Below are 57,671 nucleotides of genomic sequence, written 5' to 3' on the forward strand. Positions count from 1 at the left end.
ATTTTTCTTCTTGCTGCCCTACTTTGGGTTCTCGAGCCGGTTCCCGTTTTTGCTACGTCCATTCTTATTATCGCTCTTGAACTGATCATGATATCGGATAAAGGTTTGCATCTATTTCGCAATCCACCAGCGGGGCATGATTTAGGAGAGTTAATTGCTTACACTGATATTTTCTCGGCCTTCTCTTCACCGATCATTATTCTTTTTATGGGTGGTTTTGCTCTTGCGATTGCGGCTTCCAAATACGAGCTCGACAACAACCTCGCCCGAGTACTATTAAAACCATTCGGCACCCAACCTAAGTTCATCATGCTGGGCTTGATGTTAATTACCGCCGTTTTTTCAATGTTTATGTCCAATACTGCCACGACTGTGATGATGCTAGCCCTGCTTGGCCCCATCGTCGCTTCAGCACCTAAAGGGGATTTAGGCATTAAAGCACTGGTGTTGTGTATTCCAATTGCCGCGAATACAGGCGGCATTGCGACTCCGATAGGCACGCCACCTAATGCGATAGCGCTTCAATATCTCACTGGAGAAAACGCGATAGACTTCCTATCGTGGATGACAATGGGTCTACCATTTGTGTTGGTACAACTCACTGTAGCTTGGTTCTTGTTGCAAAAGCTGTTTCCGTCTAGCGAACCAGAAATGAAACTAAAGCTAGATGGTACATTCAAAAGGAGCTGGCGTGCGATCGTCGTCTACATCACTTTTGCACTAACCATTTTGCTTTGGATGACAACGAAAGTGCATGGCATGAATACATATGTTGTCGCGATTATCCCACTAGCAGTGTTCACGTTAACGGGCATTATGGGAAAAGAAGAGCTCAAGCTGATTAACTGGGATGTTTTATGGCTAGTTGCCGGTGGTATAGCAATTGGCATTGCCTTAGACAAAACGGGCTTAGCCGAAGCATTAGCGCACGCCATTGATTACAGCCTGCTATCACCATTTGCCGTTGTTTTAGCCCTATCGGTAGTGTGCTGGTTAATGGCGAACTTTATGTCTAATACCGCAACGGCAAACTTATTGATGCCTATTGCTGCCGCTATTGGTACATCCATGCCAAGCCTTATTGCGGTTGGTGGCCTACAAGGTTTACTGGTTGTCGTCGCCTTCTCCGCATCACTTGGCATGATCTTACCGGTTTCCACACCACCAAACTCTTTGGCTTATTCAACAGGCCTCATCGAGAGCAAAGACATGGCGAAAGTAGGCCTGATTCTCGGTTTGATTGGTCTACTTATCGTGTATGGCGCAGTTTTGGTACTGTTTTAATCGAAGAGCTCCATGAAAAAGCGTGTTATCATGGAGCTGCTCTCCAGCTACTGCCCTTACAGAGCGGCTTTTACATCCCATAAATTTCGTGCATATTAAGACTCCTCTACTCTACAAGGACGTCGACACATCATGGGTTACGAATGGCTTGCTTTATGCGCCGCTTTTCTGTGGGCAGTTTCTAGCCTAATTTCGGTCATTCCTGCACAACACCTAGGCGCATTTTCTTACAGCCGCTGGCGTATGGGCTGCACAGCCGTGATCTTATCAACAATGGCCTGGATAACTGGCGGCTGGTTAACGGTTTCTTGGGAACATGTAACGCCAATGATGGCCTCAGGACTGATTGGTATTTTTATTGGCGATACCGCTCTATTCGCGTGTTTGAATCGTATGGGGCCAAGACAAGCCGGGTTACTCTTCTCTTGCCACGCCGTGTTCTCTGCCATCTTGGGCTACTTCTTATTTAGCGAAGTCATGACCACAATAGAACTACTGGGCGCATCATTGGTATTTAGCGGCGTGGTGATGGCGATATTCTTTGGCCGAAGAGGTCAAGTGAATAACGTCTTGGAAGACATTAAAGGTAACATCTGGGTGGGTATTGGACTTGGCTTAACCGCAGCAATGTGCCAAGCATTGGGCGGCATCATCGCCAAGCCAGTAATGCAAACCAGTATTGACCCAGTTGCGGCTTCTGCTATTCGAATGATCAGTGCCTTTTTCGCCCACAGCATGTTGTTAATTCTAGGAGTCAAAGTCGCTCGCTCGACGCAACACATTACTTGGCGCATATTTGGTATTACTGCGCTTAATGGTTTCTTGGCGATGGCCGTCGGCATGACGCTAATCTTATACGCACTGCAAGAAGGAAATGTAGGTATGGTTGCACTTCTATCTTCAACCACGCCAATTATGTTGCTACCACTGCTCTGGATTTACACTAAACGCCGACCAAACCGATTTGCATGGTTGGGCGCAGCCCTAGCTGTGATTGGTGCGGGCATTTTGGTTCAGTAACCTTACAGACCAGCCCTTATTGCCAGATACAAAAAAGCCCGAGTTTAAACTCGGGCTTTTATCATTCGGAGCCGTTAGTTAATTATTTATTTAACTAATACTTCACCCGTCATTTCTGCTGGGATTTCTAGACCAGCTAGAGAAAGCATGGTTGGTGCAAGGTCAGACAGTTTACCGCCTTCTTTGAATTCAACCGCTTTGTCACCTACATAGATTAGAGGCACTGGTAGGTTAGTGTGAGCAGTGTGGATGCCGCCAGTTTCAGGGTCGATCATCATTTCTGCGTTACCGTGGTCCGCAGTGATCAATAGTTGACCGCCAACTTCTTTGATTGCTTCAACCACTTTACCCACGCTTTCATCTAGAGCTTCGATTGCTTTCTCAGCCGCTTCATAAACGCCAGTGTGACCAACCATATCTGCATTCGGGTAGTTACAGATGATGGTATCGAACTTACCTGATTTGATAGCCGCAACCATCTTCTCTGTTAGTTCTGGAGAGCTCATTTCAGGCTGCATGTCGTACGTTGCAACTTTTGGAGAAGCAACCAACTGACGCTCTTCGCCTTCGAATTCGTTCTCAACACCACCGTTGAAGAAGAAAGTCACGTGTGCGTATTTCTCTGTTTCAGAGATACGTAGCTGAGTTTGACCTTGTTTAGATAGCCACTCACCGTAAGTGTTTTCTAGAGACGCAGGTGGGAATGCGATAGCTAGAGGGATATCAGCCGCGTATTGAGTCAGCATCACAAAGTTAATTGCTGGGAATGCTGCACGCTCAAAGCCGTCAAATGCAGGAACGAATGCACGAGTGATTTGACGTGCACGGTCAGCACGGTAGTTCATGAAGATAACCGCATCGCCATCTTGCATGATTGCCTCTTCTTGACCTTCCGCTTTGATAGCTGTTGCTTTAACGAATTCGTCGTTTTCTTCACGAGCGTAAGCCGCTTCTAGACCTGCAACTGCCGTTTCTGCTGTGAACTCAGCTTTAGCTTGAGTTAGAAGATCGTAAGCAACTTGGACGCGATCCCAGTTGTTGTCACGGTCCATTGCGTAGTAACGACCTACTAGAGAAGCAACGCGGCCTTTACCTAGTTTCGCAAATAGATCTTGGAAACGTTGTAGTGAGTTTTCAGCACTACGTGGTGGTGTGTCACGGCCGTCTAGGAAGCAGTGTAGGTAGATTTTCTCTGCGCCACGCGCCGCTGCCATTTCAACTGCTGCGTAAATGTGGTCTTCGTGAGAGTGAACACCGCCTGGAGACATCAGGCCCATGATGTGTACTGCTTTTTCAGCTTTCACAGCAGAGTCGATTGCTTCAACTAGCGCAGGCGTTTGTTCGAACTCACCATCAGCAATTGATTTAGTGATACGAGTCAGGTCTTGGTATACAACGCGGCCTGCACCAATGTTAGTGTGACCAACTTCAGAGTTACCCATTTGACCATCAGGAAGGCCAACATCCATGCCTGAAGCAGAGATTAATGTGTGTGGGTTATTCGCAATCAGAGCATCCATTACTGGTGTTTTCGCATTCGCAATTGCGTTACTTGCTGTGTCTTCACGGTAACCGTAACCGTCAAGGATAACTAGAGCCAGTGGCTTCTTAGCTGACATAGTGATGACCTCATCAAATTTAAGTAACTTTTGGCGTAGGGCCTCGCTGCCCTATCTAACCTTGAAACAAAACTAGCGTAATTTTACTACACTTTTTAACCAAAACTGTAGGTTAAGATCAAATAATGTTTGCGATTTATTGTTGCTATCTTACAAGTTAAGCGAACAACGAGTCAGTGCCGACAATCGTGTTCCACAAGCATAGTCATTTCTAATACGCTTTGTACACCCCAGTCTAAGTTCGGTTTTCTTACGCTTCTCATTCTTATTTTTGCACTTGAAACAGCGCTAATTTAAAGCAACATCAAACAAGATGGATTAATACCTATTGTTCTCTTTTCTCAGTAAAACAGAAGTCACTTAAACCGATAAGTCCAATAGGCAAAAGCAATCAAGCTACCAGAGCAAAATGTACGGATAGTAAGGGCATAAAGGGTTTATAGAGATCTCAATTATTCGTTAGAAAATTTTAACCCTCTCGCCTAAGAGCCGTAACCTCGCTATACTCCTGCTTTATTTTTCCGCCAACAGCGTAAGAGCTCAAGACATGCAAGAGTACATTGAATTTTTCCAACAGAACATGATTCTATCTTTGGTTTGGGTAGGTCTTCTTGTCGCCTTTATCACGAACATCGTGAAATCAGCGACAGCCGCATACAAAGAAATCAACGTAAACCAACTGACTCATCTTATGAACCGTGAAAACGGCGTTGTAGTGGATATCCGTACCAAAGACGAGTTCAAAAAAGGTCATATCACCGACTCACTTCACATTTTACCGTCAGACATCAAAGCGGGTAACTTGGGTAGCCTTGAAAACCACAAATCAGACCCAATCATTGTTGTATGTAAGACAGGACAGACCGCTCAAGAAAGCGCAAACCTACTAGTAAAAGCTGGCTTCGAAAACGTGAGCCTACTAAAAAATGGTTTGATTGCGTGGAACGAAGCGAACCTGCCGTTAGTTCGCGGTAAGAAGTAGGAACGTGGCAAGAACGAAAGTTCGCGTTTAAACGCGCTTTTACCAAGCCTCGCGGACAAAAAACTGAGCAAATTGAAAGCAGTTGGAGCACTAAGTTGTGACTCTTTGCACGTAATACACGCTTCATCTAGTCAAGGTAGATTGGCTCAGTTAGTCTCAGGACATACCAGTTTTCTGAGCTTAGACGTTTCTAGGCTCAACAAATATTGATTTAAGGATTAAAAAATGGCTGAAGCAGCACCTCAAGACGCACAACAAAACTTCGCAATTCAACGCATCTTCCTAAAAGACGTTTCTTTTGAAGCGCCGAACTCTCCAGTAATTTTCCAGAAAGAGTGGAACCCAGACGTTAAACTAGACCTAGACACTCAAAGCCGTGAGCTTGGTGAAGGCGTTTACGAAGTTGTTCTACGCCTAACCGTTACTGTGAAGAACGAAGAAGAGACTGCGTTCCTATGTGAAGTTCAACAAGGTGGTATCTTCACTGCTGAACAAATGGAAGCTGGTCAACTTGCACATTGCCTAGGCGCATTCTGCCCGAACATCCTATTCCCATACGCTCGTGAAACTATCTCAAGCCTAGTCGTTAAAGGTACGTTCCCTCAACTGAACCTAGCGCCAGTAAACTTTGACGCGCTATTCATGAACTACCTACAACAGCAAGCTCAACAAGGCGAAGCTGAAGCGTAATTCACGTTTTATAAGTGACGAATAGCCACAGTGCTGACGTCACCGACTCAAATAAAATGCACAGAGCGTCTACCATTCGATGCAATGTGCATTTTTTATTTCTGACAAAAGTTCCTAGTTCCTAATCGCCAGAAGGCGTAAAATTTGACGATTAGGAACTAGATTCTACTAGTAGCAAGACAATTAGGCGGTAGCATGACACAAGCAAATACAAACAATGCTTACGGTAAAGACATCGCAATGACTGTGATTGGCGCAGGCTCATACGGCACCTCTTTGGCAATCTCACTCGCTCGTAACGGCGCGAACGTTGTCCTTTGGGGACACGAGCCAGAGCACATGGCTCGCCTAGAAGCAGACCGAGCTAACCATGCCTTTTTACCAGGTGTTGATTTCCCTGAAAGCTTGATCATTGAATCGGATTTAGAAAAAGCCGTTCAAGCAAGCCGAGATTTGTTGGTTGTGGTTCCAAGCCATGTCTTTGGCATCGTGCTAAACAGCTGTAAACCATTCTTGCGCGAAGACTCTCGCATCTGTTGGGCAACCAAAGGGCTTGAACCTGAAACGGGGCGCCTGCTGAAAGACGTCGCTTATGACATTATCGGTGAAAACTACTCACTAGCAGTATTGTCTGGCCCAACGTTTGCGAAAGAGCTCGCAATGGGTATGCCGACTGCAATCTCTGTTGCGTCTCCAGATTCTGAATTTGTTGCGGATCTACAAGAAAAAATCCACTGTAGCAAAACCTTCCGCGTATATGCCAATAGTGACTTTATTGGTATGCAATTGGGTGGCGCTGTGAAAAACGTTATTGCGATTGGTGCGGGTATGTCTGATGGTATCGGTTTTGGCGCCAATGCCCGTACTGCATTAATTACTCGTGGCTTGGCTGAAATGAGTCGCCTTGGTGCTGCGCTGGGTGCACAGCCAGAAACCTTTATGGGCATGGCGGGTTTAGGCGATCTTGTCCTGACATGTACCGATAACCAATCACGTAACCGACGCTTTGGCTTGGCATTAGGCCAAGGTAAAGACGTTGATACGGCTCAAGAAGAAATTGGTCAAGTGGTTGAAGGTTACCGCAATACAAAAGAAGTATGGCTACTTTCTCAACGTATGGGTGTTGAGATGCCGATAGTTGATCAAATTTATCAAGTATTGTATCAAGGAAAAGATGCGCGCTTAGCAGCGCAAGATTTACTTGCTCGTGACAAAAAAGCCGAAGGAAAGTAGCAATCTACCGCCCTTTGCAGCTCATCTGAGAAAAATTGAAGTTGTCGGGTCACGGAAGAACCACTCTGGATATTGAGAATGAAACACTGCGAAAAACAAAAAGTCTGGAACAAAATTGTCTCAGAAGCCCGTGAAATGTCAGAACAAGAGCCTATGCTGGCGAGCTTCTATCATGCCACCATTATCAAGCATGAAAGTTTGTGTGCCGCTCTGAGTTATATTCTGGCTAACAAATTGAACACCGCTTCCATGCCAGCGATGGCTGTGCGTGAAGTGGTTGAAGAAGCCTTTGCGGCTGATCCAACCATCACTGACGGCGCGGCTTGTGATATTTGTGCCACGGTCAATCGCGACCCTGCTGTTTCAATGTACTCAATGCCCTTGCTGTACCTAAAAGGCTATCACGCCCTGCAAGGCTACCGAGTAGCAAACTGGCTGTGGAAGCAAGGTCGTCACGCTCTTGCGACTTACCTACAAAATCAGATTTCGGTAGCATGTCAGGTCGATATCCACCCTGCAGCGCGCATTGGTAGTGGTATCATGCTCGACCATGCAACAGGCATCGTGATTGGTGAAACTGCCGTGGTCGAAAACGACGTGTCTATACTGCAAGATGTCACCCTTGGTGGTACTGGTAAAGAGTGCGGTGATCGTCACCCGAAAATTCGCGAAGGCGTAATGATCGGCGCTGGTGCAAAGATTCTTGGCAATATCGAAGTCGGTGAAGGCGCGAAAATCGGATCTTGCTCTGTGGTATTGCAAGCCGTGCCTCCTCACACAACGGTGGCTGGCGTGCCTGCAAAAATCGTCGGACGTCCAAAAACAGACAAACCCTCTCTCGATATGGATCAAGGCTTTAACGGCAAGTCGCAAAGCTTTATCCATGGAGATGGTATTTAATCGTCAACAAACCTTTTTGACAACAACGTGGTAGGTAACTCTCAAGTGCGAAAACAAAATCACCCTGTTCTACGCTCGGCTATTTTATTAACTTGTGCTTTATCTGCCACTTATCCCATTACCTCCTCTGCTGTGAGTCAGCAAGAGCTCAAAGGCGTATCCAGTGAGATAAGCCGTCAGCGCAAATCGCTCTCTTCCCAAGAAAAGCAGCTCAATGAGTTACAGAAATCACTAAAAGATCAAGAGCTTGGTATTTCTAAGCTTGAGCGTGAAATACGACAAACCAAGTCTAACCTCGCACAAGCAGACAAAAACATAGAAAACCTGGAAGAGAAAATTGCCTTGCAAGAAGCACAGCGTCAAGAGCAAGAAGAAGAACTCAAACAGCTGCTGCAAACGTATTACGTAACCGAGCGAGCGAAGGCCAATGGTCACTTGTTAAATCAAGGTGTGGAAGAAGACCGCATGAGCCAATACTTCCAGCATTTAGCTAAAGCACGTGCTGAAGTGATTGATGCGATCACCAAAATAACCCAAGAATTAGCGCACAACAAAAACCAGCTCGAGCTAGAAAAAGAGCAAATCGAGACTCTGCTCAAGCAGCAATCCGAAAAACGTACAGCGCTAGCGAGTACACAATCCAAGCGTAAGCAAACCCTGAATAAAATTCAGAGCAGTATCAAGAATGACAAACGCTACTTAGCCGAGCTGCAACGCAACGAAACCCGTTTAAAAGCAGAGATCGCCAAAGCAGCGAAGCGTAATGCGGTGCCAATGGACGGACTCGGCAAACAGCGCGGTAAGTTGCCTTGGCCACTCAAAGGCAGTGTGTTACACAACTTTGGTACGCGACAAACTGGGCAGGTAAACTGGAAGGGTATGGTGTTGTCTGCCAACTATGGTCAACAAGTGAAAGCCGTTTATCCTGGTACTGTCGTATTTGCTGAGTATCTGCGCGGATACGGTTTAGTGGTACTGCTCGACCACGGAAAAGGTGACATGACCCTCTATGGTTACAACCAAGCGTTAACTAAAAAAGAAGGCGATCGAGTCACCGCCGGCGAAGTGATTGCTCTCGCGGGTGATACGGGTGGTCAAGACAGGCCATCGCTGTACTTTGAAATTCGTCGTAATAGTGAAGCGCAGAATCCGAAATCTTGGTTAAAACGCTGATTATCTGACTCATCGACTTATAATAAAAAAGGAGCCACTCGGCTCCTTTTTTGCATTCATATTTTGGAAAATGCTATGCGTAGTAGGTTTCTACCGCATCAATAAAAGCATGCACATCATCTTTGCTTAACGCGTTGATTCCTGCCGCCGCCTCTCGCCCCCCACCTGTCGGGAACTGACCACACACGGCCACGGCACCTTGTTTATTGTTTAACGGGGCACGAAGTGAAACCGTATAAGTCCCATCTGCATTTTCAGTAAGTACCGCATGCGCAGAGTCAGGGTTTTGGTTTGCCAGCGAGTTGCCATAAACACCACTGATTCGGCGTGATGCCGCCGTGTTTGGTAACTCAAACAACTTCAGCTTACCACTCTCATGCATGGCAGGCACTGCGAGAGCCGCCTCCATGTCTTGTTGGTAAGCCGATTGCAATTGGTAGTATGGCGAGGCCTTATCTTCAATAGCTTCAAATGGCGACGTGTACTTCAGCAAAGCTCGGTACAGCTCCGCAGGGTGAAAGTGTAAATCTTCGATTTTCGATCCGTAGCCGTTGTAGTTAATTAAAGTACCCAGCTCTTTTAGCTGCTCTTTCTGTTGCTGCGACAAGCCCGCATTATTCGCTAACTCATCGGCTTTAGCAATCATGTTATCGCCATAAGCCGCCGTAATCGCCCAGTCATGAAAACGCCCATCAAGCAACTTATCGACAATCAACGCCGTGCACATGTTGGCATCGAGATCGATGTGCGCATCCAAATTACCATGCTGAGGAATGTCGCCCGCTTTGTGATGATCGGCGTAAAAGACGTGCGCGCCTTGAGCCAAAGCTTGCTCTAGACCTGCCATGTTCTTTTCCATCGAAATGTCTAACACAGTCAGCTCATCACCCGCTTGCACATCTACTTTTTCCACCAGCTTTATGTCGCGCTTTACACCGGTTATTAACTGGGCATCGACAGGATCAGCCAAACGCAATTGTAGAAGAGCAATGATGCCATCAGCATCACCATTAAAAATGTCGTAATTCATGGGGCGATAGTTCCTTTATCGAGAATCTTATCCCTGCAAGGGTTTTTAGCGTATGGGACTATTGTGCGTGGCATATTTGACAAGTCAACTCGAGCCACGACTCGAAAATGAGAGTGACTCTCGAAATATTAAGCAGTTTGACGTTTAACTGTGTAGATTGCTAACCGCATCTTCTAATAACAGTAGCTGCTCTAAGCCCTGCTCAGTTGCTAATGGCTTAACGACATTAAGCATCTGCAACATCCCTTGCTTCACCATTTGCTCGGTAATGTTGGTTTTTGAAGCCATCGCGGATTGATACGCCAACCAACTACACGCAATCAAGTGCAATGTACATACCAATGACTTCAACTGTTGTTGATCGACATTCAACAGCTTCATCGTTACGAACTCTTGCATAATAGCAATGAGGTTCGCTTGCAGCTTCTCTTGCACATCGATGTACTGTTCGTGTAGCTGTTCATCTCGTGACAAGATTTCTGGTAAGTTTGCGTAGAAAAAGCGGTATTTCCACATCAAGGTAAAAATAGAGTCTAGGTAGCTCTTCAGCATAGTCAGGCTCTCTTGCGAACCTTGAATAGGGGTAAATCTTTCTAAAAGTTCTGCTGAATAAAGCGCAAAGATCTCACGAACGATTTCTTGCTTATTGCGGAAGTGGTAATACAGATTACCAGGGCTAATTTCGATGTGATCGGCAATGTGATTGGTGGTGATGTTTCGCTCACCATGTTGGTTGAACAACTCCAGTGCCGCGTAGACGATTTTGTCGCGCGTTTTCATTGTTATCGTGTTCCCTCTTCATTAACGAATCGAGTATAGCGACTTCACCAACCTAGGTCGATAGAGGCTCCAAATACGGTAACATAACAGACCAGTTAAGATGCCAGTTGAGTTGGCGACAAGGTCTAACCAAGAAGTTTGTCGCCCTACATACCCTTGCAACCACTCAATAACGGCGCTGAATAGCAAAATACCAATCGCCACCGCCCAACGTTGACGCCAACGCCACACGCAAAAGCAACCTAAAAACGCAAAGCCGCTATACGCCATAGCGTGCTGCATTTTGTCGAGATACGCGATATTGCCCCAGTCTTGCAGTTCACCTGAACTCAGAGATAAAAAAGCGATCAATATGGCGTAGCTAAAGATGACGAAACGTGCAGCCGTCAGGTTCATTGGACGTCCTTATGCAATTGGAAATGGAAAGGCCGTCACTTGATCAATGTGGTCACAGCCTAGCGCCAGCATGATCAAACGATCGATACCCAACGCGACCCCTGCACAATCTGGCAACCCTGCTTCCAGTGCAGAGATCAGATGATAATCGATCGGCTGTGGTTTTAAACCCATTTCGATACGCTTTGCGTTATCTTGTTCAAAGCGCGCTAATTGCTCTTTCGGGTTATCCAGTTCATGAAATCCGTTCGCCAGCTCTATCCCCTTAAAGTACACTTCAAAACGATCCGCGACGCGATGATCTTGAGGATTGATTTTCGCAAGCGCCGCCTGTGATGCAGGGAAGTCGTACACAAAAGCCGGCACGTCCTGACCAATTTTGTTTTCTACTCCCACGCTAAATAGTAGTTGCAGCAGCGTATCGCGATCTTCTTCTGGCTCAGCAATGTCACTCAAACCCAGCTTGCTTGCCGCCGCTTTCAGCTCAGTCATCGAGCCTTCCAGTGGACACACACCCAACACATCAATGAAGGCTTGCTGATACGTCATGCGCTGCGCTGCGCCACACTTCAATACCAGCTGCAACAGGTCATCCATTTCATCCATCAATTTATGATGGTCAAAGCCAACGCGATACCACTCCAACATGGTGAATTCAGGGTTGTGGTAGCGACCATTCTCTTCATTACGAAATGCTTTGTTGATTTGATAAATACAACCGCTGCCCGCAGCCAAAAGGCGCTTCATATGGAATTCTGGGCTGGTCATAAAAAACAGCTTACTGCCATCGGCATAGCCTGGGCCAACAAACTCGGTTTGGAAAGTATGCAAATGGATGTCAGTCACGGTTGCGTGACTCATGGCTGGCGTATCGACTTCCATCACCTGTCGGTCAGCGAAGAATTGTCGAATCGACGCGATTAACGTCGCACGTTGACGAAGTTGGTCAATGGAAGCAGTAGGTTGCCAGTTGGTTTGCATAACAAGTCTCTCAAACTTTAATTCAGCGAGGAAAGTCTCATTCTACATGCTTTTTACTCTTCAAGAAGAGAGGAATATCCCTTCTTCTTTTTACTAATGTGCTCGCAAATTTGAGGCAAGCATTACTCGTGCCGCAGAACAAAAAACACTCAGTTAAAATCCTATTATCCATGCGGTTAATGTCACGCAACACGGGTTTAACATCCCTAATGTTAATGCTTGAGGGCCAAAACCTCGATGCCGTGATAGCAGTCACATAACCTATAAATTCTATGCCCTTAAGTGCATTACCGAAGCAAAAACCCAATTACATCAATTTTTCTGCCATGTGGCTCATCTACACTAACCCTACTACTTTTGGGGAGTTCTTTTTAAGGAGCGCCTCGTAATGACAATAACAAGCGGATTTCCGCAATCACACACTGGAGGATAACTGTGCAAATTATCACCACAGATATCGCAGTCATCGGCGCAGGCGGCGCTGGTCTTCGTACTGCTATTGCAGCGGCTGAAGCAAACCCAGACTTAGAAGTCGCTCTGATTTCTAAAGTTTATCCAATGCGCTCCCACACGGTCGCTGCAGAGGGTGGCTCAGCAGCAGTTATCAAGGATGAAGATAGCTTAGACAACCACTTCAACGACACTGTTGGCGGTGGTGACTGGCTATGTGAACAGGATGTTGTTGAATACTTTGTAGAGAACGCGACTCGCGAAATGATCCAAATGGAGCAATGGGGTTGCCCATGGAGTCGTAAAGAGAACGGTGAAGTCAACGTACGCCGCTTTGGTGGTATGAAGGTTGAACGTACTTGGTTCGCTGCAGACAAAACTGGCTTCCACATGCTTCATACGCTATTCCAGACATCAATGAAGTACAGCAACATCAAACGTTTTGATGAGTACTTTGTGGTGGATCTGCTTGTTGATGAAGGCGAAGTTCAAGGTCTGATTGCTATTCACATGTCTGAAGGCGAGCTTGTTACTATCAAAGCAAAATCTGTTGTTCTAGCAACAGGTGGCGCGGGCCGTGTTTACCACTGTAACACCAACGGCGGTATCGTAACGGGCGATGGTATGGCAATGGCTTACCGTCACGGCGTTCCTCTACGTGATATGGAATTCGTTCAATACCACCCAACCGGTCTTCCAGGCACAGGTATCCTGATGACGGAAGGTTGTCGTGGTGAAGGCGGTATCATCGTTAACAAGAATGGCTACCGTTACCTACAAGATTACGGCATGGGCCCTGAAACTCCAGTTGGCCAACCGAAGAACAAATACATGGAACTGGGTCCTCGTGACAAAGTTTCTCAAGCTTTCTGGCACGAACAACAGAAAGGCAACACCATCAAACACCCACTGGGTGACGTGGTGCACCTAGACCTTCGCCACCTTGGTGAAGAGTACCTACAAGAACGTCTACCGTTCATCTGTGAGCTAGCAAAAGCTTATGTAAACGTGGACCCTGCAAAAGAGCCAATTCCAATTCGTCCAACCGTTCACTACACCATGGGTGGTATTGAAACGGACGGCGGTTGTGAAACTCGCATTAAAGGCCTATTCGCGGTGGGTGAATGTGCGTCTGTTGGTCTTCACGGTGCAAACCGTCTAGGGTCTAACTCACTGGCTGAGTTCGTGGTATTTGGCCGCGTAGCGGGTGAAAATGCAGTGAAACGCGCAGCAGAATTCAAAGGTTGGAACGACGCGGCAATTGACACGCAAGTCAAAGCCGTTGAAGAGCGCATCGCGAAACTGATGAACCAAGAAGGCGACGAAAACTGGGCAGAAATACGCACAGAAATGGGCCACACCATGGAAGCGGGCTGTGGTATCTACCGCCAAGAAGATTTGATGCAAGCGACTATCGACAAAATCACTGAGTTGAAAGAACGCTACAAACGCATCAGCATCAAAGACAAAGGTAAAGTGTTCAACACAGACCTTCTATACGCAATCGAAGTGGGTTACGGCCTAGAAGTCGCAGAAGCGATGGTTCACTCTGCGATTCTACGTAAAGAATCTCGCGGTGCGCACCAACGTCTAGACGACGGTTGTACAGAACGTGATGACGTGAACTTCCTAAAACACTCACTTGCTTTCTACAAGCCAGAGTCAGCACCAAGTATCGATTACAGCAATGTGACCATCACTAAGTCACAACCAAAAGCTCGTCTATACGGTGAAGCAGCAGAAAAAGCCGCGGCTGAAGAGAAGAACGCAGAGGAGCAAGCATAATGTCAGCAAATCGCATTCAAAAAGTAGACATCCTGCGTTACGACCCAGAAAAAGATGCAGAACCATACAAGCAAACATTCGAAGTCCCATTCGATGAAACCATGTCTGTACTTGACGCACTTGGTTACATCAAAGACCACCTAGACAAAGATCTGTCTTACCGTTGGTCTTGCCGTATGGCGATCTGTGGTTCTTGCGGCATCATGGTGAACAACGTACCGAAACTTGCTTGTAAGAGCTTCCTACGTGACTACCCAGACGGTGTGACTATCGAGCCTCTAGCGAACTTCCCAATCGAGAAAGACTTGATTGTTGATATGACGCCATTCATCGAGCGCCTAGAAGCAATCAAACCATACATCATTGGTAACGATCGTAAACCAGAAGACGGTACGAACTTGCAAACGCCAGAACAGATGGCGAAATACAAGCAGTTCGCTGGCTGTATCAACTGTGGTCTGTGCTATGCAGCATGTCCTCAGTTTGGTCTTAACCCAGAGTTCATCGGTCCTGCTGCACTAACGCTAGCCCACCGCTACAACCTAGACAGCCGTGACAACGGTAAAGATGAGCGCATGAAGCTTATCAACGGTGAAAACGGTGCTTGGGGTTGTACGTTTGTTGGTTACTGTTCTGAAGTTTGTCCGAAGAACGTTGACCCAGCAGCGGCAGTAAACCAAGGCAAAGTGGAGTCTTCTATGGACTTCGTGATTGCTATGTTGAAACCTGATGGTTCACCAAAGAAAGTGGAGGCATAAGGATGAGCAATCGTAAACCTTACGTTCGTGAAGTAAAACGCACTTGGTGGAAGAACCATCCTTTCTACCGCTTCTACATGCTACGTGAAGCGACGGTGCTTCCGTTAATCCTATTCACTCTGTTCCTAACTTTCGGTTTAGGTTGCTTGGTGAAAGGTCCTGAAGCATGGCAAGGTTGGTTAGCGTTCATGGCGAACCCAATCGTAGTCGCAATCAACATCGTTGCACTACTCGGTAGCCTATTCCACGCTCAAACTTTCTTCAGCATGATGCCACAAGTAATGCCAATTCGTTTGAAAGGCAAACCAGTGGACAAGAAGATCATCGTATTGACTCAGTGGGCCGCGGTTGCGTTCATCTCACTGATCGTTCTCATCGTGGTGTAAGGAGCTGAGCAATGAAACCGAATTATAGTGTAAACACATCACCAAAACGTTCTGATGAGCCAATCTGGTGGGGTCTGTTTGGCGCAGGTGGTACTTGGTTCGCGATGATCACGCCAATCACCGTTCTTGTGCTAGGTATCTTGGTCCCACTAGGCGTGATTGACGCAGAAGCGATGAGCTACGAGCGTGTCTCTGCCTTCGCAACCAGCATCATCGGTGCGCTATTCATCATTGGCACGCTAGCATTGCCAATGTGGCATGCAATGCACCGTGTACACCACGGCATGCACGACCTTAAATTCCACACTGGTGTGATTGGTAAAATTGCATGCTATGCATTTGCAGGCCTCATCACTGCACTAGCAGTTATCTTTATCTTCATGATTTAAGAGACTGACCAAAAAAAGAAAAAGCTGGCTAAATGCCAGCTTTTTTATTGCTTTGGGTTACCCATGATCTTTTTGCTTTTTAAGCTTTTGACCACCCATGATCTTATTGCTGTGCGACCTTCTTTGTCTGGTCCATAAGACCCAGAGCACCAAAGCCAGTAATCACATCTAGGTTTGTTTTCAAGCCCGTTTCGTCACTTCCACCAATGTAATTTTGTGGCATCTGAACTTGAAAGTTTTGCAAATTGTTGTACAGCGAGTTCGCTACGTCTCGATTCAATTCTGCCAAGTAAACTTCACGGTTTGCTCCTAACGCTGCATACTTACCTTTTAGGACTTCAGATTCTGCGCGACCTTTCGCTAATATCGCTTTCGCTTCAAACTCAGCAGAAAGTGCGTTCGCTTTTTGAATCGCTAAGTTAGCCTCTGCGATAGCTAGCTCTTTCTCCTTCTCTACTTCAGCAAGTCGTTTGGTTTTTTCCACTTCAACGATTTCACGCTCTGCAATCTGACGTGCAACTTCCACTTCTTTTTGCTGAGCAATAATTGCGAGTTCTTTACCACGCTGGGCGTCTTGCACCTCACGTGTTCGTTGAATCTCTTTGCGTAACTGCTCGGTCTCTGCCTGTGCTTTCGACGTTTCTTGTTCCTGAATCGCGCGAATACGATCCGCCACTAAACGCTTTTTATCTGCCAATAGCTGATCTAATTGCTTTTCGGGCTGTGGGTCACCAATGGTCACCTGCGTCACTTGAATACCGTATTGTTGTAACGGATTGTCTTGACGAATCGGTTGCCCGGTTTTGTCTACGACAGGCACGGTTTTCCAAACCAGTTGATTGGTGCGCTGTAATTGGTTCGGATTGGCTTGATTCGCCCCAACAGGCGCAAGATCCAACTCTTCCACTTCAACCTGACGTCGCTCTGTTAGATAAATCCCCTCTCGTAACTGATCGCCAAGTTTCGATTTGAATTGGTTCAAACCACCTTGGAAAAACTCTTCACCCGTGTATTGGGTTGCGGTAATCACCGTTACGTTACGTGCGTTCTTTACAAGCAGCGCATCGATCAAGTTACTGTTGTTGCGGAACTCTTTGTGCATCTTCTTCACCGCTTCAGGGTCATTACTGAGCTTAAAGCGGAATGTTACGGGGATCTGACCAATATAGGTGTCGGCAAATCGAACCTGAATCGCATCAAGGCGTTGATAAAAATCTTCGCCCTTGCTGTTACCGAATGACACGGTGATCACTTGGTCATACTTGGTGATTTTGGACAGAAATGGCATGCGAAAATGAATGCCAGGTTCAGTAAACACATCCAACTCACCAGTAATATTATTCTGATGCACGTAGCTGTAACCCGCATCGGTCATCAGCACCGAGCTATTAATCGTTAAGCCTATTGCCAACAGCGGTACGCCAAATACGGCTGCTTTTAATCCTTTATGTAGTAACTGACGTCTTTCTTCCACCTTTAAACCCCTTCCTAAACCTCTGCTTTCCATTTTGTTCTCCTTTTTGGATTGTTACTGAGTTAAATCGATAAAAATCAGATTGCTATGCAACTCAGCGACAAGTACTAATGTATCAAAATGTTACATTAAGGAATAATCGACAGATTCATGGAATAAATAAGATTTTTACGAATAATACAAAATCATCAAAAATTTGCGGAGAATATCGATGTTTTACGCTGAGGGATTAAAAGAGAAGAATCACAGGCAATAAAAAAGGCCGCCGAAGCGACCTTTCTAACAATCATATAAAGTGCTTACTTCACACGACCTACGTATTCAGCAGTACGAGTATCTACGCGAATCACTTCACCAATTGAGATGAACAGAGGAACACGAACAACAGCGCCAGTTGATAGCGTCGCTGGTTTACCGCCAGTACCTTGAGTATCACCTTTCAGGCCTGGGTCTGTGTCTACAACTTCTAGCTCAACGAAGTTTGGTGGAGTAACAGTAATTGGGTTACCGTTCCAAAGAGTGATCATACAAGTGTTGTTTTCTACCAACCACTTAGCGTTTTCACCTACCGCTTTTGCATCCGCTGCGATCTGTTCAAACGTTTCACTGTTCATAAAGTGGTAGAATTCGCCGTCTGAATATAGATAATCTAGGTCGATATCCATTACGTCTGCCACTTCACAAGTGTCACCAGACTTGAATGTTTTCTCTAGCACTTTACCAGAAAGAAGTTTACGAATTTTAACACGGTTGAACGCTTGGCCTTTACCTGGTTTAACGTATTCGTTTTCCAGAATTACACAAGGCTCGTTATCAAGCATTAACTTAAGACCGCCTTTAAATTCATTGGTGCTAACTGTAGCCATTTTTTCCTCTTACATTCTTAGAGCTAAATTCAATGCCGCACATAATAACCCGAAAAGTCGAATCTGTTGAGCAAAACTGGCTCAAACAGTTGGCGAATGGGATCTCTGATCCTGCAAAATTGCTCGAAATACTGGAAATTGATCCTTCACCGTGGCAAGACGGGTTTGCCGCGCGCAAGCTGTTTGCACAGCGTGTACCGCAAAGTTTTGTCGATAGGATGGAGAAAGGCAACCCTAAAGACCCTCTTTTACGTCAGGTTTTACCACTGAGCGACGAATTTGAGGTGCATCCGGGTTACTCCAATGATCCATTGGAAGAGCAGGACAATGAAGTCCCTGGCCTGCTACACAAGTATCGCAACCGCGCCCTGATGATTGTCAAAGGTGGCTGCGCGGTAAATTGCCGTTACTGCTTTCGTCGTCACTTCCCTTATCAAGAGAACAAAAGCGGGAAACAAGCCTGGACCAAGTGCTTAGAGTACATGGCACAACAACCAGAGTTGAACGAAGTCATCTTCTCAGGTGGTGATCCATTAATGGCAAAAGACGATGAGATTCATTGGCTTTTAGAGCACATTGCTCACATTCCTCACATCAAACGTCTGCGTATTCATAGCCGTTTACCTGTGGTGATTCCAGCTCGAGTCACTGATGAACTATGCCAACTTCTGCAAGCATCAAGGTTACAAATCATCCTCGTCACTCACATCAACCATGCCAACGAAATCAATGACGAATTTGCTGAACAGATGTTCAAGCTCAAAAGAGCGGGCGTTACGCTTCTAAACCAAGGCGTTCTGCTGAAAGGCGTGAATGATTCGGTAGAAGCTCAAGTGGCGTTAAGTGAGGCCTTATTTGACGCGGGTATCTTGCCTTATTACCTCCACGTTCTTGATAAGGTGCAAGGCGCAGCGCACTACTTTATTTCGGACGAAGAAGCGAAAGCTATTATGCGCGGACTCATCACGCGTGTATCGGGTTATCTGGTACCAAAACTCACACGAGAAGTTGGTGGCAGGCCAAGTAAAACGCCGTTGGATTTGCATTTAGAATAAGCTCTGACACTCAATTAAATTTGTCGTCTAGATTGATTATTTTTGTTCGCTTTGCACGGTAAGTCTATGCATACTCCGCACTTTTGGAGGTCAAGATGCATACAGCATTCGAACAAATTTTCGATCTTGGCCCATTCAGTTGGCCTGCCCTACTATGCTGCGCCATTAATGGGCTCATGATCGGTATAGAGCGCCAAACTCGTGGTAAACCGGTTGGCATTCGCACAGCAATATTAATTATTTCAGGCACCTACCTGTTTATGTCGATGGCAGTGTCGTTATCGCCAAATACTCTTGATCAAGCACGAGTGCTTGGTCAGATCATTACTGGCGTCGGCTTCTTAGGCGCTGGCGTTATGATGACACTTGATGGAAAAATCCATGGCGTAACATCCGCGGCTGTAATATGGGTGCTAGCAGGTTTAGGTTTGATGATAGGTTTGGGTTATTTAACGCAGTCGGTGGTTATTACTCTCCTGACACTAACCGTGTTGTTAGGTGTGGATAAAGCAGAAAACCACATCAAAGCATTACGCCGCGGTGTTCATCAAAGAATTCAACAACGCAAAACTTCATCACGATTAATTAAATAGTTAACGCTCCGAGAAACTCGCTTCATCTCATCAGTAATTAAAGAGCCCTCGACGAACATCGAGGGCTTTCTGTATATAAAGATTCTGACTTTCTCAGGGATTACTTAGCAAAGTTGATGAGTGGGAAACACTTGAAGAAACCGTTATCCGCACAGTTCAAAAGACCAATTTGCACACCATCGATTTGATCGGTCATGTTGAAGAAACCAAACTGGAAATTAGACTTCTTAGAGATACTCGCTAAGCCCACATCCGCCATGGTGTAGCCTTCAGAATAGTTCACCGCGCTCCAGTTCAAGCCTTTTACGTTGTTCGTAATGTTAACAGCACCCAAGTTAACACCCGTCGTCTGACCTTGGTTCCAGTTAACTAAGCCTAAAGACGCGCCTTTCATTTCTTGATTTACTTTTGCTGCACCAAAAAACAGACCGAAGTTCACACCTGTCGTACGATCCGTTTCTGACATACCAAGCAGTGAAAAGTCGACACCTTTAACCTCATTTACCTGCCCATGCAACACAGCTAAACGAACGCCACCTACTGAAGAATTAGAGGGTGCGTTTGTGTTATCGATAGTAGAGAACATCACAGGTGTACTGTCGGCAAAAGCAACAGGTGATGCGATAGCGGCTGCAACCGCCAATGACGTCATAAGCTTTTTCATTTTCATCTCCATGATGGGAAGCAACAATTTACAACATAGTGTAATGTTCAGATTTTGCTCTGTCCCCGTTCAAAAAGTGTTAGCAATAGGTCAGATTTAACCATCTGACTCAAAAGAAAAAATATTTCTCTTCGATTTTTTGCTTCTGAAATGGCGCTTTTTACGCTCAAAAATTTCATGATAAGCCACACCAGAACGTCATGTTTCTCAGGTGACACGCATAAAAAAGTCGAGGCATCTGCCTCGACTTTTAAGGGTTTGGTCGGTTATCTTTCCGCTATAAGGTTTCCCTAGAGCGATGAGATAAGCTGGCTTACATCATGCCGCCCATACCGCCCATGCCACCCATGCCGCCCATGTCAGGCATCGCTGGCGCGTCTTTTTGCGGTAGGTCAGTAACCATCGCTTCAGTTGTGATCATCAGACCTGCAACCGATGCTGCGAATTGTAGTGCAGAACGAGTAACTTTAGTTGGATCTAGGATACCCATTTCTAGCATGTCGCCGTATTCGCCTGTTGCCGCGTTGTAGCCGTAGCTACCTTCACCCGCTTTCACGTTGTTCGCAACAACTGAGTCTTCCTCACCTGCGTTCTTCGTGATTTGACGGATTGGCGCTTCCATTGCACGTAGTGCAACGCGGATACCAACGTTTTGTTCTTCGTTGTCACCCGTTAGGTGAGCAATCTTAGATGCCGCGCGGATAAGTGCAACACCACCACCAGCAACAACACCTTCTTCAACCGCTGCGCGAGTTGCGGCTAGCGCATCTTCTACACGGTCTTTCTTCTCTTTCATTTCAACTTCAGTCGCAGCACCAACTTTGATTACTGCAACACCGCCAGCCAGTTTAGCTACGCGCTCTTGTAGTTTCTCTTTGTCGTAGTCTGAAGTTGCGTCTTCGATTTGTTGACGAATCTGAGCAACACGGCCAGAGATCATCTCTTCTTCACCGATACCATCGATGATAGTCGTGTTTTCTTTCGTGATAGAAACACGCTTCGCTTGACCTAGATCTTCTAGTGCAACTTTTTCTAGCTCTAGACCGATCTCTTCAGAAATCACAGTACCGCCAGTTAGGATAGCGATGTCTTGTAGCATTGCTTTACGGCGGTCACCGAAACCAGGTGCTTTCACAGCTGCAACTTTTACGATGCCACGCATGTTGTTCACAACCAATGTTGCTAGCGCTTCGCCTTCTACATCTTCTGCAATGATAAGCAGTGGACGAGATGCTTTCGCGACAGCTTCTAGCGTTGGAAGAAGCTCACGAATGTTTGAGATCTTCTTGTCTACTAGAAGAATGAATGGGTTTTCTAGATCAACACTGCCTGATTCTTGGTTGTTGATGAAGTAAGGAGACAGGTAACCGCGGTCGAACTGCATACCTTCTACTACGTCTAACTCGTCTTGTAGCGCCTGACCTTCTTCAACCGTGATAACGCCATCACGACCCACACGCTCCATTGCTTCTGCAATGATATTACCTACGCTTGCGTCTGAGTTTGCAGAGATAGTACCAACCTGCGCGATCGCTTTTGTGTCGTTACATTCAACAGAAAGCTCTTTTAGTTGCTCAACTGCCGCAGCAACAGCTTTGTCGATACCACGCTTAAGATCCATTGGGTTCATGCCCGCCGCGACTGCTTTTAGACCTTCGTTAACGATAGATTGCGCTAGTACCGTTGCTGTTGTTGTACCGTCACCCGCTGCGTCGTTTGCTTTAGACGCAACTTCTTTAACCATTTGTGCGCCCATGTTCTGGAATTTATCTTCCAGCTCGATTTCACGCGCTACTGATACACCATCTTTAGTGATAGTTGGTGCACCAAAAGATTTGTCTAGAACGACATTACGTCCTTTAGGACCCAGTGTTACTTTTACTGCGTCAGCCAGAACGTTTACACCTTCCAGCATTTTAACTCGTGCGTCATTACCAAATTTAACGTCTTTAGCAGCCATCTTTGATTTCCTTTCTAAAATTCTTTGTGTGTAATTTCGTAATTGAATCTGAGCAAAAAATTACTCAATGATTGCTATTATTCAACGATCGCCATGATGTCGTTTTCAGACATGACAAGCACTTCTTTACCGTCGATTTTTTCAGTTTTTGTACCGTAACCTTCAGCGAAGATAACGGTATCACCGACTTTAACGTCTAGTGGCAGTACGGTGCCGTTTTCTAGGATCCGGCCTTTACCCACAGCTAGAACAACACCGCGAGTCGATTTTTCTGCAGCAGAACCAGTCAGAACGATGCCACCAGCAGACTTAGATTCAACTTCTTTACGTTCAACGATAACTCGGTCATGTAATGGACGAATGTTCATCGGTCGTCTCTCCTGAAAATTTCCATGTTTATTTGATAATTGTCCTTAGGGACTGTAGCCCCAGACACGTGATCCCTATATAAGGGGTCGAAGCAGCGATCCCAAGGGGGTGGCACAAAATTTTTGTGACTTAGTTAAAATAACGAACAACTAGGCAACGGTTTGCGTTAGAAATGCTCACTCGCTCGGCATCTCGCTTTCTTGTATCCTTGCAGTTTGCTCACCAGATAGTTGTCACACATGCAGGAAAATAACAAGCTAGAACCCCAAGCGACCGATAAGCATGGTTTGTTGACCGCACCCATTCCTGAAACGCTGCGGAAAATGACCGTCCCCATGACTATGGGCATGATCGCAATTTTGATGTTTAACTTGGTGGACACGTTTTTTATCTCGCTGCTTGGCACTCAAGCGCTAGCGGCTATCAGCTATACCTTCCCTGTCACCTTTGCGGTTAACTGCATTACGATGGGGATTGGGATGGGACTATCGACCAATATTGGTCGCTTGCTTGGGCAAGGTCATGCACCACAAGCTGCTCGGTTCACCACCCACGGTTTGTTGTTAGCCGTGTTACTTGTGGCTATCACGTCTTCTATTGGCTTTACCACCATTGCGCCATTGTTTCGTTTTCTTGGTGCGTCTGATGATCTCATCCCTCTTATTGAGCAATATATGCAGGTCTGGTATCTCACCATTCCTCTGCTAGTGATCCCAATGGCGGGCAACAGTGCTATCCGAGCTACTGGCGACACAAAAACACCAGCAAAAGTCATGATGTTGGCTGGTTTGATTAATGGCATGCTCGATCCATTGTTGATTTTCGGTTATGGCCCTTTTCCGGAACTTGGCATTCAAGGCGCAGCCATAGCAAGTGCCTTTAGCTGGTTAGGTGCTTTGTGTGGCTCATTCTATGTGCTAATTAAACGGGAAAAATTGCTTGCTCAACCCCAATGGGCTTTGCTGAAACAAGACTGGCAACAGACACTAAAAATTGGTACCCCTGCTGCGCTATCAAACGCGATGAATCCGTTGTCCGGTGCCATTCTGATGATGCTGTTATCCAACCATGGTACAGCGGCGGTTGCTGCTTACGGCGCAGCGCAGCGTATTGAGTCTATATTGATTTTAGTATTGATGTCGCTGACCTCTGCCCTCACACCGTTTATGGCACAAAATTTAGGAGCCAAACAACCGCAACGAGCCTTTTCCGGTTTATTTATTAGCATGCGTTTTGCAGTGGTATTCCAAGGGTTTATCTTCTTGATGATGGTGCCACTGAGCATTCCTCTGGCTGCGCTGTTTTCTCAGGAAGATGCGGTGAAAAACCTGCTTTGGCATTATTTACTGGTGGTGCCATTTAGTTATGGCTTCCAAGGCATAGTGATGATGTTAGTCAGTGGTTTGAATGCGATGCACAAGCCATTGCGTGCATTCCAGTGGAGCTTTATGCGGCTGTTCATTTTTACCTTGCCATCGGCGTGGATCGGGAGCCAAATCTACAGTATTGAAGGCTTGTTTATCGGTATCGCGGTTGGGAATACGTTGGGTGGGCTACTGGGCTACTTGTTTGCGCTGCGCGAGCGAAAATTAACGCTCATAGAGCAGAGCAGCGTGTCTTAACACTCGTCTATCGCTAGTTTCTTTTTGTTGATTCTCAAATACAAAAAACCGCGGAAAGCCGCGGTTTTGTTTATCTATTTCAAACTTGCTTAGAACAACTCTTCAGCAACTTTGTATAGATCGTTGCGTACTGGACGCTTCATGTTTTCGATTGCATCGATGATATCGTGGTGAACAAGTTGCTCTTTCACGATACCTACACAACGACCACCATGACCTTCGATCAATAGGTGAACAGCGTAGTTACCCATACGAGATGCTAGTACGCGGTCAAATGCAGTTGGACGACCACCACGTTGGATGTGACCAAGTACTGTTGCACGAGTTTCACGACCTGTCGCGGCTTCGATGTCACGTGCTAGTTCATTAGCATCCATCATTAGCTCAGTAAGCGCGATGATCGCGTGTTTCTTACCTTTAGCGATACCATCTTGGATGTTGCTGATCAGCTTGTCTTTGTCTAAACCAGTTTCCGGAGTGATGATGTATTCACAACCGCCCGCAATTGCAGACATCAGAGTCAAATCACCACAGTGACGGCCCATGATTTCTACAATTGAAATACGTTGGTGAGATGAAGAAGTATCACGTAGACGATCGATTGCATCGATAACGGTGTTTAGTGCACTTAGGTAGCCCACAGTGTAATCCGTACCTGCGATATCGTTGTCGATTGTGCCCGGAAGACCGATACATGGGTAACCCATTTCAGTCAGTTTCTTCGCACCCATGTACGAACCATCACCACCGATTACCACTAGTGCATCGATACCATGTTTTTTAAGGTTCTCAATCGCTTTTTCACGAACTTCCACTTGTTTAAATTCAGGGAAACGTGCAGAACCTAGGAACGTACCACCTTTGTTGATCACATCTGAAACGCTAGAACGATCTAGCTTCTCGATGCGGCCTTCGTATAGGCCTAGGTAGCCGTCGTACACACCGAATACTTCCAATCCTTCGGATAGTGCTGTACGTACTACGCCGCGTATCGCAGCGTTCATACCAGGTGCGTCACCGCCACTTGTTAAAACACCGATCTTCTTAATCATGCTCACCCTCGATCTTTGGCAATCAATTATTTAATTTTCTTTTAGGCCCCTTGTTACCAAGCAACCTGCATAATCCAGAACTGTGCGTTATGTTACATTTCCTCTACAGGATTACCAATGAAAACGCACTTTTTTATGTAACTTTTCTACTTATGTAAGAGTATTACAGTTTCTCTATGAAACTTTGTTGATTCATATCAGGATCACGAATCTTAATAAGTATTGATGGAAAGATAGTCAATAAGTACCTGTTTGTCGTCGGGCACTGATGGATTTTTCAAGCCTACCAATCTTGCGCTTTCTGCTCTTTCTCAGGTCCGAAAACGACAGACAATGGATCTTGATGGATCAGTACGTCCGCATCAGGAAACAGAGCCAATAAATTATCTTCCACTTTATCAGCAATGTAATGCGCCTCAATTAATCGTAAGTTATCGTCTAGCTCTAAATGCAACTGTATAAAGCGCGTCGGTCCGGACATTCGCGTGCGTAACTGATGCACGCCCAATACCCCTTTTACGCTCAAACAAGCTTGGTTAATTTGCTCAAGTTCTTCATCGGGCAACTTTCTATCAAGTAAGGTTTGAATCGCTTCGCTGACCATTTTGAAAGCGCTATAAAGAATGAAGACACCAATACCAATCGCAAACACAGCATCCGCTTGAGTCACTCCAAAATAACTGAGCCCCAGAGCCACCATGATCGCAGCATTCATATACAAGTCAGTCTGATAATGCAGAGAATCCGCCGCTATTGCTTGGCTCCCCGTCACGCGAACCACATGTTTTTGGAACATCACCAAGCCAAGTGTGACCACAATCGCAAACAGCGATACATACACACCTAACTCCGGTGCGTGTAAAGCATGTGGGCGGAAAAATCGGTCAATCCCGTTAAGAATCAAAAATACTGCCGAGCCCGAAATAAACATTGCTTGGGCTAGGGCCGCTAAGGACTCAGCTTTACCATGTCCAAACGTATGTTCGCGGTCTGCCGGTTGTAAGGCGTAACGAACCACCACAAGATTCACAACCGAAGCCGCGATATCTAACATGGAGTCAATCAATGACGCCAATAAGCTCACTGAGCCGGTTACCCACCACGTGATGACTTTTACTATCAGAAGAAGCGTCGCCACAATGGTTGCAGTCCAAGCGGCGGTCGTAACTAAACGTGCGTATTGCTGTTTCATAATCAAAGAGTTAACTAAAACCATACGTTGAGTATATTGAATGACCATGAAATAACCAGATCAAAAAGAGGCAACCAATGGCTGCCTCTTTATATAACATCAATTCATGACTTAATTATTGCGCGACTTTTCCATGCGCTTGTGCATTCTGTCGCCACACTCTTGCATACGTTCATTTTGTAGCTCAACAAATTTCGCTTTCTGCTCAGGTGTTAATACGCTAAGCATTTGGTGCTTTCTTTCTAGCATTTGCACGCGACGTTCCGTTTGGCGCTCAACCATCTCTTTTGCTAATTCGCTAGCTTGAGCTTCATCAAAGTTATCCGCCAGCAAAAGCGATTGTACTTTTGCGTGATGCGCTTGACGCTCAGCCATACGTGCTTCTTTGCCATCAGCGAATTTTGCTTTCATTTCTGCTTTGTTTGCTTCACGCATTTCTTTTAGCTGATCTTTTTGTGCATCAGTCAGGTCTAGTTGACGCATGACACCTCGGTCCATACCCATGCCGCATTCGTCACGAGGACCTTTATGATGGTTTTTACCACCGTAAGCGAATGCGCTTGCGGCGCCAAGAGTAAGAGGTAGAACAACAGCAGCTAACACAAGTTTTTTTGCAGACTTCATAATACGATTCCTTACACAGGTGAGTGGTTCTTCTGAGCTGTTCTCACAGCGCTTGAGTATAGAATACGACCCGCTAGGTAAAGCGACGTATAGGGAGCGTAAAGAATCGTAAAGAGTGATTTTTCTCCTCTTCGTTGCGCATCATTCCAATGTAATATTAGGCTATCGGTAACTTACTATAGGTGCCCCCATGGCAAACATTCTTTTAATCGATGACGATATCGAGCTAACCAGCTTATTAAAAGAAGTACTCAGTTTCGAAGGGTTTGACGTCAGCGAAGCAAATGACGGTGAAGCCGGCTTAGCCGCGATCAATGATAAGATTGATTTGATTTTGTTGGATGTCATGATGCCAAAACTCAATGGCATGGAAACGCTGAAACGCTTACGTGAAAATTGGGAAACTCCCGTCTTGATGCTGACCGCTAAAGGGGAAGAAATTGATCGCGTGATCGGCTTGGAACTGGGCGCGGATGATTATTTACCAAAACCTTTTAGTGACCGAGAGCTGTTGGCGCGTATCCGTGCGATTTTACGCCGCACTAGCAGCACACAAAAAAATACCAAAAACAGCGATTGCATTGAGTATCAAGAAATCCGCCTCTATCCCGGTAAGCAAGAAGCGTATTGTGAGCAACAGCTACTCGACCTCACGGCAACCGAGTTTGCGCTACTCACCCACTTCGTACAAAACCCAGGACAAGTGCTGACCAAAGAGACACTGAGCTTAGATGTGCTTGGTAAACGACTCGCTGCTTTTGATCGCGCTATCGATATGCATGTCTCGAACTTACGTAAAAAATTACCAGATCAAAGCAATGGCAAGCCGCGAATTAAAACCCTGCGTGGTCGTGGCTACATGCTGCTTGAGGAGGATTAATGCACCTATCACGCATCAAACTGCCAAACATCAATAGCCTGTATGGACGCATCTTTGCCATTTTTTGGTTCACCATGTTATTAGTATTGATAGCCGTGCTATCACTGCCACATTTGGACCCACGCAAAGCTCGCGATATTCCAGAAGAACACTACAAACGTATGGTAGAAACGCGTGACTCAATCCAACAAAAATACAGCCAGCAAACTGATTTAGGCCGCATACTTTTTCGTATCGAGGGCAACCGCCACGGCAAGCACGACCCTCGCCCACGAGTCTTTTTTTCTGACTACAGCGGTAATGTTCTTACGACAGAAAAACGCAGCAATTTTCAATTGCGTGCCATGCAAAACTTTGTCACCAGTATCGAAGATTACAATAATCCAAAGCAGAAGCTGTATGGTCGATACATGATTGCGGGCCCAATTCCTATCACTTTGGCAGGTTCCGATATCTTGATGTACGTGGGCTTCAAGTGGAATGAGCCACCACCTCTACTCCTGCGTCTGTTTGATCACCCATTCCAGCTCTTGCTTGCGGTCATGCTGGTTAGTACACCATTGCTGTTATGGCTTGCTTGGGCTTTGAGTCAGCCTGCACGTCGTCTTGAAGCCGCTGCTCAACGTGTGGCGAAAGGTGAATTTGTCACAGACCCAAATTTAGAAAAAGGTACGGCGGAATTTCGTCAAGCAGGCAGCAGCTTCAACCAGATGGTCGAAGCGGTTAATCAAATGATTTCAGGACAACAACGTTTGCTATCCGATATCTCTCACGAGCTGCGCTCACCTTTAACTCGTCTGCGTATGGCAAGCGCATTAGCGACGCGTAAACAAGGCGAAAGCCCAGAACTGACTCGTATCGATACCGAAGCGCAGCGCTTGGAACAGATGATCAGCGAACTATTAGAGCTTTCTCGCATGCAGGCGAACAGTCATATGACTCGCGAAACACAGCCACTAGAAAGTTTATGGGAAGAAATCATTAAAGATGCGCAGTTTGAAGCAGAGCAAATGGGCAAACAGCTACACTATTCAGAATTACCTAAGCGCAATATTTCCGGTAACCCTAAACTGCTGATGAGTGCGGTGGAAAATATCGTTCGTAACGCCATTTACTACGGAAAAGATGAGGTACAAATCGACATCAAAGCCGATGACGATACGCTTCGTATCACGGTTGACGATAATGGAGAAGGTGTACCAGAAGAGGAACTGGCCGCGATTTTTCGCCCGTTCTATCGCGTTTCCACGGCACGCGATCGCCACTCTGGCGGCACAGGTCTCGGCCTAACCATTACCGAAAGTGCCATTCGCCAGCACAGTGGCACGATCGCAGCCAGCCGAAGTCCGTTAGGCGGATTGCGCATGAGTATCACCTTACCGATCAATTGTTAGTCTCAATTTGATGAACTAACAATAATTCGCACCATATTTCTAGAGTGAGTGATTCACAGCCCCACCCTCACTTTAGAAATTGGCGAGGCTTCTTAGAATACCCTTACAAAGATCAAAGTTGATAATAATTATCGTTAGCATTAAAGTAAATTTTCCAATTAAGGAGGATTTACTATGTCACATACATTTCCCGCTCTGCCTTACCCGTACGATTCACTAGAGCCGTACATCGACGCGAAAACCATGGAAGTGCATTACAGCAAACACCACAAGACGTACTTTGATAAGTTTGTAAATGCCGTTGAAGGGAGCGAGCTCGAAACTCAGTCATTAGACGAGATCTTTGACAATATCTCTAAGCTCAGTCCAGCAGTACGTAATAATGGTGGCGGCTATTACAACCACATCATTTATTGGAATTGCATGTCACCAAACGGTGGCGGAGAGCCTCAAGGCGCGCTTGCTCAAGCAATTAACGATAAATTTGGTAGCTTTGCGCAATTTAAAGAGGCGTTTGCCCAAGCTGCCATCAATACCTTTGGGTCTGGCTTTGCATGGCTGATCGTAAAAGATGGTGAGATTCACATTACGTCCACCAGTAATCAAGACAACCCTCTGATGGACGTAGTGGATGTGCGCGGTGAACCAATCCTCGCATTAGACGTGTGGGAGCACGCGTATTACATCAGCTACCAAAACCGTCGCCCAGAATATATTGATGCGTGGTGGAACGTCGTCAACTGGCGAGCAGTTGAAGAAAACTATGCTCACGCTCTCTTATAAAGAGCATCACTACTCACGGTATTAACATCCGCGCTAATGCCTGCTTTCATACCCAGGTCAATCTTGCTGAATCTCGCATATCTCGGTGACTTGGGTATATACTGCCCCTCTCTTTGACCAACTCTATTTCAATACCATGTTTGATATCGCTTTATACGAACCAGAAATCGCGCCGAACACCGGCAACATCATTCGACTATGCGCCAACTGCGGTGCAAACCTTCACTTAATTGAACCTCTGGGTTTCGATCTTGAAGAGAAAAAAGTCCGCCGTGCTGGTTTGGATTACCATGATTTAGCTCGCGTAACACGCCATAAAAACTATCAAGCGTTCTTAGAGTATTTAGAGAAAGAGAAGCAAGGTAACTATCGATTGTTTGCCTGCACCACCAAAACCACAGGTCACCACGTTGATGCACAATACCAAGCGGGTGATGTTTTGATGTTTGGTCCAGAAACTCGTGGCTTGCCTGCTGAAATCATCGATAGCTTGCCAATGGAGCAGCGTATTCGCATTCCAATGATGCCAGATGCGCGCAGCCTAAACCTTTCGAATGCCGTTGCGATCATTGCTTTTGAAGCATGGCGTCAAATGGGCTTTGAAGGCGCATTGTAAGCAGCACGAATTCCAAATACAGAAAAGGGCGCTTGGTGCGCCCTTTTGTTTTCTTTACTGTCTAACTCAATCAGTTGAGCTTGTTGCGATCATCATCGTCTTTACGCTCGTATTCCCCTTCGAAGGTCTTGCCATTATCTGACTGGGAATCAAAAGGGTCACGACGGAACGGGTCTTGCTCAAATGGCCCCTGGTTAGAGAAACCACCTTGGAAGCCACCACCATGCATGGTTTTCACCACCATTTTGCTCATCAAGTATTTAGCTATCGCGGCGCGTGGCGCAGGAAGCAACACCAACATACCAAGGGCATCGGTCATAAAGCCTGGGGTTAACAGTAGCACGCCAGCCACCGCTAGCATTACGCCTTCAAAAATTTGCTGGGCTGGAATTTCACCTTGTTCAAGACGCCCCTGTACTGACATCAGTGTTTGTATACCTTGGCTACGAACCAACGACGCACCAACAAATGCAGTGATTAAGACTAGTGCAATGGTCGGCCATAAACCTAAAAAGCCGCCCACCTGAATAAATAAGCCGATTTCAATGATCGGAACAAAAATAAACGCTAATAATAAGATAGGAAACACACGCCCTCCTTTGTTTAATTCAGTGTAATGGTAAAAGCAGACTAAGCTCAAACGAATCGTTGTAAAAAAGCGTGTTCATACTGGTCTCCTTCTCTTTTAGACAAAGTAGCGGGAACGCGTTTCATTCAATTGCATACCGATTTTTTCGTGCTTTTAAAGTGCTAATTTCGAACTCTAAAAACTCATGTTTGTCGAGGAAAATCGAGTACCTATAAAGGGTTATTAATAACCCGTTCATACTTTGCAAATTATTGACTCATGAAAAACGAAAAAGGTGATCTAGTTACTATTTTTATGCGCTAGGTGCAGTATCATGTGCCACATAAGTCAGGACGGATTTTCCAGCCAAAAATTCTGATGAATGGATTCTAGATTGCAGAAATGGCTAATAAATAACTTTATTATCAGAATTATCATCTAAGGATCCTGCTATGGCTACCCTATCTGATGCTCCAAAAACAGCAAACCCAGCCACTCGTATTGAAGAAGATCTATTAGGTCAACGTCATGTCCCTGCAGATGCGTACTACGGTATTCATACGCTACGTGCGATCGAGAACTTCAACATCTCTAATATGACCATCTCTGACGTACCAGAATTTGTACGCGGCATGGTAATGACCAAAAAAGCAGCAGCGTTAGCAAACAAAGAACTTGGCGCTATTCCAAAAGACGTTGCAAACTACATCATCGAAGCGTGTGATTTGATCCTAGAAACTGGCAAGTGCATGGATCAGTTCCCATCAGACGTATTCCAAGGCGGTGCAGGCACTTCAGTTAACATGAACACGAACGAAGTGATCGCAAACGTTGCGCTTGAGTTGATGGGTAAAGAGAAAGGCCAATACGAATTTGTTAATCCAAATGACCATGTAAACAAGAGCCAATCAACCAACTGTGCGTACCCAACAGGTTTCCGTATTGCGGTATACAACAGCGTACACAAGCTAATGGAAGCAATTGAGTACCTAAAAGGCGCATTCGAACTTAAAGCCGTTGAGTTTAAAGATGTACTGAAAATGGGCCGTACTCAGCTTCAAGACGCGGTACCAATGACAGTTGGTCAAGAGTTCCATGCGTGGGCGGTAACACTAAACGAAGAGATTCGTGCTCTAGATTACACATCTAAACTCCTCCTAGAAATCAACCTAGGCGCAACCGCAATCGGTACTGGTCTAAATACACCAACTGGCTACCAAGCGCTTGCAGTAAAACACCTAGCGGAAGTAACAAGCCTTGACGTTGTTGCAGCAGAAGACCTTATCGAAGCAACGTCTGACTGTGGTGCATACGTAATGACTCACGGCGCGCTAAAACGCCTAGCAGTGAAACTATCGAAGATCTGTAACGACCTTCGTCTACTTTCTTCTGGTCCTCGTGCGGGTCTAAATGAATTGAACCTACCTGAAATGCAAGCAGGCTCTTCAATCATGCCAGCTAAAGTAAACCCAGTTATCCCAGAAGTAGTAAACCAAGTTTGCTTCAAAGTTCTCGGTAACGACAACACGGTTTCTTTCGCAGCAGAAGGCGGTCAGCTACAGCTAAACGTAATGGAGCCAGTTATCGCACAAAGCGTGTTTGAGTCTATCTCTCTACTACACAATGCGTGTGTGAACCTACGCGATAAATGTATCGACGGCATCACTGTGAACAAAGAAGTTTGCGAAAACTACGTTTACAACTCTATCGGTATCGTCACTTACCTAAACCCATACATCGGCCACCACGAAGGTGACATCGTAGGTAAGATTTGTGCAGAAACTGGTAAGAGTGTTCGTGAAGTCGTGCTAGAGCGCGGTCTGCTTACAGCAGAGGAGCTTGATGAAATCTTGTCAGTAGAAAACTTCATGCATCCTACTTACAAAGCAAAACGTTACGAGTAATAACGAATCCGAAGGGGGCCACTCAGGCCCCTTTTTTAGGCTCTCATACGGTTAACCACATTTTTTATATGCTTTTATTGCCGCTAAACCACTAGGTTCTCATTCTCTGAGCATTTACTCCTGTTCCTGAGTGTTCAAAAAATCAGAATCAAATAAAAAACTAAAGAGGTATCAATATGGTCATGGTCGAACTCTTCGTGGTTCTGCTCTTCATCTATTTGGGGGCAAGAATCGGTGGTATCGGCATTGGTTTTGCCGGTGGTGCTGGGGTCATTGCGTTGTCTTTGATCTTGGGCGTACCAACAAGCCAAGCTTACATTCCCGTTGACGTAATTTTGATCATCATGTCTGTAATCACCGCTATCGCAGCAATGCAGGTAGCGGGTGGTTTAGACTGGATGGTGCAAGTTGCTGAAAACTTTTTGCGCAAGCATCCTGAGCGCATCACCTTTTATGCGCCTATCGTAACTTACCTAATGACATTAATGGCGGGTACTGGCCACACGGCATTCTCAACTTTGCCAGTGATTGCAGAAGTAGCGAAAGGCCAAGGCGTGCGCCCTTCTCGTCCACTGTCTATCGCGGTCGTAGCATCGCAAATCGCTATCACCGCATCACCAATCTCAGCGGCTGTTGTAGCGTTCGCGGCAATGCTGCACCCATTTGGCGTTGACTACCTAACACTACTAGCAATCTGTATCCCAACGACGTTCATCGCGTGCATGATCGGTGCGTTCGTGGCGAACTTCATGGGCTGTGAGCTAAAAGACGATGCTGAATACCAAGAGCGTCTAGAAAAAGGCTTAATCAAGCTAAATACAGAAGCAAAACGCGAAATCCTACCAACAGCGAAGAAAGCAACATTCATCTTCCTAGGCGCAATCGCATTTGTCGTGTGTTACGCAGCAGCAATTTCTGGCTCTGTTGGCCTTATCGAGAACCCTGCTCTAGGTCGTAACGAAGCTATCATGACGGTAATGCTAGCAGCTGCGGCAGCTATCGTAATGAGCTGTAAAATCGATGCTGGCAAAATCCCAGCAGCAGCAACATTCCGCTCTGGTATGACAGCATGTGTGTGTGTTCTTGGTGTGGCATGGCTAGGTTCTACGTTCGTTAACGCGCACGTTGACGGCATCAAAGAAGTTGCGGGTGCGCTACTAGCAGACTACCCATGGATGCTAGCACTCGTTCTATTCTTCGCTTCAATGCTGCTTTACTCACAAGGTGCAACCACTGTTGCGCTGATGCCAGCAGCACTTGCTATCGGTGTGGCACCACTTACCGCAGTTGCATCTTTCGCAGCAGTAAGTGCGCTATTCGTGCTGCCAACTTACCCAACGCTTCTAGCAGCGGTTGAGATGGACGACACGGGTTCAACTCGTATCGGTAAGTACGTATTCAACCACCCATTCTTTGTACCTGGTGTGGTAACCATCGCTTCTGCGGTAGCACTTGGCTTCGCATTCGGTGGTCTACTGATCTAGTAGAAACAGAGTCTTACTCGGGGAGCTTCGGCTCCCTTTTTTATTGCCTGTTGTCTTGATTTATGCTCAATAAATCTTCATTTTCATGAAACTTATTGACTCGCCTCCGGGTCTGATTGAGTTACACTAACGGCAATTATCTAAGATGAATTGACTCTTTTATGCGCGCATTACTTTCCGTTTTACTCTTAGGGCTCATTACCTTTTCCACTCCGTCTTTAGCTTTATTTGGCAAAGACCAGTTTAACAGTAGCCAGAACAACAGTTTTGGTAGCAGCAGCGACAGCTTTGTTCCGGTTGATCAGGCGTTTCCATTTAACTTCTACCAGCAAGATGACAAATTGATGCTCGATTGGCAGGTACGTGACGGGTACTACCTATATCAAGAGCGCTTGTCTGTAGCTGGTGAGAAAGTATCGCTAGGCGAACTGCAAATGGAAGACGGCACACCGCATAAAGATGAATTCTTTGGTGACGTGCATATCTATACGCAACCTCTCTTCGTTAACGTACCAATGTATGATTGGCAAGACGGTGCGCGCGTGGTGGTGCAATACCAAGGTTGTGCGAAAGCAGGCTTCTGTTACCCGCCAGAAACTCGCGTGATTCCTATCAGCGCGTTTACTTCGTCGAACTCAGATTCAACAACGGCGACAACTGCATCAAAAGCAGAACAGGCACCAACAGCAACGCCACCAGCGGTGCAATCATCTACGTCTGGTGACACATCATCAGTGCCAGTAACACAGCAAGATAGCCTTGCTGCCAACCTTGCTGATAACTGGTGGACACCACTTCTGTTCTTGGCGCTTGGTGTGGGCTTGGCGTTTACACCTTGTGTGCTGCCGATGTACCCAATTCTGACCAGCATAGTGCTTGGCAGTGGCAAGCTAAGCCAACGCCGCGCGCTAGGCTTGTCATTCGTCTACGTGCAAGGCATGGCACTGACTTACACCCTACTCGGCCTTGTGGTGGCATCTGCAGGTATGCAGTTCCAAGCGGCAATGCAACACCCTTATGTGCTGATTGGCTTGAGCGTACTGTTCATCGCACTCGCTTTGTCTATGTTTGGTCTGTACTCATTACAGCTACCAAGCAACGTTCAAACGTGGTTAAACAACCTCAGCAACAAACAGCAAGGCGGCAGCAGTGCAGGCGTATTCGCCATGGGGGCGATTTCTGGACTGGTGTGCTCACCATGTACCACGGCACCTCTGTCTGGTGCGCTACTTTACGTGGCACAAAGCGGCGATTTGCTTACCGGTGGTATCGCGTTATACGCGCTGGCGATGGGCATGGGTATTCCGCTGATTCTTGTTGCGGTCTTCGGCAACAAACTGCTACCAAAAGCAGGTGGTTGGATGGACCGAGTGAAAACACTCTTCGGCTTTATTCTGCTTGCCGCACCTATCTTCTTACTAGAACGCATCATGCCAGAAATGTGGTCAACGATTCTGTGGTCAGCACTGGGTATTGCTGCTTTTGGTTGGCTATACCACATCAAAAACAGTCTAGAGTTTGGTGGCTGGAAACAAAGTGCCGTGGGCATAATCGCCGTCTTAGGTTTGCTAGCCTCAGCACAACCTATCTTAAATTACTGGTTTGGCAACAGCACAACACAAACTCAGCAAGCCACTGTTAGCTTTACTCGCATTGCTAACGTGGCGGATCTTGAAGAACAACTGGCACTTGCGAAAGCGGCAGGTAAACCCGTCATGCTCGATTTCTACGCCGATTGGTGTGTAGCATGTAAAGAGTTTGAAAAGTACACCTTCCATGACCCAAGCGTCGAAGCCAAACTGCAAGACTTCATTCTTCTGCAAGCGGACGTGACCAAAAACCAAGTGCAAGACATCGAACTACTGAAGCACATGAGTGTGCTTGGTTTACCAACAATTGAGTTTTGGGATGCCAGTGGTGAACACGTTTCAAACGCTCGTTTGACGGGATTCATGCAAGCCGAGCCTTTCTTAGAGCATATCAAGCAGTTCTGATAACCAGATATTCAAACGCCAGTGATGTCCACTGGCGTTTTTTATTGCTCAGATTTGAATAAGAACATTGCGTTTATATGCAATTTTCCTAATAAAAGTCGATTTGGTTCAGACTTTTAGCGAATAAATATTGTCCACTCTCTCAAAGCTGGACAATAATAAATTTAACGAAATAGTCAAAAGTGTTTAACGTCATGGATTCGACCTACACCATCATTATTGCAGATGATCACCCACTCTTCCGGAATGCCTTGTTTCAATCTATCCACATGGCTATTAGTGGTGCAAATTTGCTGGAAGCGGACTCACTCGACGCACTTCTGGCTTTGTTAGAACGAGAGGAAGAGCCAGATTTAGTGCTATTGGACCTCAAAATGCCAGGAGCAAATGGTATGTCTGGCTTGATTCATTTGCGAGCAGAGCATCCAGATTTACCTATCGTCGTCGTTTCAGCGAGTGAAGAGCCGGCGATCGTGACGCAGGTGAAAAGCCATGGTGCATTTGGTTTTATTCCCAAGTCCAGCGACATGCGCGAATTAGTGAACGCGCTCAATCAAGTGCTGAATGGCGACCCATACTTCCCTGAAGGGTTGATCACCAATAACGCGGCATGTAATGACTTAGCGGAAAAGATTGCTGCGCTAACACCGCAGCAATATAAAGTGTTGGGAATGTTGTCCGATGGCTTGCTGAACAAGCAAATCGCTTACGAATTGAATGTTTCAGAAGCCACCATAAAAGCGCACATGACAGCGATTTTCCGTAAGCTCGGTGTAAAGAACCGCACGCAAGCCGTGATTATACTGACGGAAATGAGCGACTAGATTGACGTCTTATCGTCAGACTTACTTTTTTCGTTTGGCAATCGGATACCGACTTTAGTGACCTGCTGATCAACAACATCAGCGACGATCCAATGCAAACCTTGCCACTCGAAATGGTCTCCCAATACTGGCGTGCTACCTAATTGCTCTTCGACAAGGTTTCTCAAACTTTTATCCAGCGGTTCATCCCCCAGATTCAAACCATACATCACGGCAATATCGGCAAGCTTCACTTCAATATCGAGGAAGAAGTCACCGAAGAATCGCGCTAGCGACGCTTTCTCTGGGGCTTCACTAAACAGTAAGCTCAGTGCATCTAAATCCTTTTCTTGTGCTAATACACACAAGGTATCATCTTCCTCAAGGCGCGTACTGCCGGATGGGTGCAATAGCTCTTTACTGCGAAATACAGCGGCGATACGCGTTCCTTCCGGCATCGAAAGACTACGTAATGGCTCACCAATGCACCATTTATCTGCTTTAAGTCTATAGATAAACAGCTCCCACTCACTGGTCGGGTAAATCTCCACCCCCGTACGCGAAATTGGCTCAGGCTTAGAAGGTAGCTCGACCTTTGCAAGAGACATCGCCTTGGTCAACGTGCCCCCTTGTACTATCAAAGACACCATTACTACAAAGAATGCCAAATTGAAGTACAGTTGAGCATCTGGCAACCCTGCCATCATCGGAAATACCGCGAGGATGATAGGTACAGCGCCACGCAATCCTACCCAAGAGACAAACCACTTTTCACGTGGCGTGAAACTCTTGAATGGCAGTAAACCAATCCAAACTGAGATTGGTCGGGCAAACAAAATCATCCCGAAGGCAAGCGCAAGACCTGGCAACGCAATAGAGAGTAAATTGGATGGTGTAACCAACAAGCCAAGCACCAAGAACATACCAATTTGAGCTAGCCACGTCATACCATCTAAAACATGAAGAATAGAGTGGCGGCTGCGTGTTGGACGGTTACCTAATAAAAGACCAACGAGGTAAATCGACAAAATACCACTGCCACCCAAAGTGTTAGATAAAGCAAAAATAAGCAAGCCACCACTGACCGTTAAAATAGAATACAGCCCATCTGGTAATTGATTGCGATTGATAACTTTCCATAAGATCCAGCCACCAGCGAAGCCAAGTAACGCGCCAATACCAAACTGCTTAAGAAAACTGAACGCCAAAAAGCCCGCACTTAAATCTGCGCCAGGGTTCGCTAAAATAGCAATCAGAGTTACGGTCAGAAACACCGCCATAGGGTCATTGGTGCCGGATTCAATTTCCAGCGTTGAACCAACACGTTCGTTCAGGCTACGACCTTTGAGTAGAGAGAAGACCGCGGCAGCATCGGTGGAACCAACAATCGCTCCAACCAATATGCCTTGCAATAAATCTAAGTCGAATAACCACGTTGCCATCAGCCCGGTTAAAATGGTGGTGATCGCAACGCCAAATGTCGCCAAAGAGACCGAGGGCCATAACGCAACCCTAAAGCTGGCGACCCGCGTTCTCATCCCACCATCAAGCAAAATGATGGCTAATGCGAGGTTACTAACCAAATAAGCGATCGAAAAGTTATCGAATAAAATGCCGCCTAAGCCGTCTTCCCCCGCTAGCATTCCAACGGCTAAAAATACCAAAAGAATTGGGATTCCCAACTTAGAAGACACTGGGCTTAAAAGAACGCTAAGTGCGATTAACAACGCACCTATTAGAAAAAAACTGTTAATGGTGTCTGCGTCCATTCTCACCCTCCCTTAATGAAAAACGATAATAATTGTGATGAGCAAGGCTACTTCGTTAATGAGGTAATGCCCTAATCTGCCTCCCCTTTACACCGTCTCAAAATGCGAGGTTGTACGAGAATGACTCAGTTATATTACTTTATTGTGCGTTAAAACGGTGATTTGATGCGAAAACTTTATGTAAATAAATTACTTGTGAGCTTTCTTATCTACGCCTTCTCTCTTTAAGAGCCACAAGATCACCACCAATACTTACACAGCATCTCCAAGTTCAATGAAGAAAAGATTAATGGCCCGTCTTAATCATGCCTGTTTATCCAATCAACCTTTAGACCTTTGGCTAACTTAACAGTTTATTAACATAACGTTTTGCCCCTTTGTTCGCTGCAAAAGCCCATAATATGGGGGTTCTTCATTTTTAACACCCCGACTAAAGTTGAAAAGAGTTATTGCCAACACCTTGCTAATGTACATATTGAAACATTTCATTAACAACAATACCAATCGTAAGGAGACGGCAATGGCATTTGAAAGCGAAGAAAGAGCCAAAGCCTATTGGGACAAAAACGTGAAGCTCATGATCGGCCTAATGGTCATCTGGTTCGTCGTGTCTTTCGGCTGCGGCATTTTATTTGTCGACGTACTAAATCAATTTCAACTAGGCGGTTACAAACTCGGTTTCTGGTTTGCTCAACAAGGCTCCATCTATGCGTTCCTAGGAATTATTTTCTATTACGCATGGAAGATGCGCCAAATTGACCGTGAATTCGGCGTGGACGAATAAGGAGTCACTCAGATGGATTTGAAAACTATTACCTACCTGGTCGTTGGCGCCACGTTCATCCTGTACATCGGGATTGCTATTTGGGCTCGCGCCGGATCAACCAAAGAGTTTTATGTTGCTGGTGGCGGTGTAAACCCGATTGCAAACGGTATGGCAACCGCAGCCGATTGGATGTCCGCAGCGTCGTTTATCTCAATGGCAGGCTTAATTGCCTTCATGGGCTATGGCGGCTCAGTATTTCTAATGGGTTGGACTGGTGGCTACGTTCTGCTTGCGCTGTTGCTAGCGCCTTACCTACGCAAATTTGGTAAGTTTACGGTGCCAGAGTTTGTTGGTGAACGCTTTTACTCCAACACAGCACGTATCGTAGCGGTTGTTTGTCTTATCATCGCATCAGTGACTTATGTTATCGGTCAGATGAAAGGCGTGGGCGTTGCGTTTGGTCGCTTCTTAGAAGTGGATTACTCCACCGGCCTATTAATTGGTATGTGTATCGTTTTCATGTACGCGGTTCTTGGCGGCATGAAAGGCATCACTTACACGCAGATTGCTCAATATTGCGTACTCATTCTTGCTTACACTATCCCTGCAATCTTTATCTCTCTGCAACTCACTGGTAACCCAATCCCACAAATTGGTCTGGGGAGTACCATGGCTGGTACCGATGTCTATCTACTCGATCGGCTTGACCAAGTGGTGACCGAACTCGGATTCAGTGAATACACGACCCAAGTACGTGGCGACACACTTAATATGTTTGTCTACACCATGTCACTGATGATTGGTACTGCCGGTCTACCACACGTAATTATCCGTTTCTTTACCGTGCCGAAGGTTCGCGACGCACGTACATCAGCAGGCTGGGCTCTGATCTTCATCGCAATCCTTTACACTACTGCACCAGCGGTATCAGCGATGGCTCGCCTCAACCTAATGAATACGGTAAATCCAGCTCCGGGTCAGCACCTAGCGTATGACGAGCGTCCTGCGTGGTTCAAAAACTGGGAAACAACTGGACTACTCGGTTTTGACGATAAAAATGGCGATGGCAATATCCAATACACTTCAGATGCGTCCACCAACGAACTGCGCGTTGATAACGACATCATGGTATTGGCTAACCCAGAGATCGCTAAACTACCAAACTGGGTGATCGCACTTGTGGCAGCAGGTGGTCTTGCAGCTGCACTATCTACCGCAGCAGGTTTACTACTCGCCATTTCTTCAGCTATTTCCCATGACTTAATCAAAGGGGTTATCAATCCGAACATATCCGAGAAAAAAGAGCTACTTGCTAGTCGAATATCAATGGCAGTAGCGATAGCAGCCGCAGGCTATCTCGGTTTAAATCCGCCTGGATTTGCCGCAGGTACGGTAGCACTCGCCTTTGGTCTTGCCGCTTCATCCATCTTCCCTGCATTGATGATGGGCATCTTCAGCAAGAGCATCAACAAAGAAGGCGCAATCGCCGGTATGATTGCAGGTATCAGTATTACGCTGTTCTACGTATTCCAACACAAAGGCATTCTTTTCGTTGCTGATTGGAAATATCTAGAAAGCTGGGGAACAAACTGGTTCCTAGGTATTGAGCCAAACGCGTTTGGTGCTATTGGCGCACTATTTAACTTCATTGTTGCATTCGCTGTATCCAAAGTAACTGCAGAAACGCCACAAGAAGTAAAAGACCTAGTCGAACACGTTCGCGTACCAGTAGGTGCTGGTAGCGCAGTGGATCACTAAAAACTAATCAAAACCACAAAAGCCCCGTTTGGAACCTGCCGTCCGGGGCTTTTTTATTCTCACTTTTCAGTTACCATATTCGCAGTATGTCGTTGCAAGGAAGCCAAGATGTTCAAAAACAAGCACTTTATTCTCGCTCTACTGATTGCGCCAGTTCTCTCTTTGATCGCTTACTTCGGTACCGATATGGCCCTCAGCGAGAAGCCCCACGCGGCGCAAGAAGGGGAAACTTACAAACTCGCGAGTAAGTCTAATTGTCGTTACACCAGTGGTCTGTGTGATATGGAAAATGGCGATTTTAAAGTGAAATTTCGCTCGGAAAAACTCACTAAAAATAACTTAGAATTATCACTCAACGCCGCTTACCCACTCGAAGGTGTTAAAGTTTCTATTGTGAGTGACAAAGAGAAAAACGCTCAACCGATTGATATGAAGCCCGCCGATCAAGCAGGCCAAAGCTGGTACATCACCTTACCAAAGCCTGCATCTGCAGAAAGCTGGTTAAGAGTCGTCATTCAATCAGGCGGCACACTGTATTATGGTGAAACACAAACCGCATTTGTGAAGTACGAAACCTTATTTACTGAATAACGGTGACAAGCTAATTCACCGGTCTTCAAACGACATTGAATTAGTTTCACTCAGCATAAATGAATTCCTACTCAGCCGACGCCTTTGCGTCGGCTTTTGTTTCCGTAAGTCTTTCTTCAACAACCTCTTACTCTAAAAAGGGTTGCCAACTCACAAGTTAATTGATAATAATTATCATTACATTTAATGAGAGGTGGTTATGGACAACAAACGGGACATCTTTAACGCATTTTTTAAAGCCCAAGATAGATTCCTTCTCGCCGCACCACATGGCTTTGAGCCAGACGTGATTCATGACTATATTCATTGGGGAATGGTGTTGTCTTCTTGTTATGAACACGATGCCGATGAAGAAAATCTATTGTTGTGTGAGCTGTTTTTACGTCAGGTTTATTTCCATTTACTAGACGCAATTCAAGACTCAACTCGCAGTCGTATCTTCCGTCGTGTCTGTCTCGATTCTATCCATACGCCATTATTCTGTCTCAAACGCTATTACTACCAGTTTGAACAAGGCGACGTGAAATTTCTCGCACTACAACAACAATTACGCCTGATTCAAATCTCACTTGATTAACCAAAAGGATCCCTACCATGAGCACCGAATTCCGCATAGAAACTGACAGTATGGGCGAAGTTACTGTCCCTGCAGATGCTCTCTACCAAGCCCAGACTCAACGCGCCGTCGATAACTTCTCATTCAGTCAACATAAAATGCCATCTGGTTTTATCAAAGCGTTAGCACACATCAAGCAGACTGCGGCACTCACCAACGCACAGCTAGGGCTGCTTGAAGGAGATATTGCCAACGCGATTGCTGACGCAGCTCAAGCAATTATCGAAGGCAATCATATTGAGCAATTCCCAATTGACGTGTTCCAAACAGGATCAGGCACTAGCTCAAATATGAATGCGAATGAAGTAATTGCAACACTGGCCTCCCAGCATCTAGGCGGCACTGTCAGCCCTAATGATCACGTCAACATGGGACAAAGCAGCAACGATGTGGTACCGACGGCCATTCAAGTTAGCGCAGCATTAGCCATTGAAAAACAGCTCTTCCCGGCCCTGTCACACCTAAGCCAAACACTAGAGTCTAAGCAACAAGCATTGAAAGATGTTGTAAAAACCGGTCGCACCCACTTAATGGATGCGATGCCAATTACCTTTGCTCAAGAACTTGGCGGTTGGCAGTTCCAAATCGAGCACGCAAAACAAGCGATTGAACAAGCACTTCCTGCTGTAAAAGCCTTAGCCCAAGGTGGTACGGCAGTTGGAACGGGGATCAATGCCGATCCACGCTTTGCGGACTTATTCGCTAGCAACCTAACCCAGTCAACTCGTATTCAGTTCACGGCCAGTGATAACTTCTTTTTCAATTTAAGCAGTCAAGATGCGATCGTCGCTCTGTCGGGACAGCTCAAAACAGCAGCAGTTGCGATCATGAAGATCGCAAACGATCTTCGTTGGATGAATTCAGGCCCATTGGCTGGTTTAGGTGAAATTGAATTACAAGGCTTGCAACCGGGTTCTTCCATCATGCCTGGCAAAGTAAATCCTGTGATCCCAGAAGCCGCAGCTATGGCATCAGCGCAAGTCATTGGTAATGACACCACCATTACCGTCGCAGGCCAAGCGGGCAACTTCCAGCTTAACGTCATGCTGCCAGTTATTGCTCATAACGTATTGGAGAGCATCGAGTTACTCTCTAACAGCGCAACCGCTTTAGCTGACAAAGCCATTGCGACGTTTGAAGTTCGCCAAGATAACTTGGATATAGCACTCGCCAAAAACCCTATTTTGGTCACGGCTCTCAACCCGGTCATTGGCTACCTAAAAGCGGCAGAAGTCGCGAAAAAAGCCTACAAACAGGGACGCGCGATTATTGATGTCGCGGAAGAAGAAACGGATTTGGATAGAGCCACACTAGAGCGATTGCTTAATCCAGCCAAACTGACTCAAGGCGGCGTCGCAGAATAAGCGGCAAACTCAGCCTATCAACTAAGATTACAAACATCGAGACCTCCATTCGGAGGTCTCTTTTTATAGCGATTTTTCAAACACTCCAATCCTAAGCGACTCGATTGAGCACCGAACGCAGCTTAAGCGGCTTAACTGGCTTAGCAATAAAGCTGAACCCATTTGCTTTGATGCCATCAAGCATATCATCGGTACGATCTGCACTGATGATGACGCCTTCAAAGCTGTGGCCTAATCTCAGGCGGCATTGCTGTAGCACTTCTAAACCAGTACGACCATCATCAAGTCGGTAATCGGAGAAAATTACATCCGGAATCCAACCATCCTCAAGCGCTTTTAGACTTTCAACTAAATCAATCGCAACTCGTGTATCGCAACCCCATCGGGAAAGTAAGTTTTCCATGCCGACTAGAATGTCAGGCTCATTATCGACACAAAGGATTCTCAGATGACCAAGTTCAGATTGCTTATTCATCGCCACGTGAACTGGATGAGGCTGAACATGATCAGCTTTATCTAGGGTGATGGAAAAAACACTGCCTTTTCCAACCCAAGAGCGCATCGAAATTTCATGCCCAAGTACCTGAGCAATTCCTTTCGAAATCGCCAAACCAAGTCCGAGACCTTGGTCGGAACGAACTTGAGTTCCGCGATTAAACTCTTCAAAAATCTCTTGCTGCTTCTCTTCTTCAATCCCCACTCCATTATCCCATACATCAATACGCACTCGCCCTTTCACGCGGCGAACACCGAGTGCGACTTTGCCATTCGGGTTATAACGAAACGCATTGGTCAGGAAGTTTTGCACCACACGGCGCAGCAGTTTGGGATCCGACTTAACCATGAGTGAGGACGGAATCATGGTGAACTCTATACCTTGCTGTTTGGCTAACGCACTAAACTCAGCATTCAAATTCGATAACACATCATTTAACGCAAAGCCATGCACGTTGACTTCCAACTTGCCCGATTCCAAACGCGAGATATCCAGCAAATCTCCAATTAAGTCTTCGGCAGCCTCTAAAGCACTTTCAATGTGTGCTGACAGCTTTTTGGCTTCGCTGTCTTTGGCGACTTCCGATAGTGAAGATGCGAATAGACGCGCCGCGTTGAGCGGTTGCATCAAGTCATGGCTTACTGCCGCCAAGAACCGTGATTTGGACTTCGATTCCAAATCCGAGCGCTGCGTCGCTTCCACCAGCTGCTTGTTAAGTTGTTCTAATTCTCGAGTCCGCAGACGTACCCTTTCTTCCAATGTCTCGTTGGCGTCTTTCAGTGCTTGCTCTGCATCACGGAATACGGTGATGTCGGTAAAGCTCATCACAAAGCCACCACCTGGCATTGGGTTACCTTGCACCTCTATCACGCGACCATCGGGACGAACCCGAGAAGAGGTGTGCCGAGTCCCTTGCTCGAGGTGATAAACACGGCGACGGACGTGGTCATCAGGGTCACCAGGGCCACACAACCCCTGCTCTGCATTGTGCCGAATCACATCCGCAATCGGTCGACCTACTTGAATCAGGCCTGGCGGAAATTCAAAGAGTTCTAAATAGCGTTGGTTCCACGCAACCAAGCGTAGTTGCTTATCGACGACCGCAATACCTTGTCCAATATGCTCAATCGCGCCTTGGAGTAAACCCCGACTAAAATCGTACAGTTCAGAGGCTTCATCGACGATAGTCGCCACCTCTTCAAGCTGCATGTTTCTTCCTTGCAGAGCGGAAGTAAGCACTAACTTAGCAGAAGATGCACCAAATACCCCTGCTAGCACACGCTCCGTATGCCGAATCAGAGAAGATGGCGCTTGTTGATTCGGCATCAACTCTTCTCGTTGCTGGCTCCAGTAGGCTTGAAACGCCGCTTTAACTCGCGTTCGTCCTACAAATCTGGACGCTAGCATTTCCAGTTCTGCAACCGTAACGCGGCTCTGGTACAGACTCATATTTTCGCTTTCAGGCAACGGTGTACCAACGAATGATGCCGATTGTAAGCGCTCACTTAGGCTTGGTCGGGTAGCCATAGAAACCACAACAAAACACACTGCATTAGCGACCACGCTGAGGATCATCCCCCAATCTGAAATCGCGATATCAAAACTAGCCAATACCTCTGGTGGCGTAATCAACCAGATCAGGAAGTTATTACTGGCGTCTCCGGCAAGCATGTCTGTTTGGCTCATTAACGTAATCAACCAGGTAGCAAAACCCACCGCGAGGCCAACATACACACCTTTCTTATTCCCTTGACGCCAATACATACCGCCAACCAGCGCAGGAGCGAATTGCGTGATAGCCGCGAACGAGAGAAAGCCGATAGCAGAAAGTGAATGAATGGTGTCCAACGCTTGATAGAAACACCACGCGCCAATCAACAAAACTAAAATCAAACCACGGCGGATCCGCAGTAATAATTCAGAAAAATGGTGATGGTTACGCTGCGTCAGTCGCATGCGACGCAATAGCAATGGCATAACCAAGTCATTCGAGACCATGATCGCTAAGGCAATCGTCGATACGATAACCATGCCACTTGCCGCTGAAGTACCGCCTAGAAACGCAAGTAAGGCGATTTCACTCGCCCCTACCGACATCGGCACACTGATGACATAAGTATCAGGCGAAGCGCCACTCAAGAGACCTTGCCCTACCCACGCAATAGGTAAAACAAAAATCCCCATTAAGATCAGATAAATGGGGAACAACCAACGAGCCACGTGCAAATCTTGAGCACGTTCATTTTCCACCACCATCGTATGGAATTGTCGCGGAAGGCAAACGATCGCCAGCATGGTCAGTACAGTATGAATCAATATAGTCGGGATATTTGGTGACTGATACGTCTGTGCGGCAACATCAAGTAAGCTCAAACTCTCGGTGTTCATCGCCAACCAAACAATGAAGACACCAACCACTAAAAAAGCCAGCAGTTTGATAATGGATTCGAAGGCAATTGCCATCATCATCCCACGATGGTGTTCCGTGTTATCAATGTGGCGGGTACCGAATAGCATCGTAAAAATCGCCAACGCGACCACAACAAACCACGACACGCTATCGTTTTGATAACCAAAATCAGTAGCCAGCTCCGGAGCAATGATTTCAAGCCCCATAGTGATACCACGCAGCTGTAAAGCGATGTACGGCAAAATTCCCGCAACCGCTATGAGCGTAACAACCACGGCCAAACCTTGGGATTTACCGTAGCGTGCTCCGATAAAGTCAGCAATCGACGTGATGTGTTCCCGTTTAGCAATCAAAATAAGCCGAGCTAAAACGCGCCATCCGATGGTAAACACTAAAATGGGAGCAATATAGATGGGTAAGAAAGACCAAGGATTACTGCTGGCCTGCCCGACCGTGCCGTAGAAGGTCCACGATGTACAGTACACCGCAATGGAAAGGCTATAAATCCAAGGCCGCCAGCGCGCTAGCCACCTTTTCTGAATGTCGCCGTACCACGCGATGATAAATAAAGCTCCCAAATACGCTAAAGAAACGGGAACCACCAGCCATCCTTGCATCCGATATCCTTTCTTGCCTTTCTTGCTACTTTTAAAGCAAGAGAATAAAAAAACCTCTCCATGAGGGAGAGGTTTCATTTAACACTGCTTTGATAACGGAGACAAAGCTTAGTTTTTAACCTTTGTTACATAAGTCTAATTCTGTGTTTCAAGTGGCTTGTCTGATACATCAACCACCTGATGTGGGTCTTGCGAATCAAGCTTGATGAACAGAGCCAATAACCCCATCGCGGCCATGCCCCAGAACACAAGCGGTCCCCAGTGCTCATAACCCCAGCCACTCAATACGGTCATTAACGCGATAAATGCGCCCAACGGAATCGCGTTATACAACGCTTGCAACGCTACGATCTTATTTTCTTCGGAGTTTTGGATATATTGGATCGCGGCAATGTGTGCGGTAGCGAAAGTCACACCATGCAATAGTTGAACAACCACCAAAGCAATAATTGATGTTGTCGACGCCGTAATACCCCAACGCATCATTACACCAACGGCAGCAGCAATAAACAGCGCGCGTATTGACCAACCTACGAATAAGCGCTTACTCAATGCAAACACTGCCACTTCTGCGGCCACTCCTAAGCTCCACAAGTAGCCAATGACATCTTCCGAGTGACCAGCGGCCTTCCAGTGAATCGCACTAAAGCCGTAGTAAGCCGCATGACTGCCCTGAATTAGTGACACCAACACTAAGAATTTTAGTATCGGCTTGTCGGTCAAAAGAGCGGTCAGCTTTGGACGTTCTGCGCTTTGCCCACCGTGCGTTACAGGCATTGGGTTAGTCGGTCGCATAGCAAACAGCAACGAGATAAACACGCCGAACATCGCAGTGTACAAGATCATATCGGAGCCAAATTCAGCCACCAGGTAGCCCACTGCCGTCGAGCCTGCGATAAAGGCGATCGAACCCCATAGCCGCGTGCGGCCATAATCGAGCATTTTCAGGCGAGCGTAGTAATTTGCCATCGCGTCCGACAACGGAATAATCGGTCCACAACAAAGATTGAACAACACTGTCGCTAGTGCCATTAACCAAAAGCTACCACCCGTAAAAAAGTGAAATCCAACAAAAAGGAGGGCAGCGAAACTCAACCAACGTAAAGCAGGCATAAGATGTTCGACTTTGTGTACTCGTGGGGTGATCACGATATTGGCAACACAACGTGTCGCAAGGCCTAACCCGACCAGCAAACCGATATCTGTCGAAGATACGCCCTGATCCTTAAACCAAAGTGACCAAAATGGCAGATACACGCCATACGCAAAGAAGAATCCGAGAAAGTACTGGGAAATCCAGCCATACGGAGAAGGTTTCAACATTACAAATATCCTAAAACGGGAACACCAACGTTCGAGCCGGGAATTATGGATCGCCATGCGTATTATAAAAAGGGAAGAATAAGAAACTTATCGTTTCCTCGATGGAATACTAACTTTGCGACATTTGGCATCTTCAAGCGAAAACATCGTAATTTAGACCAAAGTCGTCTGGCTTCCGGTAAGAAATTTGTCAGACTTAGAGAGTGTTCCTTCCATCATTATTGGGTGTTCTCATGCCTGACAAATTTAACATGCAATCTCCACCGTTCGATCGCTTAACTGAAGCACAACAAACGCGACTGCGATCGTCTCTGGACGTCGCCTACTATCGAGCTCGAGATGTTATTTTATCCTGCGGACAGAAGAACCCCCACTTACATATTCTGATCAAAGGCGCGGTAGAAGAGCGCTCCAACGATCAACAGGAAGTGTTCGCACATTATGCCAACGACGATATGTTCGATGTACGCTCGTTACTTGAAGACAAGGTACGTCATCACTACATCGCGCTTGAGGACACGCTCTCTTACCTACTGCCGAAAGAAATTTTCCTTGCCCTTTACAACGAAAATGGCCAGTTTGCAGCCTATTTCGATAACAATTTATCGAAACGGCAAGAGCTCATCGAAGCGGCCCATCAACAGCAAAACTTAGCGGAGTTTATTCTCACTAAAGTTGACCGCAGCATTTATCACCCACCGATGATCCTCGAACCAAATACACCAATTAACGAGGTAACACGTTCCTTAAAAGAAAATGGGATTGACGCTGCATTGGTTCAACTCCATGGCGATGATCCACGATTGGAAAAATGGCCATCAGCCCACCCGTACGCAATAGTGACTCGTACTAATATGCTGCATTCTGTGATGTTGGATGGTTGCGCGCTCGACACACCAGTGGGTGAGATCGCGAGCTTTCCTGTTTATCACGTTGATGATGGTGACTTTCTATTCAACGCCATGATCACAATGACCAGAAATAGAATGAAACGCCTCATGGTATGTGAAGGCAACCGAGCCGTCGGCATGCTGGATATGACCCAAATTCTCAGCGCGTTCTCAACCCACTCCCACGTGTTAACGCTCAGTATTGCTCGAGCAAGCAGCGTGGAAGAGCTCGCTTTGGCCTCAAACCGCCAACGTCAATTGGTCGAGAGCTTATTGAAAAACGGTATCCGCACTCGCTTCATCATGGAGCTTATCTCAGCCGTAAACGAGCAAATTATCGAGAAAGCGTTCGAGTTAGTGATACCACCAGCCTTGCACGACCATTGTTGCTTGATCGTACTCGGCTCTGAAGGCCGAGGAGAGCAAATTCTCAAAACCGATCAAGACAATGCCCTGATTATTCAAGATGGTCTGGAATGGCCTCATTGCGAACAAGTGATGCAATCCTTCACACACACCCTACAACAGCTCGGTTATCCACTTTGCCCTGGTAAAGTGATGGTTAACAACCCGAAATGGGTCAAAACACAGCAAGAATGGATAAGCACCCTAAACCACTGGATAGCTAAAGCCGAACCACAACAAATCATGGACTTAGCCATTTTCAGTGACGCCCATGCTGTTGCTGGGAATTGCGAGCTGCTGGCTCCAATTGCGGCGCATCTTCGTGACACAATGAAAGATCGCATGTTGATATTGTCTGACTTTACTCGCCCTGCCTTGCAGTTTTCGGTGCCCCTAACTCTATTTGGCAACGTAAAAAGTGCTAAAGACGGATTGGACATTAAACGCGGCGGTATTTTCCCAATTGTACACGGCATTCGCACCTTGTCTTTGGAATATGCCATTGAGGAGAAGAACACGTTTGAGCGCATTGAAGCTCTGAGAAATAAGCGCATCTTAGAATCTGAAACGGCAGATAATCTCAACGAAGCACTGAAATTGTTCTTTAAACTTCGTCTTAATCAGCAACTCAAAAAGCAAGAAGCGTTGAATAACATTGATATTAAACAACTGGATAGAACTGAGCGTGATTTGCTTCGCCACAGCTTACATGTGGTGAAGAAATTTAAGCAATTTTTAGGCTTCCATTATCAAATTCGTGATTAACCCTGATTTTCATAAATCACAGAGGCGTAGGCAATGAACTGGTTACAACGCAAATACTGGCACTACAAACTGAAAGGTTCGCCTTATCAGTCGCTGTTTTGCACGCCAGATAAAACAGAATACGTCTCTCTTGACTGCGAAACCACCAGCCTTGACCCAAATCGCGCCGAGCTGGTGACTATTGCAGCCACCAAGATCATCGACAACCGCATCATCACCAGTCAACCATTTGAAGCCCGCTTACGCGCGCCGCAATCGCTCGACTCAGGCTCGGTCAAGATCCATCGAATTCGCCACCAAGACTTAGTCGATGGCATCAGTGAAAAAGAGGCGCTGCTCGAGCTGCTCGACTTTATCGGCAACCGACCACTTGTGGGCTATCACATTCGTTACGATAAAAAGATCTTAGACCTTGCTTGTCTGCGGCAACTTGGCTTCCCACTTCCTAACCCACTTATCGAGGTCAGTCAGATTTATCACGATAAGTTGGAACGACATTTGCCGAATGCCTATTTCGACTTAAGTCTGGATGCCATTTGTAAACACCTCGAACTTCCTATCCAAGACAAACACGACGCCTTGCAAGACGCGATTTCTGCCGCTTTGGTCTTTGTCCGCTTAACGAAAGGCGATTTACCCAACCTAACCGCGCCGTATACATAAAAATCAGTTGACCTAGCTCCCAGAAATACTTTTGTTTCAGCGATTTCCCGGCGCTTCCATCACTCTCATCCTAAAGTCTAATTGTGGAAATACGCGCGGTGACTGACAGTTATAAGCACAACGTCGTCATTACCACGACCAAGTTATTTAGAACCAAAAAAACAGCCCTACAAAAATATATTCAAAATCTTATCTAGATTGGTGTAAGGCCGAGAAATAAGGCACAAGGAGAGAAGCCATGAGCGAAGCCCACGTTTATCCGGTAAAAGAAAATATTAAAACTCATACACACGCGGATAATGATACTTACTTAGCCATGTATCAGCAGTCGGTAACCGATCCAGAGGGCTTCTGGAGCGAGCACGGCAAAATCGTTGATTGGATCAAACCTTTCACCAAAGTAAAAAGCACTTCTTTCGACACTGGCCATGTTGATATTCGCTGGTTTGAAGATGGCACACTGAACGTCTCGGCTAACTGTATTGACCGTCATCTTGCAGAACACGGGGACGACGTCGCCATCATTTGGGAAGGCGATGATCCAGCCGACGACAAAACACTCACTTTCAACGAACTGCACAAAGAAGTGTGTAAATTCTCCAACGCATTGAAAGAGCAAGGCGTACGCAAGGGCGACGTGGTGTGTCTATACATGCCAATGGTGCCAGAAGCCGCAGTGGCGATGCTCGCTTGTACCCGTATTGGTGCGGTTCACACCGTAGTATTTGGCGGTTTCTCACCAGAAGCACTATCCGGCCGTATCATCGACTCTGACGCTAAAGTCGTGATCACCGCTGACGAAGGCGTACGTGGCGGACGCGCTGTTCCACTGAAAAAGAACGTGGATGAAGCACTAACCAACCCAGACGTAAAAACCATCAATAAAGTCGTCGTGCTTAAACGTACAAGTGGTGATGTTGAATGGCATGAACACCGTGATGTTTGGTGGCACGAAGCAACAGCCAACGTTTCTGACGTTTGCCCACCAGAAGAGATGAAAGCCGAAGACCCGCTGTTCATCCTCTACACATCTGGCTCGACAGGTAAACCTAAAGGCGTACTACATACTACAGGCGGTTACCTCGTCTACGCGGCAATGACCTTTAAATATGTCTTCGATTATCAACCAGGTGAAACCTTCTGGTGTACCGCGGATGTGGGCTGGATTACAGGCCATACTTACCTAATTTATGGTCCACTAGCGAACGGGGCCAAAACCATTCTGTTTGAAGGTGTTCCAAACTACCCAAGCACGGCTCGTATGAGTGAAGTGGTTGATAAGCACCAAGTGAACATTCTCTACACTGCGCCAACCGCTATTCGTGCACTAATGGCAAAAGGTAACGAAGCGGTAGCAGGGACATCTCGTTCAAGCTTACGTGTAATGGGTTCAGTAGGTGAGCCTATCAACCCTGAAGCGTGGGAGTGGTACTACAAAACGATTGGTAACGAGAGCTCGCCTATCGTTGATACTTGGTGGCAAACAGAGACCGGCGGTATCTTAATTGCACCACTACCAGGCGCAACAGACTTAAAACCAGGCTCAGCAACTCGACCATTCTTCGGAGTCCAACCAGCACTGGTTGATAACATGGGCAACATCATTGAAGAAACCGCAGCAGAAGGTAACTTGGTGATCCTTGATTCATGGCCAGGTCAGATGCGTACTGTTTATGGCGACCACGAGCGCTTTGAACAGACCTACTTCTCAACCTTCAAGGGAATGTACTTTACTAGTGATGGTGCTCGTCGTGACGAAGACGGTTACTACTGGATCACAGGCCGTGTTGATGACGTACTAAACGTGTCGGGTCACCGCATGGGTACCGCTGAAATAGAATCGGCTCTTGTCGCACATCATAAAATTGCTGAGGCCGCTATTGTGGGCATTCCGCATGATATCAAAGGCCAAGCTATCTACGCTTACATTACCTTGAACGATGGTGAATTCCCGTCAGCAGAGCTACACAAAGAAGTGAAAGATTGGGTGCGTAAAGAAATTGGTCCAATTGCAACACCAGATGTACTGCACTGGACGGATTCCTTACCGAAGACTCGTTCTGGTAAGATCATGCGTCGAATCCTGCGTAAAATTGCAACGGGTGATACCAGCAACCTCGGAGACACATCAACGCTTGCCGATCCGAGCGTTGTAGATAAACTTATCGCAGAGAAAGCAGAATTGGCATAAATTCAACCAACTGTTTTAAAAGCACTTTAAAAACCGCCATCACTCATGGCGGTTTTTTGCTTTAGTGCACAAATTGGCCACACAAAAAATATGGCAATTATGTTGTTTTTGTTAACTTGGTTACAGAAACGAGAGTGGCTATTAGGAGATTAGACCAGTAAATTGCTGCTAATTGCTATGAATTAGCTATAATCTTGGTCGATTTTTTAAAATTTGCTCGGTTTTAACAAAAAAATCGTGCTGAACTATCGTATATTTGGGAATATAAACGTTCCACTCACGATAAGGGAAGATAGCAACACAATGTCTGCAAAGTCACGGATTCTTGTTCTAAACGGACCAAATCTTAATCTATTGGGTCTGCGCGAACCGACACACTATGGTCACAGTACCTTAGCTCAAGTTGTGGATACTCTTACAGAGCAAGCCCATAACGCTGGGGTAGAACTGGAACACCTACAATCAAATCGTGAGTACGAACTGATTGAAGCCATTCACGCTGCCTATGGCAAGATTGACTTCATCATCATCAATCCAGCGGCTTTCACTCATACTAGTGTGGCGCTGCGAGATGCATTACTTGGCGTCGCCATCCCATTTATTGAGGTGCACTTATCAAATGTGCACGCACGTGAACCATTCCGTCATCACTCTTATCTGTCAGATAAAGCAGAGGGTGTGATTTGCGGTTTAGGCGCACAAGGTTATGAATTTGCTCTGTCTGCAGCGATCAATAAGCTACAGGCAAAGTAACCCTAACACTCTGCAACCCTACGAGGGTTGTCTTAATCACAAGATAAAAGAGAAAGAAAAGATGGATATTCGTAAAATCAAGAAGCTAATTGAGTTAGTTGAAGAGTCTGGCATTGCTGAGCTAGAGATCTCTGAAGGTGAAGAGTCAGTGCGCATCAGCCGTCATGGCACTGCAGCCCCTCAAGCACCAATTCACTACGCAGCAGCTCCAGCGGCGGCACCTGCTCCAGTAGCAGCGGCACCAGTAGCGGAAGCGCCAGCAGCAGAAGCTCCAGCAGCAACACCTGCAGGTCACCAAGTTCTTTCTCCAATGGTTGGTACTTTCTACCGCTCTCCAAGCCCAGACTCTAAAGCATTCGTAGAAGTGGGTCAGAAAGTAAATGCTGGCGATACTCTATGTATTGTTGAAGCAATGAAAATGATGAACCAAATCGAAGCGGACAAATCTGGCGTTGTTACAGCAATCCTAGCTGAAGACGGCCAACCAGTTGAATTCGACCAACCTCTTGTTGTAATCGAATAAGCGGGGCTTGCCTTATGCTAGACAAAGTAGTCATCGCGAACCGAGGTGAAATTGCACTTCGTATTCTTCGCGCTTGTAAAGAATTAGGTATTAAGACCGTCGCTGTTCACTCAACAGCGGACCGCGATCTTAAGCACGTACTACTCGCAGACGAAACCGTATGTATCGGCCCTGCTCGTGGTATCGACAGCTACCTAAACATTCCACGCATCATTTCTGCAGCAGAAGTGACTGGTGCTGTGGCTATCCACCCAGGTTACGGCTTCCTGTCTGAGAACGCAGACTTCGCAGAGCAAGTTGAGCGCAGTGGTTTCATCTTCGTTGGTCCAAAGGCAGACACTATCCGCCTAATGGGCGATAAAGTATCTGCTATCAATGCAATGAAGAAAGCAGGCGTTCCTTGTGTACCGGGTTCTGACGGCCCTCTAGACAATGACGAAGAGAAAAACAAAGCATTTGCTAAGCGCATTGGTTACCCAGTAATCATCAAAGCATCTGGCGGCGGCGGCGGTCGTGGTATGCGTGTTGTTCGCGCAGAGAAAGACCTTATCCAAGCTATTGCAATGACACGTGCTGAAGCAAAAGCGGCGTTCAACAATGACATGGTTTACATGGAGAAATTCCTAGAAAACCCTCGTCACGTTGAAGTTCAGGTTATTGCTGACGGTCAAGGCGGCGCAATCCACCTTGGTGAGCGTGACTGTTCAATGCAACGTCGTCACCAAAAAGTAGTGGAAGAAGCTCCAGCACCTGGTATCACCGAAGAAATGCGTAAGTACATCGGTGAACGCTGTACTCGTGCATGTATCGAGATCGGTTACCGCGGCGCAGGTACGTTTGAATTCCTATACGAGAACGGTGAGTTCTACTTCATCGAAATGAACACTCGTATTCAGGTAGAGCACCCAGTAACAGAGATGGTTACTGGCATCGACCTAATCAAAGAACAGCTTCGTGTTGCAGCGGGTCAGCCTCTGTCATTCACTCAAGATGATATTAAGATCCGTGGCCATGCGATTGAGTGTCGTATCAACGCAGAAGACCCTGAGCGCTTCCTACCATCTCCGGGTAAGATCGAGCGTTTCCACGCTCCTGGCGGTATGGGTGTACGTTGGGAATCTCATATCTACACAGGCTACACAGTTCCACCTCATTACGATTCAATGATTGGTAAACTGATCACTTACGGTGAGAACCGTGATGTAGCGATTGCACGTATGAAAAACGCACTGGGTGAGATGATCATCGAAGGCATCAAAACTAACGTGCCACTGCAATTCTCCATTATGAATGACGAAAACTTCCAACACGGTGGTGCAAACATCCACTACCTAGAGAAGAAGCTTGGCTTACAATAAGCCTAAGCAAACGTCTTAAAAAATGCCCACTCCCGTGGGCATTTTTGTTTTATATGTACGCGAAGGGCTCAACATATAAATCGGCTTATTTGGGTATATACTCAAACAAATCGTAGAGTTCTGGTAAACTCTGCGCCACTTCATTCACTTTAAGAGCAAAAACCAATGCCTTGGATTCAAATCAAACTCAACGCGACCAATGAAAACGCTGAGCAAATCGGCGATATGCTAATGGAAGAGACTGGCGCGCTGTCTGTTACATTCTTAGACGCGCAGGATACACCTGTATTCGAACCTCTACCTGGCGAAACTCGCTTATGGGGCGATACTGATATTCTGGCACTGTATGATGCAGAAGCAGACACTAACTTCATCATCGACCAAATTAAAGCGAGCAATATGCTGGCTGACAATTTTGCTTACAAAGTAGAACAGCTTGAAGATAAAGACTGGGAACGCGAATGGATGGAAAACTTCCACCCAATGAAATTTGGTGAACGCTTATGGATTTGTCCAAGCTGGCGCGACATTCCAGATCCTGACGCTGTTAATGTTATGTTGGATCCAGGCCTTGCATTCGGTACGGGTACTCACCCTACAACAGCACTTTGTCTTGAGTGGCTAGAAAGCATGGACTTAAGCGGTAAGACCGTTATCGAC

General features: G+C 46.3%; 51 protein-coding genes (1 of these 51 running past the window's edge). 34 read left to right on the plus strand and 17 right to left on the minus strand.

Features of this window, described 5'->3' with window-relative positions:
* Both R7P36_RS21575 and R7P36_RS21580 read left to right on the plus strand, forming a co-directional pair.
* A partial coding sequence (locus R7P36_RS21575; RefSeq protein ID WP_318122298.1) for an SLC13 family permease occupies positions 1-1,284 on the plus strand: 1,284 nt, incomplete at its 5' end.
* Between the two features lie 132 nt (positions 1,285-1,416).
* Positions 1,417-2,304 (plus strand): DMT family transporter, encoded by an 888-nt coding sequence (locus R7P36_RS21580; protein WP_005386417.1) that lies wholly within the window; start codon positions 1,417-1,419, stop codon positions 2,302-2,304.
* 86 nt (positions 2,305-2,390) lie between these two features.
* Here the strand turns inward: R7P36_RS21580 and gpmM are convergent, their stop codons facing one another.
* The gene (gene gpmM, locus R7P36_RS21585) at positions 2,391-3,923 is read right to left on the minus strand and encodes a 2,3-bisphosphoglycerate-independent phosphoglycerate mutase (protein ID WP_064368827.1); all 1,533 of its coding nucleotides are present in this window, start codon (positions 3,921-3,923) and stop codon (positions 2,391-2,393) included.
* Between the two features lie 547 nt (positions 3,924-4,470).
* On the opposite strand from gpmM, the gene R7P36_RS21590 reads away from it, so the two are divergent.
* The 5 genes from R7P36_RS21590 (at position 4,471) to R7P36_RS21610 (ending at position 8,901) form a co-directional block, all read left to right on the plus strand.
* Positions 4,471-4,905 carry a rhodanese-like domain-containing protein gene (locus R7P36_RS21590; protein ID WP_318122299.1) on the plus strand — a complete coding sequence of 145 codons (435 nt, stop codon included), beginning with the start codon at positions 4,471-4,473 and terminating at the stop codon, positions 4,903-4,905.
* 225 nt (positions 4,906-5,130) lie between these two features.
* Positions 5,131-5,595, plus strand: a complete 465-nt coding sequence (gene secB, locus R7P36_RS21595) for a protein-export chaperone SecB (RefSeq protein ID WP_005386410.1) — start codon at positions 5,131-5,133, stop codon at positions 5,593-5,595.
* A 195-nt stretch (positions 5,596-5,790) separates the two neighbouring features.
* Complete coding sequence (gpsA, locus tag R7P36_RS21600; protein ID WP_005381474.1) at positions 5,791-6,828, plus strand: NAD(P)H-dependent glycerol-3-phosphate dehydrogenase; 1,038 nt, start codon at positions 5,791-5,793, stop codon at positions 6,826-6,828.
* 78 nt (positions 6,829-6,906) lie between these two features.
* Entirely contained in the window at positions 6,907-7,728 is an 822-nt protein-coding gene (cysE, locus tag R7P36_RS21605; protein ID WP_005381475.1) for a serine O-acetyltransferase, read from the plus strand.
* Positions 7,729-7,755: 27 nt separating this feature from the next.
* Entirely contained in the window at positions 7,756-8,901 is a 1,146-nt protein-coding gene (locus R7P36_RS21610) for a murein hydrolase activator EnvC family protein (protein WP_005381476.1), read from the plus strand.
* A 73-nt stretch (positions 8,902-8,974) separates the two neighbouring features.
* Here R7P36_RS21610 and R7P36_RS21615 read toward each other — a convergent pair whose 3' ends face one another.
* The 4 genes from R7P36_RS21615 to epmA all read right to left on the minus strand — a co-directional run bounded on the left by R7P36_RS21615 (position 8,975) and on the right by epmA (position 12,088).
* On the minus strand, positions 8,975-9,931 hold the full coding sequence (locus R7P36_RS21615) for a DHH family phosphoesterase (RefSeq protein WP_213900129.1): 957 nt from the start codon (positions 9,929-9,931) through the stop codon (positions 8,975-8,977).
* A 144-nt stretch (positions 9,932-10,075) separates the two neighbouring features.
* A complete protein-coding gene (locus R7P36_RS21620) occupies positions 10,076-10,711 on the minus strand; it encodes a TetR/AcrR family transcriptional regulator (protein ID WP_005381480.1) in 636 nt (211 codons plus the stop codon).
* A gap of 21 nt (positions 10,712-10,732) precedes the next feature.
* Positions 10,733-11,107 carry a VanZ family protein gene (locus R7P36_RS21625; RefSeq protein ID WP_005381482.1) on the minus strand — a complete coding sequence of 125 codons (375 nt, stop codon included), beginning with the start codon at positions 11,105-11,107 and terminating at the stop codon, positions 10,733-10,735.
* A 9-nt stretch (positions 11,108-11,116) separates the two neighbouring features.
* Entirely contained in the window at positions 11,117-12,088 is a 972-nt protein-coding gene (gene epmA / locus R7P36_RS21630; protein ID WP_005381485.1) for an elongation factor P--(R)-beta-lysine ligase, read from the minus strand.
* A 435-nt stretch (positions 12,089-12,523) separates the two neighbouring features.
* On the opposite strand from epmA, the gene frdA reads away from it, so the two are divergent.
* From frdA to frdD, 4 genes are read left to right on the plus strand one after another with little or no spacing between them, the layout of a single operon-like run.
* Positions 12,524-14,323, plus strand: coding sequence for a fumarate reductase (quinol) flavoprotein subunit (gene frdA, locus R7P36_RS21635; protein WP_054575300.1), 1,800 nt, complete (start codon positions 12,524-12,526; stop codon positions 14,321-14,323).
* On the plus strand, positions 14,323-15,081 hold the full coding sequence (locus R7P36_RS21640) for a succinate dehydrogenase/fumarate reductase iron-sulfur subunit (protein WP_005381489.1): 759 nt from the start codon (positions 14,323-14,325) through the stop codon (positions 15,079-15,081). The genes frdA and R7P36_RS21640 overlap by 1 nt, the downstream gene beginning before the upstream one ends.
* A 2-nt stretch (positions 15,082-15,083) precedes the next feature.
* A complete protein-coding gene (frdC, locus tag R7P36_RS21645) occupies positions 15,084-15,467 on the plus strand; it encodes a fumarate reductase subunit FrdC (RefSeq protein WP_005381491.1) in 384 nt (127 codons plus the stop codon).
* 11 nt (positions 15,468-15,478) lie between these two features.
* Positions 15,479-15,856, plus strand: a complete 378-nt coding sequence (gene frdD, locus R7P36_RS21650) for a fumarate reductase subunit FrdD (protein WP_005381493.1) — start codon at positions 15,479-15,481, stop codon at positions 15,854-15,856.
* Between the two features lie 103 nt (positions 15,857-15,959).
* Here frdD and R7P36_RS21655 read toward each other — a convergent pair whose 3' ends face one another.
* A complete protein-coding gene (locus tag R7P36_RS21655) occupies positions 15,960-17,363 on the minus strand; it encodes an SPFH domain-containing protein (protein WP_005386397.1) in 1,404 nt (467 codons plus the stop codon).
* A gap of 266 nt (positions 17,364-17,629) precedes the next feature.
* Complete coding sequence (gene efp, locus R7P36_RS21660) at positions 17,630-18,196, minus strand: elongation factor P (protein ID WP_005381500.1); 567 nt, start codon at positions 18,194-18,196, stop codon at positions 17,630-17,632.
* Between the two features lie 32 nt (positions 18,197-18,228).
* Here efp and epmB point away from each other — a divergent pair, with 32 nt between their 5' ends.
* Entirely contained in the window at positions 18,229-19,251 is a 1,023-nt protein-coding gene (epmB, locus tag R7P36_RS21665) for an EF-P beta-lysylation protein EpmB (protein WP_053307395.1), read from the plus strand.
* Positions 19,252-19,346: 95 nt separating this feature from the next.
* Positions 19,347-19,844 (plus strand): MgtC/SapB family protein, encoded by a 498-nt coding sequence (locus R7P36_RS21670; protein ID WP_005381504.1) that lies wholly within the window; start codon positions 19,347-19,349, stop codon positions 19,842-19,844.
* Positions 19,845-19,944: 100 nt separating this feature from the next.
* On the opposite strand, the gene R7P36_RS21675 is transcribed toward R7P36_RS21670, so the two are convergent.
* From R7P36_RS21675 to R7P36_RS21685, 3 genes are all read right to left on the minus strand, one after another.
* On the minus strand, positions 19,945-20,508 hold the full coding sequence (locus R7P36_RS21675; protein ID WP_005381507.1) for a VC2662 family protein: 564 nt from the start codon (positions 20,506-20,508) through the stop codon (positions 19,945-19,947).
* Positions 20,509-20,821: 313 nt separating this feature from the next.
* Positions 20,822-22,468 carry a chaperonin GroEL gene (groL, locus tag R7P36_RS21680; protein ID WP_005381509.1) on the minus strand — a complete coding sequence of 549 codons (1,647 nt, stop codon included), beginning with the start codon at positions 22,466-22,468 and terminating at the stop codon, positions 20,822-20,824.
* Between the two features lie 77 nt (positions 22,469-22,545).
* Positions 22,546-22,836 carry a co-chaperone GroES gene (locus R7P36_RS21685; protein ID WP_005381516.1) on the minus strand — a complete coding sequence of 97 codons (291 nt, stop codon included), beginning with the start codon at positions 22,834-22,836 and terminating at the stop codon, positions 22,546-22,548.
* 240 nt (positions 22,837-23,076) lie between these two features.
* On the opposite strand from R7P36_RS21685, the gene R7P36_RS21690 reads away from it, so the two are divergent.
* Positions 23,077-24,459, plus strand: coding sequence for an MATE family efflux transporter (locus R7P36_RS21690; RefSeq protein WP_064354383.1), 1,383 nt, complete (start codon positions 23,077-23,079; stop codon positions 24,457-24,459).
* Positions 24,460-24,548: 89 nt separating this feature from the next.
* Here the strand turns inward: R7P36_RS21690 and pfkA are convergent, their stop codons facing one another.
* The 3 genes from pfkA to R7P36_RS21705 form a co-directional block, all read right to left on the minus strand.
* Entirely contained in the window at positions 24,549-25,511 is a 963-nt protein-coding gene (pfkA, locus tag R7P36_RS21695) for a 6-phosphofructokinase (protein ID WP_005381521.1), read from the minus strand.
* Positions 25,512-25,794: 283 nt separating this feature from the next.
* Positions 25,795-26,703: a CDF family cation-efflux transporter FieF gene (fieF, locus tag R7P36_RS21700; protein ID WP_025768809.1), complete on the minus strand. Its 909-nt coding sequence runs from the start codon at positions 26,701-26,703 to the stop codon at positions 25,795-25,797.
* A 111-nt stretch (positions 26,704-26,814) separates the two neighbouring features.
* Positions 26,815-27,327: a CpxP family protein gene (locus R7P36_RS21705; RefSeq protein ID WP_005386388.1), complete on the minus strand. Its 513-nt coding sequence runs from the start codon at positions 27,325-27,327 to the stop codon at positions 26,815-26,817.
* Positions 27,328-27,517: 190 nt separating this feature from the next.
* On the opposite strand from R7P36_RS21705, the gene R7P36_RS21710 reads away from it, so the two are divergent.
* The 4 genes from R7P36_RS21710 to trmL all read left to right on the plus strand — a co-directional run bounded on the left by R7P36_RS21710 (position 27,518) and on the right by trmL (position 31,000).
* A complete protein-coding gene (locus R7P36_RS21710) occupies positions 27,518-28,207 on the plus strand; it encodes a response regulator (protein WP_005382384.1) in 690 nt (229 codons plus the stop codon).
* Positions 28,207-29,601, plus strand: a complete 1,395-nt coding sequence (gene cpxA / locus R7P36_RS21715; protein WP_054579327.1) for an envelope stress sensor histidine kinase CpxA — start codon at positions 28,207-28,209, stop codon at positions 29,599-29,601. Before R7P36_RS21710 ends, cpxA begins: the two co-directional genes overlap by 1 nt.
* Before the next feature lie 174 nt (positions 29,602-29,775).
* Positions 29,776-30,384 (plus strand): superoxide dismutase, encoded by a 609-nt coding sequence (locus R7P36_RS21720; RefSeq protein WP_005382382.1) that lies wholly within the window; start codon positions 29,776-29,778, stop codon positions 30,382-30,384.
* 136 nt (positions 30,385-30,520) lie between these two features.
* A complete protein-coding gene (gene trmL, locus R7P36_RS21725) occupies positions 30,521-31,000 on the plus strand; it encodes a tRNA (uridine(34)/cytosine(34)/5-carboxymethylaminomethyluridine(34)-2'-O)-methyltransferase TrmL (RefSeq protein WP_005382381.1) in 480 nt (159 codons plus the stop codon).
* Between the two features lie 70 nt (positions 31,001-31,070).
* Here trmL and R7P36_RS21730 read toward each other — a convergent pair whose 3' ends face one another.
* Positions 31,071-31,589, minus strand: a complete 519-nt coding sequence (locus R7P36_RS21730; RefSeq protein WP_005386383.1) for an FxsA family protein — start codon at positions 31,587-31,589, stop codon at positions 31,071-31,073.
* A 431-nt stretch (positions 31,590-32,020) separates the two neighbouring features.
* On the opposite strand from R7P36_RS21730, the gene aspA reads away from it, so the two are divergent.
* From aspA to R7P36_RS21750, 4 genes are all read left to right on the plus strand, one after another.
* Positions 32,021-33,472, plus strand: coding sequence for an aspartate ammonia-lyase (gene aspA / locus R7P36_RS21735; RefSeq protein ID WP_065274942.1), 1,452 nt, complete (start codon positions 32,021-32,023; stop codon positions 33,470-33,472).
* Between the two features lie 176 nt (positions 33,473-33,648).
* A complete protein-coding gene (locus R7P36_RS21740; RefSeq protein ID WP_005382378.1) occupies positions 33,649-34,956 on the plus strand; it encodes an anaerobic C4-dicarboxylate transporter in 1,308 nt (435 codons plus the stop codon).
* A 161-nt stretch (positions 34,957-35,117) separates the two neighbouring features.
* Positions 35,118-36,950, plus strand: a complete 1,833-nt coding sequence (locus R7P36_RS21745) for a protein-disulfide reductase DsbD (RefSeq protein WP_065274943.1) — start codon at positions 35,118-35,120, stop codon at positions 36,948-36,950.
* Positions 36,951-37,144: 194 nt separating this feature from the next.
* Complete coding sequence (locus R7P36_RS21750; protein WP_213900093.1) at positions 37,145-37,774, plus strand: response regulator; 630 nt, start codon at positions 37,145-37,147, stop codon at positions 37,772-37,774.
* On the opposite strand, the gene R7P36_RS21755 is transcribed toward R7P36_RS21750, so the two are convergent.
* Positions 37,771-39,522, minus strand: a complete 1,752-nt coding sequence (locus R7P36_RS21755) for a potassium/proton antiporter (RefSeq protein WP_005382374.1) — start codon at positions 39,520-39,522, stop codon at positions 37,771-37,773. The two genes, R7P36_RS21750 and R7P36_RS21755, sit on opposite strands and share 4 nt — an antisense overlap.
* Positions 39,523-40,042: 520 nt before the next feature.
* On the opposite strand from R7P36_RS21755, the gene R7P36_RS21760 reads away from it, so the two are divergent.
* The 5 genes from R7P36_RS21760 to R7P36_RS21780 all read left to right on the plus strand — a co-directional run bounded on the left by R7P36_RS21760 (position 40,043) and on the right by R7P36_RS21780 (position 44,617).
* Positions 40,043-40,306 (plus strand): DUF4212 domain-containing protein, encoded by a 264-nt coding sequence (locus tag R7P36_RS21760; RefSeq protein ID WP_005382373.1) that lies wholly within the window; start codon positions 40,043-40,045, stop codon positions 40,304-40,306.
* A gap of 12 nt (positions 40,307-40,318) precedes the next feature.
* The gene (locus R7P36_RS21765; RefSeq protein ID WP_005382372.1) at positions 40,319-42,046 is read left to right on the plus strand and encodes a sodium:solute symporter family protein; all 1,728 of its coding nucleotides are present in this window, start codon (positions 40,319-40,321) and stop codon (positions 42,044-42,046) included.
* A gap of 108 nt (positions 42,047-42,154) precedes the next feature.
* On the plus strand, positions 42,155-42,637 hold the full coding sequence (locus R7P36_RS21770; RefSeq protein WP_005382371.1) for a hypothetical protein: 483 nt from the start codon (positions 42,155-42,157) through the stop codon (positions 42,635-42,637).
* A 199-nt stretch (positions 42,638-42,836) separates the two neighbouring features.
* On the plus strand, positions 42,837-43,214 hold the full coding sequence (locus tag R7P36_RS21775) for a hypothetical protein (protein ID WP_005382370.1): 378 nt from the start codon (positions 42,837-42,839) through the stop codon (positions 43,212-43,214).
* 17 nt (positions 43,215-43,231) lie between these two features.
* Positions 43,232-44,617, plus strand: a complete 1,386-nt coding sequence (locus R7P36_RS21780; protein WP_025768815.1) for a class II fumarate hydratase — start codon at positions 43,232-43,234, stop codon at positions 44,615-44,617.
* 91 nt (positions 44,618-44,708) lie between these two features.
* Here the strand turns inward: R7P36_RS21780 and R7P36_RS21785 are convergent, their stop codons facing one another.
* Both R7P36_RS21785 and R7P36_RS21790 read right to left on the minus strand, forming a co-directional pair.
* Entirely contained in the window at positions 44,709-48,140 is a 3,432-nt protein-coding gene (locus R7P36_RS21785) for a PAS-domain containing protein (protein WP_213900092.1), read from the minus strand.
* Positions 48,141-48,275: 135 nt separating this feature from the next.
* Positions 48,276-49,463: a 3-phenylpropionate MFS transporter gene (locus R7P36_RS21790; protein WP_053307400.1), complete on the minus strand. Its 1,188-nt coding sequence runs from the start codon at positions 49,461-49,463 to the stop codon at positions 48,276-48,278.
* Positions 49,464-49,696: 233 nt separating this feature from the next.
* Between R7P36_RS21790 and R7P36_RS21795 the strand changes: the two genes are divergently transcribed.
* The 7 genes from R7P36_RS21795 to prmA form a co-directional block, all read left to right on the plus strand.
* On the plus strand, positions 49,697-51,523 hold the full coding sequence (locus R7P36_RS21795) for a DUF294 nucleotidyltransferase-like domain-containing protein (protein ID WP_025768817.1): 1,827 nt from the start codon (positions 49,697-49,699) through the stop codon (positions 51,521-51,523).
* A gap of 33 nt (positions 51,524-51,556) precedes the next feature.
* Positions 51,557-52,186: a 3'-5' exonuclease gene (locus tag R7P36_RS21800; protein ID WP_017635557.1), complete on the plus strand. Its 630-nt coding sequence runs from the start codon at positions 51,557-51,559 to the stop codon at positions 52,184-52,186.
* Positions 52,187-52,424: 238 nt separating this feature from the next.
* Positions 52,425-54,377 (plus strand): acetate--CoA ligase, encoded by a 1,953-nt coding sequence (acs, locus tag R7P36_RS21805; RefSeq protein WP_213900091.1) that lies wholly within the window; start codon positions 52,425-52,427, stop codon positions 54,375-54,377.
* A 303-nt stretch (positions 54,378-54,680) separates the two neighbouring features.
* Positions 54,681-55,130: a type II 3-dehydroquinate dehydratase gene (aroQ, locus tag R7P36_RS21810; protein ID WP_005382360.1), complete on the plus strand. Its 450-nt coding sequence runs from the start codon at positions 54,681-54,683 to the stop codon at positions 55,128-55,130.
* Between the two features lie 61 nt (positions 55,131-55,191).
* The gene (gene accB, locus R7P36_RS21815; RefSeq protein ID WP_005386355.1) at positions 55,192-55,653 is read left to right on the plus strand and encodes an acetyl-CoA carboxylase biotin carboxyl carrier protein; all 462 of its coding nucleotides are present in this window, start codon (positions 55,192-55,194) and stop codon (positions 55,651-55,653) included.
* A 14-nt stretch (positions 55,654-55,667) separates the two neighbouring features.
* Positions 55,668-57,011, plus strand: coding sequence for an acetyl-CoA carboxylase biotin carboxylase subunit (gene accC, locus R7P36_RS21820; protein WP_005382509.1), 1,344 nt, complete (start codon positions 55,668-55,670; stop codon positions 57,009-57,011).
* 165 nt (positions 57,012-57,176) lie between these two features.
* On the plus strand, positions 57,177-57,671 hold the 5' portion of the coding sequence (gene prmA / locus R7P36_RS21825) for a 50S ribosomal protein L11 methyltransferase (protein ID WP_005382507.1). Its footprint extends 393 nt past the window's final position; only the first 495 of its 888 coding nucleotides appear in the window; its start codon is at positions 57,177-57,179; the stop codon falls past the right edge of the window.

Source organism: Vibrio sp. 397 (assembly GCF_033339395.1).
Classification (GTDB): domain Bacteria; phylum Pseudomonadota; class Gammaproteobacteria; order Enterobacterales; family Vibrionaceae; genus Vibrio; species Vibrio alginolyticus.

Excerpts from the sequence above, each read along its gene's own strand:
- R7P36_RS21580 (WP_005386417.1), top strand. The coding sequence starts at position 1,417 with ATGGGTTACGAATGGCTTGCTTTATGCGCCGCTTTTCTGTGGGCAGTT.
- gpmM (WP_064368827.1), bottom strand. The coding sequence starts at position 3,923 with ATGTCAGCTAAGAAGCCACTGGCTCTAGTTATCCTTGACGGTTACGGT.
- R7P36_RS21590 (WP_318122299.1), top strand. The coding sequence starts at position 4,471 with ATGCAAGAGTACATTGAATTTTTCCAACAGAACATGATTCTATCTTTG.
- secB (WP_005386410.1), top strand. The coding sequence starts at position 5,131 with ATGGCTGAAGCAGCACCTCAAGACGCACAACAAAACTTCGCAATTCAA.
- gpsA (WP_005381474.1), top strand. The coding sequence starts at position 5,791 with ATGACACAAGCAAATACAAACAATGCTTACGGTAAAGACATCGCAATG.
- cysE (WP_005381475.1), top strand. The coding sequence starts at position 6,907 with ATGAAACACTGCGAAAAACAAAAAGTCTGGAACAAAATTGTCTCAGAA.
- R7P36_RS21615 (WP_213900129.1), bottom strand. The coding sequence starts at position 9,931 with ATGAATTACGACATTTTTAATGGTGATGCTGATGGCATCATTGCTCTT.
- R7P36_RS21620 (WP_005381480.1), bottom strand. The coding sequence starts at position 10,711 with ATGAAAACGCGCGACAAAATCGTCTACGCGGCACTGGAGTTGTTCAAC.
- R7P36_RS21625 (WP_005381482.1), bottom strand. The coding sequence starts at position 11,107 with ATGAACCTGACGGCTGCACGTTTCGTCATCTTTAGCTACGCCATATTG.
- epmA (WP_005381485.1), bottom strand. The coding sequence starts at position 12,088 with ATGCAAACCAACTGGCAACCTACTGCTTCCATTGACCAACTTCGTCAA.
- R7P36_RS21640 (WP_005381489.1), top strand. The coding sequence starts at position 14,323 with ATGTCAGCAAATCGCATTCAAAAAGTAGACATCCTGCGTTACGACCCA.
- frdC (WP_005381491.1), top strand. The coding sequence starts at position 15,084 with ATGAGCAATCGTAAACCTTACGTTCGTGAAGTAAAACGCACTTGGTGG.
- frdD (WP_005381493.1), top strand. The coding sequence starts at position 15,479 with ATGAAACCGAATTATAGTGTAAACACATCACCAAAACGTTCTGATGAG.
- R7P36_RS21655 (WP_005386397.1), bottom strand. The coding sequence starts at position 17,363 with ATGGAAAGCAGAGGTTTAGGAAGGGGTTTAAAGGTGGAAGAAAGACGT.
- efp (WP_005381500.1), bottom strand. The coding sequence starts at position 18,196 with ATGGCTACAGTTAGCACCAATGAATTTAAAGGCGGTCTTAAGTTAATG.
- epmB (WP_053307395.1), top strand. The coding sequence starts at position 18,229 with ATGCCGCACATAATAACCCGAAAAGTCGAATCTGTTGAGCAAAACTGG.
- R7P36_RS21670 (WP_005381504.1), top strand. The coding sequence starts at position 19,347 with ATGCATACAGCATTCGAACAAATTTTCGATCTTGGCCCATTCAGTTGG.
- R7P36_RS21675 (WP_005381507.1), bottom strand. The coding sequence starts at position 20,508 with ATGAAAAAGCTTATGACGTCATTGGCGGTTGCAGCCGCTATCGCATCA.
- groL (WP_005381509.1), bottom strand. The coding sequence starts at position 22,468 with ATGGCTGCTAAAGACGTTAAATTTGGTAATGACGCACGAGTTAAAATG.
- R7P36_RS21685 (WP_005381516.1), bottom strand. The coding sequence starts at position 22,836 with ATGAACATTCGTCCATTACATGACCGAGTTATCGTTGAACGTAAAGAA.
- R7P36_RS21690 (WP_064354383.1), top strand. The coding sequence starts at position 23,077 with ATGCAGGAAAATAACAAGCTAGAACCCCAAGCGACCGATAAGCATGGT.
- pfkA (WP_005381521.1), bottom strand. The coding sequence starts at position 25,511 with ATGATTAAGAAGATCGGTGTTTTAACAAGTGGCGGTGACGCACCTGGT.
- fieF (WP_025768809.1), bottom strand. The coding sequence starts at position 26,703 with ATGAAACAGCAATACGCACGTTTAGTTACGACCGCCGCTTGGACTGCA.
- R7P36_RS21705 (WP_005386388.1), bottom strand. The coding sequence starts at position 27,327 with ATGAAGTCTGCAAAAAAACTTGTGTTAGCTGCTGTTGTTCTACCTCTT.
- R7P36_RS21710 (WP_005382384.1), top strand. The coding sequence starts at position 27,518 with ATGGCAAACATTCTTTTAATCGATGACGATATCGAGCTAACCAGCTTA.
- cpxA (WP_054579327.1), top strand. The coding sequence starts at position 28,207 with ATGCACCTATCACGCATCAAACTGCCAAACATCAATAGCCTGTATGGA.
- R7P36_RS21720 (WP_005382382.1), top strand. The coding sequence starts at position 29,776 with ATGTCACATACATTTCCCGCTCTGCCTTACCCGTACGATTCACTAGAG.
- trmL (WP_005382381.1), top strand. The coding sequence starts at position 30,521 with ATGTTTGATATCGCTTTATACGAACCAGAAATCGCGCCGAACACCGGC.
- aspA (WP_065274942.1), top strand. The coding sequence starts at position 32,021 with ATGGCTACCCTATCTGATGCTCCAAAAACAGCAAACCCAGCCACTCGT.
- R7P36_RS21740 (WP_005382378.1), top strand. The coding sequence starts at position 33,649 with ATGGTCATGGTCGAACTCTTCGTGGTTCTGCTCTTCATCTATTTGGGG.
- R7P36_RS21745 (WP_065274943.1), top strand. The coding sequence starts at position 35,118 with ATGCGCGCATTACTTTCCGTTTTACTCTTAGGGCTCATTACCTTTTCC.
- R7P36_RS21750 (WP_213900093.1), top strand. The coding sequence starts at position 37,145 with ATGGATTCGACCTACACCATCATTATTGCAGATGATCACCCACTCTTC.
- R7P36_RS21755 (WP_005382374.1), bottom strand. The coding sequence starts at position 39,522 with ATGGACGCAGACACCATTAACAGTTTTTTTCTAATAGGTGCGTTGTTA.
- R7P36_RS21760 (WP_005382373.1), top strand. The coding sequence starts at position 40,043 with ATGGCATTTGAAAGCGAAGAAAGAGCCAAAGCCTATTGGGACAAAAAC.
- R7P36_RS21765 (WP_005382372.1), top strand. The coding sequence starts at position 40,319 with ATGGATTTGAAAACTATTACCTACCTGGTCGTTGGCGCCACGTTCATC.
- R7P36_RS21770 (WP_005382371.1), top strand. The coding sequence starts at position 42,155 with ATGTTCAAAAACAAGCACTTTATTCTCGCTCTACTGATTGCGCCAGTT.
- R7P36_RS21775 (WP_005382370.1), top strand. The coding sequence starts at position 42,837 with ATGGACAACAAACGGGACATCTTTAACGCATTTTTTAAAGCCCAAGAT.
- R7P36_RS21780 (WP_025768815.1), top strand. The coding sequence starts at position 43,232 with ATGAGCACCGAATTCCGCATAGAAACTGACAGTATGGGCGAAGTTACT.
- R7P36_RS21785 (WP_213900092.1), bottom strand. The coding sequence starts at position 48,140 with ATGCAAGGATGGCTGGTGGTTCCCGTTTCTTTAGCGTATTTGGGAGCT.
- R7P36_RS21790 (WP_053307400.1), bottom strand. The coding sequence starts at position 49,463 with ATGTTGAAACCTTCTCCGTATGGCTGGATTTCCCAGTACTTTCTCGGA.
- R7P36_RS21795 (WP_025768817.1), top strand. The coding sequence starts at position 49,697 with ATGCCTGACAAATTTAACATGCAATCTCCACCGTTCGATCGCTTAACT.
- R7P36_RS21800 (WP_017635557.1), top strand. The coding sequence starts at position 51,557 with ATGAACTGGTTACAACGCAAATACTGGCACTACAAACTGAAAGGTTCG.
- acs (WP_213900091.1), top strand. The coding sequence starts at position 52,425 with ATGAGCGAAGCCCACGTTTATCCGGTAAAAGAAAATATTAAAACTCAT.
- aroQ (WP_005382360.1), top strand. The coding sequence starts at position 54,681 with ATGTCTGCAAAGTCACGGATTCTTGTTCTAAACGGACCAAATCTTAAT.
- accB (WP_005386355.1), top strand. The coding sequence starts at position 55,192 with ATGGATATTCGTAAAATCAAGAAGCTAATTGAGTTAGTTGAAGAGTCT.
- accC (WP_005382509.1), top strand. The coding sequence starts at position 55,668 with ATGCTAGACAAAGTAGTCATCGCGAACCGAGGTGAAATTGCACTTCGT.